The organism is Mesorhizobium sp. WSM4833 (genome assembly GCF_055811095.1).
The window spans coordinates 105,490-155,982 of sequence record NZ_JBVVQG010000013.1 but is presented as its reverse complement, the minus strand read 5'-3'; the positions used below and the strand labels follow the sequence as shown (position 1 = coordinate 155,982).

The following is a 50,493-nucleotide window of genomic DNA, read 5'->3' as shown; positions in this document are numbered from 1 at the left end:
GCCGGTGCGGAAGCATCGATCGTTGCCGGCAAGATCCTTGAGAACAAGGGCGCGACCTTCGGCTACAACGCCCAGACCGGCGACTATGGCGACATGATCGCCATGGGTATCGTCGATCCGGTCAAGGTTGTCCGCACCGCTCTCCAGGACGCGGCCTCGGTCGCCGGCCTGCTCGTCACCACCGAAGCCATGATCGCGGAGGCTCCGAAGAAGGAGTCGGCTGGCGGCGGCATGCCTGGCGGCATGGGCGGCGGCGGCATGGGCGGCATGGGCGGCATGGATTTCTAATCCAGCCCTATCAGCCTTCAGATACGGAAAGGGCGGCAGAGATGCCGCCCTTTTCGTTTACGCGGACCTCGATCACCGCGCCTCCGTCGGTTCTCAGACGGCGGCATCCGCGCGTTGCTTTACCTCGCCAGCAAGCACCGCGGCTTCGATCAACGCCGCCACCTCATCGGCCACGGCCTGTACCGGGGCGCGGTCGCTTGTGGCGCGGGCGATCACCATCAGCCCTTCCAGCGACGATTCGACCAGCAGCGCCAATGCATGCGCGCGGCGCGCGGGCACCCCTGCCCTAACGAAGGCGTCCCGCAGCAGGCCTATCCACTGTTCGAAGGCCGAGCGGCACAACTCCGCCAGTTCCGGCACGTCGGTGGGCGAGTCCAGCACGACAGGCGCGATCGGACAGCCGAGTGAAAACTGGTTGTCTTCCAGCATGCGCCCCACCGACTGGTAGATATGATGGACGGCTACCGCCGGATCCTTTTCGGCGGCCAGCGCTTCGCCCAGCCTCTCCGTCACGTCGGCAACGCTGGCGCGCGTCACCTCGATGACCAATTGGTCCTTGCCGCCGGGAAAATGAAAATACAGCGAGCCCCGCGGTGCGCCGCTGGCGCTCAATATGTCGTTGAGCGAGGTGCCGTGATAGCCGCGCTGCCTGAGCAGCAGCCCAGTCGTCTCGAGTATGCGGGTGCGAGTGTCGTTGGCCATGTCAACCTCTGTCAGGAGAGATCATTATAGGCCTTGCGCAAAATATGACAATCGGTCTACATAATATGTAGATCAGTCTATATATTTGGGGTTCGAAATGCGCAGCTATCGCCTTAAAGGGACCGGCGGAATCGAAAGCCTGGTGCTGCGGGACGAGGCGCGACCGGAGCCGGGAGCGCACGAGATCGTGGTGCGCATTCGCGCCACCTCGCTCAACCGGCGCGACACGATGATCCTCAACGGCACCTATCCGCTGACGCCGCGCCAGGGCATCGTGCCGCTGAGCGACGGGGCTGGTGAGGTTGTCGCCGTCGGCGCTGCCGTCACCCGCTTTGCCGTCGGCGACCGTGTCACCGGCAGCTATTTCGCGCGCTGGATCGACGGCCGCATCCATGCCGGGCTCGTCGACCAGCTCGGCTGCACGCTGGACGGCATGCTGGCGGAATATGCGGTTCTCGACGAACAATGGGCGGTGCGGCTGCCCGATCATCTCGACTGGCAAGAGGCCGCAACGCTGACCTGCGCCGGCCTGACCGCCTGGAATGCGGTGACGGGCGCCGGAATTCCGAAGCCCGGCCAATGGGTTCTGGTCATCGGCTCGGGCGGCGTCTCGCTCTTTGCATTGCAGTTCGCCAAGCTGCTCGGCTGCCATGTCGCCGCCGTCACCTCGCGCGGCGAGAAAGCCGACAGGCTGCGGGCGCTGGGCGCCGACCTGGTGATTTCGACACCGGATATGCCGCAATGGGGCGCGGCCGTCCGCGACCAGACCGGCGGCATCGATCTCGTCGTCGAGACCGGTGGCCCGGCGACCTTCGCCCAGTCGCTGATCGCCAGCACGCTTTACGGGCACATCGTGCTCTTGACGCTGCAGGATGCGAAAGGCGGATCGATCCAGCTGCCGGCGGCACTCTACCAGCGCAGCCTCGCCACCATCAGCCGCCTGTTCGTCGGCAACCGCACCAATCTCGAAGCCATGCTGCGCGCCGTCTCGCAGCATCGCCTGCGGCCCGTCATCGACAAGGTCTTCGCCTTCACCGAGGCCAGCGATGCCTATCGCTATTTCCAGCAGGGCGACGTCTTCGGGAAGGTGATCATCGACGGCGCCTGACCCATCGAGTCCTCAAACCCAAGGGAGAACGACCATGACAATTCGTGAAGCCTCGGCCAAATGGCAAGGGACGTTGAAGGAAGGTTCGGGCCGGTTGCGGCTCGGCAGCGGCGTCTTCGAAGGCGCCTATTCCTTCCCGTCGCGTTTCGAGAACGGTCCGGGCACCAACCCGGAAGAACTGATCGCCGCGGCGCATGCAGGCTGCTTCTCGATGGCGCTGAGCGCCATACTGGGCAACGCCAATCATGTCCCGACAAGCATCAGCACCGTCGCCAAGGTGCATCTTGGCGCAACCGCTGCCGGTCCGACGATCACCCGCATCGAACTCGAAACCGAGGCAGAGGTCGCGGGACTTGCCGAAGATGAATTCGAGCGCCTTGCACAGTCCGCCAAGGCGGGCTGCCTCGTCTCGCGGGCCCTTGGCGGCGTGTCTCAGATCACCCTCAAGGCAACGCTCGTCGAAGCCACCAAAGGTCAATGAAGCCAGGAGAAAGAAGATGACACAGGAGCTTGTCATGGACGCAAACGCGTACGGTCTGTCCCAGCAGACAGCCGAGATCATGCGGCGCTACAACGACGTATTCCAGCGCCATGATCCTTCGGCACTCGCCGAGCTGGTGGCCGACGATTGCGTGATCGAGAACACCGTGCCGGCGCCGGACGGCGCCCGCCATGCCGGCAAGGAAGCGTGCGTCGCGCTTTGGACGGCGATCGCGACCCAGGCCGGCACGCGCTTCGATATCGAGGAAACCTTCGTTGCCGGTGACCGGGCAACGATCCGCTGGCGCTAATTCATGACCGACGGCAATTCGCTGCGCGGCGTCAACCTCATGCGTGTGGCCGATGGGCGGATCGTCGAAGCGATGGGTTATGTGAAGGGGTAGCGCGCCCCGAGCAATGCCCCGAAAGCGCATAACCGCTTTTCGCCCGGAATAGCGCAACAAAGGAGAGCGGATCAGCGAGACTGAACCGCTCCCCGCTACCGATCGGCCAGCGCCAGCTTTGCGCCGAGCATGACGAAAGCGCCGGCGAAGGTCCGGCGCATCCAGGTCAACACCATTGGCCGCGAGACGACATGGCTGCGGATCGAGGCTGCGAAGATGCCGTAGCCGACGAAAACCACGAAGGTCAAAAGCATGAAGACGGAACTCAGTTCCAGCATTTTCGACAGCGCATTGGGCTCGGTGGTGCTGACGAACTGCGGCAGGAAGGCGAAGAAGAAGATCGACAGTTTCGGATTGAGCACGTTGACGAGGATACCGGTGGCAATCACCTTGCCGGCCGAGCGCGGCGTCACATCCTGCTCGACGCTGAGGCCGCCCTTTTCCTTCAGCGTGTTCCAGGCCATGTAGAGCAGGTAGGCGACGCCGAGATATTTCAGCGTCTCGAAGGCGAGCGCACTGGTGTGCAGCAGCGCCGCCAGGCCAGTGATGGCGGTGGCCATGTGCGGGATGATGCCGAGCGTGCAGCCGAAGGCGGCGATGACGCTGGCCCGCGCACCGCGCGAGAGGCCGGCGCTCAGCGTGTAGAGAACGCCGGTGCCGGGCGAAGCCACGACAATCAGGGACGTCAACAGAAATTCGATGCTCACGATGGTTCCTCCGGCACCCTACCCGGCCAGGAAGGTACCGGGCTGCGGGTCGGCGCACAAGCGGAGGCGACGGGAGATTGGCTACACCGGTAATCCGAGCGCCTGGCGTGCCATCAGACACTCCTCGTCGCCGGGCATGCAGGCGCGACAGACGTCCGGCCGCACGTCGTAGATGCCGCAAGCGGTCGACTTGCCGATCTCGCCGGACAGCGCCGAGCAGCGCACGCCCTCGCAACGCATGCCTGACAGGTCGGATGCGACATATTTTTCCGGGATACGGTCGAGCTGTGCGTCATCTTCGGTGGAAAAGCGCGGCCACTCGGCCGAATAGGAACAGCAGGCACCGCAGCTTTGGCAATCGAAGGTGCCCTGTTGCGACGACAAAACGCTTGCGGCGGCCACCAGGGCGGACAGCCCTGGCGCGGCGGGGTTGTGATCTGCGTCTTGCGGCAAGGCGCTATTTCTTCTTGGCCGTCTTGCCCTTCGGCGAATCCGCCGGCGACTTGAACAGGTCGGTCGCCGCCTCGGTGGCATCGCCAGCTTTCGGCGCGGCAACCGGCTTGGCCGGTTTTGCCGCGGCACCCGAGGCTGCCGGCTGATCCTTGGAGGAGAATTTTATGGCCATGTCAGTCCTCGTCGGCGAAGCGCGATGATGGGGCGCGCGGATTGCGCAGGCGGCCGATCAGCGCCGAAACGGCCGTGATGTTCATTTCCTCGGGCGACCAGTTTTTCACCGCCTCGATGTGATGGGCTGCCAGCTCGCGATGCGTGCTGCCGCTGTAGGCGGCGTCCTGATACGTCACCCGCTCATGGGTCTTGGCGTCTTCGCGGACATACTCGATCAGGTAGTTCGGGCATTCGGCGCGGCCGCGCACGCCGACGCGAACCTGGGCATCACCGTGGGCACGCTTGCAGCGCTCGAGCTTTTCCAGCACACGCCGGACGAATTCGACCGGCTTGTCGAGGCCTTCGACCATATCGGCAATGGTTGCGTCGGCGGCGATCGGTGTTGGCGGTACGCGTTTGGTGGCCATCAGCGTCGTCCGGCCCGCTTCGGCAAAGCGGCTAGCGCGGCGGCGGCGGCCATCTCGTCGGCCTCCTTCTCCAGGCGCAATTCGCGCAGACGCGCGGTCTTGGCTTCGCGTGCCTCGCTGACGGCGTCGCGCTCGGAATTGATGCGGTTGAGCGACATCGACTGGGTTTGCGTCTTGCTGAACAGGGACACGGCCTGATCGACGGTTGTCTTTGAACTGGTGGTCAAATCTTTCTCCTGTCAGGAGCCTGTGCCGATGGAGCGAGACCGGGTCTTCGGTCAGGATCACGCACAAAGCAATACGCGCGGCGAATTCAAATTGCTGGAGCGTCCCTTAGCACGTCCAGGCCGGCGCGCAGCGCACTTTCGGCGGCAAGGCGCGGAAAATGAAAAAGGCCAGGCACCGCCTGACCTTCCATGAGAGCGTCGCGCAACCAGATGACATCCAAAAGGATGCACCGCACGGGAACGCCCTGCTTATGCACACGATATGCCGTGGAAACTCAGGTCTCCGCGGCCATGCGCCCGAATTCGCCACTCACCGGTGCCAGTACATCCGTGGTCACCGGGAGAGCAGAATTCGTTTTTCAGGCCGCCTTCAACTGGTCGGCGGACATCTTGCCCGACTTGTTGTCGCGGACCATCTCGTAGCCGAGCTTCTGGCCCTCGACGATGTCACGCATGCCGGCGCGCTCTACGGCCGAGATGTGGACAAAAACGTCGGCCGAGCCGTCGTCAGGCTGAATAAAACCAAAACCTTTGGTGGCGTTGAACCATTTAACTGTGCCGGTGCTCATGACGAACCCTTTCCATGGCAAATATTCGTTCGACGCCATGCGGATGCACAACGTCGTTTGTCCCGATTTTTGATGTGGGAAGTTCGTCAAAGGCGCGCTCGAAAGCGCGGATAACAAAAGTCAGTCAAACAAATATCGACGATTTGCTTATAGGCTTCTTTTGGCGCGCTGTCAAATTCGCATAAAACCACAGATGCGGATTTCTCCCCAAAACACCAGGGCAAACCAGCTGGCATGACGGCAAACCGGGCGCCAAACAGCGCGCTCGCGCCAAGTTGAAAAAATTTCTGGCATCCAGGAACCATCCGCGCAAAGGCGCATTTATGCCTTGTCGTCAGCAGTTCGTGAGAGCAATCGAAAGAACGGTTGATGGCAAAGACGCCCCCCGCACGATAAAAGGTGCGAGGGGCGTTTTCGTTGGATCCGGCTATTCGTCCGGGCCGGGTTCCGGCCACCTCTCCTTGGCCGCCTCGGCATACCAGTGCCGCATCGCCGGCGTTGCCAGCACGGCGTCGACATAGGCGCGCGTATCCGGCGCCAGCGTGCCGCCATAGGTGTCGAAACGGGTGACGACAGGAGCATACATGGCGTCGGCCGCGGTGAAATGGCCAAACAGGAACGGGCCGCCCCTGCCGTATTTTTCCCGGCACTCGCGCCACAGCGCCTCGATGCGGGCGCGCTGCGCCTCGCCGTCGGCGTCGAGCGGCTTGTGGCCCTTCGGCCGGCGCAAATTCATCGGCCAGCCATAGCGGACCTCGCGAAAGCCGGAATGCATCTCGCTCGCGGCCGAACGCGCCAGCGCGCGGGCGTCGATATCGGCCGGCCAGAGCTTTCTCTCGGGAAACAGGTCGGCGAGATATTCAAGGATAGCAAGGGTTTCCCAGACGATCTTGCCATTGTGATTCAGCACCGGCACCTGACCGGTCGGCGACACTTTCGCCAGATTGGCAAAGGTTTCAGGTGTGCGCAGCCGCACGAAACCTTCCTCGAACGGGATCTCCAGATGCCTCATCGCCAGCCATGGCCGCAGCGACCATGAGGAGAAACACTTGTTGCCGATGTAGAGCGTGAATTCAGCCATTTTTCTCCCCGCATGCACGGCCATCCAAATTCCATGGTCGACGCGTGTTCGCAGCCTAGCCCACCAGCCTTGCCCCAGGGCGGCGGCCGCGCGACCTGATCTGCCGTCCGGGCGACGCCTGGAACCTAACCGACGCCGGCTCGTTAGCTACCCGCAAATGAATTCCTCCGAATTCAGAACCCCAGGAGATGCGCAAAAAATGGTGAACAAGGATCAGGTTGCGGGCGTGGCCAAGCAGGTCAAGGGCTCGGTCAAGGAAGCCGCGGGCAAGGCGACCGGCAACAGGCAGACTCAGGCCGAAGGCACGGGCGACCGGACCGCCGGTAAGGTGCAGAAAGCCTATGGCGACGTCAAGGACAAGGTCAAGAAGGCGCTCTGATCCGACATAGACAAACGCGCTTTGTCGAGGGAAAGGCGGTCGCGAAGGCCGCCTTTTTCAGGTGCTCCAACCCTTGCTGAAAGCATTGGTGAAGACGACCTCGCCGTGATCGCCGGCCGCCTCGCCCAACACCACGTCCATGCCGTCGCTGGTCACCCTGGTCAGCGCGAAACCGCCCATATAGGCAGCCTTCGGCTTGAACAGGTCGATCCCGTCCCTGCGATAGATCAGCGGCGTTTCGTGCTGGTGGCCATGGAAAATGCCGACGACATTATAGCCCTTCAGCGCCACCAGCAACGCCTGCCGGTCGGCCTCGCTCCACCAATGCGGCGCACCACTGCCGTCATCGTCGAAGTGCCGCTTGGCGGCATCCCAACGTTCCACCGAGAAAGTGTCCCAGCCATAGTGCTGGAACAGGATGACCGGACGGCCGTCCGCCGCATAGGTCGCCAGATCCTGCTTCAGCCATGGCAGGCTGCTCTCGGCGCCGTGGCCGGTATCGCCGGCGAAACGATGCGTCTGGATCAGATGCAGGCCGCCCCAGTCCCAGGAGTAACAGTCGGTGTCGACATCATAGTCGGTGGCCGGCACCGGCGGCTTGAAGAACACGCCGGCGCGATGGTTGACCTCGACATAGTCGCGCAGTTCGCGCCGATACCAGTCGACATGGTGCGGCGGGCCGTTCTGGTCGAGATCATGGTTGCCGAGCCCGATATAAACCGGCATGTGCACGCGATCCGGACCGACGCCCTGGCTGTAGCGCTGGCTGAACTGGAGCAGTTGGGTGCCCTCACTCGGCTGCGTGATCTGGCCGCCGCCATCGTCGGTGATGTCTCCGCCGACGACAAGGCCGAGCGGCGCGCCTATCCTGCCGGCCGAACGCAGGCCGGTGGCGACGCCATTGATCTCAGTTGGCCAGTCCTTGTCGCCAAGCGCATTCAGCACCGCCACGTTGCGCAGCAGCGCGGCGTCGGTCTTGCCTTCCTGCAGGCAGTTGGGGCTCAAGCCGCTCGCCATGCGGCAGGCATGGACATCGGCGATGAACAGGAAAGTGGCGTCGATCGACTGGACGCGTTGCCCGGTCTGGCCGAAGGCCGGGCGCGACAAGGCGCCGGCCGCGGCAAATCCCGCAGCCTGCGCCAGGAAGTTGCGTCGGGAAAGCGATGCAGTCGAACGGCGATTCATCATACGCTGATTCAGCATGGACAGCGGCCGGTCGTCCAGCGCCTCTGCGCCATCATCGACATGACGCCACGGGTCTGGCATGTCTCGCTTGCGCAAGCGGAGGAGGACGAAAAATGAAAGCCGCACCTATCTGCATGATCCTGGCCGCGATGTTGTGCGCGAGCACCGCGCATGCGGCGGGTTGCGTCGACGCCAAGTCCGCCAGGAAGGGTTTCGTTCTGGCGAGACCCGGCATCCAGAGCGAATTTCGGCCCGTGGCCGGCGGGATGATGTCGGTTGCCAACACCTACGAATCGCAATCGCCGCAAACCCAGTATCTGTTCGCCGGCCTGATCGAGGTGTTTCGCGACAGCGACACCGGTCGCCAGGCGATGATCCCGCTTTCCGATCTGCGAAAGCTGTTTCCGCTGAACACGGGGACAAAGGCCGCGATAGAGTTCGTCGAGCTGTCGCCGAACAAGCCGCCGAAGGGCACCAAGACGCTGAGCCTGGTCGTCAAGGGCAAGGAGACATTCAGCCTGGGCGAGTGCAAATACAATGTCCTGGCGGTCAAGGAGACCTTCAAGAACGGTGCCGGCGAGACGCTGGATCATTTACCGCCCTCTATGCGCCAGATCTGCAAGCCGCGCTCGCCCGGCGCTACGATGAAGGCACCAGTTCGGAATCCGTCAACGGCTACGAGACGATCAAGCCGCTGGCCGAGTAGCTGAACCAGAGCACGGCGAGTCAAGGGGTACTCGGCCGTGGCAGTATCCTGTTGCGTCGCCTGGCTGCCAATGCGCCCTGCGATGGCGACGGCGCGCTTCGCTCAAGTCCCGCCAGACAATCCCGCAGCACGCTTGCATCCTGCGCCGTCTTGGCCATCGACATCGCTCCGGAATAGGCGGCGACCGTCAGCGCGGCGAAGCGTTCGGGGTCCGTGCCCTCGTCCTTGCCCACCTGCTGGTCGGCATGCAGCTTGTCGGCAATCGCGCGCCGCCACCCGGCAAAGATCCCGGCAAGGGCAATGCGGAAATCCGGGTCGGCAAGCGACAATTCGTGCGCCAGATTGTTGAGCGGACAGCCGCGCACGAAACCCTGCTGCTCCAGTTGCGCCGCCACGGCCTCGAACACCGCGCGCACGCCTTCGCGGGCTGATGCCGCCGCCAGCACCGGCGCGATCCATGTCTCTTCGACCGCTGCCGCCACACGCTCGTCGATCACCGCCAGCGCCAGCGCCTTCTTGGTCGGGAAATGGTGATGCAGCGCGCCGCCGCTGACATCAGCCGCCGCCATCAGGTCGCCGATGCTGGAGGCGTGATAGCCGCGCGCCTGGAACGCGTCCTCGGCGACATCGAGCACTTTCTTGCGCATGCCCTCAGGGTCGTTGATGCGTTTTCCCGGGCGCGGTTTTGGTTGAGCGATCATCTCTGCTGACATTGCCGGACATTAGCATATTGACAAAACAGGACAACCGGTCTGTTTTACAAACAGGACAATCACCCTGTTTTGGAGAATGCCGGATGAACCTGCCCCAGAACGTCGCGACGAAACCCTCAGCGCTCGCCTCGCCTGTCGTCGAGCTGCGGCAATACACGCTGAAGCCAGGCCAACGCGACACGCTCATCGACATCTTCGACAGCAGGCTGATCGAGGGCCAGGAGACCGCCGGCATGACCATCATCGGCCAGTTCCGGGACCTCGACCGCCCGGACATGTTCGTCTGGATGCGCGGCTTCGAGGACATGACCGCGCGGAAAAATGCTCTTGCCGCTTTCTATGGCGGGCCGGTCTGGGCGGCGCACCGCGATGCGGCCAACGCGACGATGATCGATTCCGACGATGTGCTGCTGCTCAAGCCGGCGTGGCCGGGCGCCGGCTTCGACCTTGCGGGGGCGCAGCGGCCAAGCCTGGCCGGCGACGAAAAGCCCATTCGAAACAGGCCGCTGACCGGCATCGTTGTCATCGAGATTCATCATTTGCAGCCCGGCACGGAGGCAGATTTCACCACCCGCTTCGAGATTGAGACGGCGTGCCTGATGACGGCCGACGCACGCCTGCTCGCCGCGTTCGTGACCGAGCCTGCCGAAAACAATTTTCCGCGCCTGCCGGTACGGGCTGACGAAAACGTCTTCATCAGCGTCATGGGTTTTGCCAGCACAGAAGCGCATGCCCGCCACAAGGCCGCGCTTGCCGCCTCGCCGGCATGGCAGGATTTTTGGCGGGCCGCGCAACCCGGCCTGACCAAACCCACGGAGACCTTGCGGCTGTCGCCGACATCGCAATCACTGGTCGGGATCTATTCCTAAAGCGCGTCGACGCGCTTAGGAATAGATCCTTTTTTGTGCATGTCGTTCTCCCAAAACCGGGGCCACTTTTGGGCGACATGCATCAGACTTCAAATGCCTCGACGATGGTCTTGGCGACAAGGGCCGGGTCTTCCCAATGCGGGTTGTGGCCACAGCTCTCGGCCCGGACGAAGACGGCTCCGGCAAGAGCGGATTGCAACGCCTGCTGGTGCGCCTCGCCGAACAGCGGGTCGCAGGCGCCGGCGATGATCAGCGTCCGGGCCTGCACGGCCCGCGCCGCATCGCTCAGATCGGCGCGGCGGATTTCCTCGAGAATCGCGCGCCAGCGCGGCGTCGGCATCGCCGAGGCCTCTTGCGCCAGGCTGGCGAGAAAGGCTGGAGGCACGTCGGGACTGCAGGCATGCCACCAGGCGTAGAACGGATCGGCCGGCGATATCGGGTCGCGCAGCGCCTCGACGCCCGCGACCAGCGGATGATCCGGCGCGAAATCGGGCTTTAGCGTACCGGCCAGCACCACCAGCCCGCCAATCAGCTCCCTGTGTCGCCCTGCCAATGCGATGGCCACCATGGCGCCCAGCGAATGGCCGACGACGAGCGGCCGGTCGAGCCGCAAACGCAGGACCAGCCCGGCAATATCGTCGGCGAAATCGGCGATGCCGCAGCCTTTGCCGGCCTGCGAGGCGCCGTGGCCGCGCAGATCCGGCATGATCAGCCGGCGGCCGGCCAGATATGGCGCCAGAAGCGAAAAGCTGCGGCTGGTGTCGGTGAAGCCGTGCACCAACAGCAGTGCCGGCTCGGCGCCCGATATCTCGGCATAGGCGATGTCGAGATCGCCGACAGTGACGAATTGCTTGCGGCCGGCCCAGCCGTCCTGGTCCGCGCAGGCATTCAGCACCGCCGCCCTCACAGGCCGAGCTTTTCCTTGACCGCGGCAAGGCCGGGTTGGCCGTCGAAGGTGGTGACACCGGCGAGCCAGGCATCGAGACGGCTCTTGTTGGCCGTGATTGCCTTCAGCGCACCGTCCTCCGGCTTCATGCCGTCATTGATCAGATAACCCATGCCGACATTCTCGAAATCAATGTCGAAGGCGAGGTTTTTCAAGAACTGTGCGACGTTCGGGCATTGCTGCAGATAGCCCTTGCGCACCTGCGTCGTCACCGTCGCGGCGCCGAAATTCGGGCCGAAGAATTTGTCGCCGCCGGTCAGATATTTGAAGTCGTACATCATGTTCATCGGGTGCGGCGCCCAGCCCTGGAAGACGATGAACTGCTTCTCCTTGATCTCGTAGCCGACCTCGGAAAGCATGCCGGCTTCGCTCGATTCGACCACCTGCCAGCCGTCCAGGCCAAAGGCGGGATCGGCGATAGCGTCCATCATCAACTGGTTTGAACCGGGCTCGATGCCGTACATTTTCTTGCCGAATTTGTCGGCGAATTTGTGCAGGTCGGAAATGTCCTTGACGCCGGCTTCCCAGACATAGGTCGGCACGGCGAATGTGTATTTGGCGCCTACGAGATTGACGCGCACATTCTCGACCGAGCCGTCCTTCTTGTAGGGTTCGTAATAGGTGACCATGGCCGGGTCCCAGTAGCCGAGGAACAGGTCGAGATCCCTGTTCTTCATGCCCTCGTAGATGACGTTGATGCCGAGCACCTGGCTTTGCGGCTGGTAGCCAAGCGCCTCCAACAGGACATTTGCGACTCCTGTGGTGAAGGCAAGGTCGTTCCAGCCGGGTTCGGCCATGCGGACCGTCTTGCACTCTTCGGCCTCGGCCGCCTGGGCCGCATGAGTGGCCAACATGAGGCCGGCAAGGCAGACGCCATTTGCAAGGATGCGCAACATTTCGGTTCTCCTCATCCACAAAATTGACCAATCGGTCTTTTTATTGTCCCATGGGTCAATTCTTGATCTGAACGGACGAAGATGTCAACGTGGATTCGACATGCATGGACCGATCCCGTGAAACTCAAGCGTCTCAGTGAGATCCGCCGCAAGGAATTGCGGCAGGCGGCCTTCGCGGTGCTGGAGCGCGAGGGCATTGCCGGCGCGACCCTGGAAAAGGTGGCGGCGCAGGCCGGTGCCTCCAAGGGCATCGTGCTGCACTATTTCCGCAACAAGCAGGAATTGTTCGAGCACGCGATGCGTGAGGCAAACGCCGTCCTGTGCCAGGCGGTGATCGCGCGGCTTCGCCGGGCGCAGACACCGATGGAGCGCATGGATGCGGTGATCGAGGGCAATTTCGAGGAGCATCTGTTCCAGCCGCCTCTCTGCCATGCCTGGCTGTCGCTCTGCGCCGAGGTGCCGCGCGACGAGAAGATGGCTCGTATCCAGAGGGTGATCCATGCGCGCATGCGCTCGAACCTGTTGTCGGGCCTGCGCGGCCTCGCCTCGCCCGGAGATGCCGACGACATCGCGCTTGGCGTCACCGCGCTGATCGACGGGCTTTGGTTGCGGCTCGGCCTGCAGCCGGGCAGTGTGTCGCGCGAACAGGCTGTCCGCCAGGTCAAGAATTATGTCGCGGGACGGCTGGCTTTGGGGGAGCTTGCGACCGCCGGCGCTTAAACCAGCCTCGGCCGGCCTGCCGGGTGGCGGCGGTCGAAGTTCATACCGTGGGATAGGCTGACGGCTTGACCTTGGCCGCCACTATACGGTGCTCTCGACGACGCAGAAATCTCGGAGCATCCGATGAGACTTCACAACAAGCGCGCGCTGGTTACCGGCGGGTCGGACGGTATCGGCCTGGCGATCGCCGAGGCCTTTTTGCGCGAGGGCGCGGACGTCCTGATCGTCGGCCGCGACACCAAGAAGCTCGACGCCGCCCATAAGCACCTCGGCGGCACTATCGAGACGCTGTCGGCCGATCTTGCCACATCGGCCGGCATTGCGGCCGTCGTCGAGCACGTCAAAAAATCCGGCAGGCCGCTCGATATTCTCGTCAACAATGCCGGGGTGGCTTTCCTGGTGCCGTTCGAGACCGTCAGCGAGGCGCAGTTCCAACAATCCTTCGCGCTCAATGTGACGGCGGTGTTCTTCCTCACCCAGGGTCTGCTGCCGCATCTGGCGGCCGGCGCGTCGGTGATCAACATCTCGTCCTATTTCGCCAACAAGATGATCCCGAAGCGGCCGTCGAGCCTCTATTCCCTGTCAAAGGGCGCGTTGAACTCGCTGACCAAATCGCTGGCCTTCGAACTCGGCCCGCGCGGCATCCGCGTCAACGCCATCGCGCCCGGCACGGTCGACACCGCCATGCGACGCAAGACCGTCGACAATTTGCCGGCCGAGGCAAAGGCCGAGCTGAAAGCCTATGTCGAGCGCAGCTATCCGCTTGGCAGAATCGGCCGCCCCGACGATCTGGCGGGCATCGCAGTGTACCTCGCTAGCGACGAGGCGGCCTGGACCAGCGGCGGGGTCTTCTCCGTCGACGGTGGTTATACCGCGGGCTGATCCGTCCGGGCGCCACGCCAAGCGCCGACATTTTCAGCGACGCCACTTTCTACAAATCCAAGTACGCCTACCGCCTCCAGGACCTGATCGCGAACCCAGCGATGGGGTGACTCGTCGTCGTGGCGCGCGTGCCAGTACATCCTGATTTCCGGAACAGCAATGGGAAGCGGTGGTTCAAAGATGACGAGCGGCAGGGTCTCGGCCGCCCAAACCGCGAACTGCCTGGGCACCGCCGACAGGTGGTTTCCATTTGCCACGGCTAATGCGACAGCCTGAAAGTGCGGCAGGGTCAGGCTTACACGGCGCGTTCGCCCGATCTTGCGGAGCGCCTCGTCGGTGGAGCCCGACATCGAGCCGTCGATAGAACGAAGAATATGGGGCAGTTCGCAGAAGAGGTCGATCGGCAGAGTCTTGCCTTCCATGATTCCCGCCTGCCTGATCGCAGCGTTGTCGTGCGCGGCGATGATGGCGAATGGTGAATGGAACAGAGGCGTGCTTGAGACCCAGTCGGAGACCTCCAGCGGACGCTCGAGCGCTACGTCGATTTCATCGTCCTGGAGCAGCCGCGAGACATCGCCGCGCGCGCTATCGAGAAACCTTAGCGACGCGCGCGGCGCGGCGCCAGCGATGCGTGCCGCCAGCGCTGGCATCAGCATCATCGAAAAGAAATCCGCCCCCATGAACGTGAAGGTTCGCTCCAGTTCCGCCGGATCGAACGCCTTGGCCGAATGGAAGACGCGTTCGATCTCGCGAAGTGCCACGCGCAACGGCTCGGCCATGCTCTCGGCGCGCGGTGTCGGCATCATGTCATTGCCCCGTCGCACGAACAGCTGGTCGTTGAGGAGATGTCGCAAGCGATTGAGCGCAGCGCTGACGGCAGGCTGGCTGAGGCCGATCTGCTCGCCGGCACGCGTAACGCTTCTCTCCCGCAGAAGGGCGTCGAACACCTTGATGAGATTGAGGTCGAGCGCGTTCAAATTCATCGCATCAATTCGCCCCATACGATCATTCGATTTCCGTTGTCGGCGTATCCCTGGCTAGATCGTCATCGGCCCAGCAGGCACAGGCAACAGAAGGATCAGACACGCCATGACAATGACCCCCGGCACGATCACAGGCAAGGAACTCTTCTGGTTCAACAACACGCTCGTCGCGATCCACGTCTCGTCGATGGCAGGAGAGGACGGCATCTGCGTCGTCGAGCATCACATGCCCTATGGCGACTCGCCGCCGCTGCATGTGCATCGCAGGGAAGACGAAGTGTTTCACATCCTGGAGGGGAGATTGCGCTTTCAGATCGACGGCCACGAACGCATTGCGGACGCCGGCGAAACCGTCATCGCACCGAAAGGCCTGCCGCACACCTACCGGGTCGAATCCCCGGAAGGTGCGCGCGCCCTCACCATCACGCGCGGTTCGGATTTTGAGACGATGCTGCGTCAGGCGAGCCGTCCCGCCGAACAGCCCGAACTGCCGCCGCTGATGGAACCAACACCGGAAATCATCGCGGCACTGGTGCAGCTTTGCGCAAAAAACGGCATCGACATTGTCGGTCCGCCGCTGGGGTGAGAGGCCGAAACTGCGCAGTCCTTCCCTTCTCCCCTTTGTGGGAGAAGGAGAGACGCGCCGCGCCTTCAACCGATTTGCATCCTCGCCGCCCGCATTCTCCGCTTGAAGCCGTTTGTGCAACGCGATACGCCGTTGCCGACTTCGACAAGGAGAGACCCGTGACCGCTGCAAAGACCAGAACCGAAACCGACACGTTCGGTCCCATCGAAGTCGCCGCCGACCGGTATTGGGGCGCGCAGGCGCAGCGTTCGCTCGGCAATTTCAAGATCGGCTGGGAAAAGCAGCCGGCGTCGATCGTGCGCGCATTGGGCATCGTCAAGCGGGCGGCGGCCGAAGCCAACATGGAGCTCAAGCGGCTCGATCCGGCGATCGGCAAGACGATTGTCGAGGCAGCGCAAGAGGTCATCGACGGCAAGCTCGATGAGCATTTCCCGCTGGTGGTCTGGCAGACCGGTTCGGGCACCCAGTCCAACATGAACGCCAATGAGGTGATCTCCAACCGGGCGATTGAGATGCTGGGCGGTGTCATGGGCTCCAAGAAGCCGGTGCATCCCAACGATCACGTCAATATGAGCCAATCGTCGAACGACACCTATCCGACAGCCATGCACATCGCCTGCGCCGAACGTATCGTGCACGATCTGTTGCCGGCACTGAAGCACCTGCACAAGGCACTCGCCGCCAAGAGCAGAGAGTTCAATCACATCATCAAGATCGGCCGCACGCACACGCAGGATGCCACCCCCCTTACGCTTGGCCAGGAATTTTCGGGCTATGCCGCGCAGGTCGCTTCGTCGATCAAGCGCATCGAGCTGACGTTGCCCGGGTTGCAGGAACTGGCGCAGGGCGGCACCGCCGTCGGCACCGGCCTCAACGCGCCGGTCGGCTTCGCCGAAAGGGTCGCGGATCGCATCGCCTCCATCACCGGCATCGCCTTCGTCACCGCGCCGAACAAGTTCGAGGCGCTGGCGGCCCATGATTCCATGGTGTTTTCGCACGGCGCCATCAATGCGGCGGCCGCCGCGCTGTTCAAGATCGCCAACGACATCCGCTTCCTCGGCTCAGGCCCGCGCTCGGGCCTTGGCGAACTGTCGCTGCCGGAAAACGAACCGGGCTCGTCGATCATGCCGGGCAAGGTCAACCCGACCCAGTGCGAGGCGCTGACGCAGGTCTGCGTACAGGTGTTCGGCAACAATGCGGCGCTCACCTTCGCCGGCAGCCAGGGTCATTTCGAGCTCAATGTCTACAATCCGCTGATGGCCTACAACTTCCTGCAGTCGGTGCAGTTGCTCTGCGACGCCTCGGTCTCCTTCACCGACAATTGCGTCGTCGGCATCGAGGCCCGCGAAGACAACATCAAGGCGGCACTCGACCGATCGCTGATGCTGGTGACGGCGCTGGCGCCGACCATCGGCTACGACAATGCCGCCAAGATCGCCAAGACCGCGCACAAGAAGGGCACCACTTTGCGCGAGGAAGCGCTCGCCACCGGGCTGGTCAGCGAAGCCGATTACGACCGCCTGGTGCGGCCGGAGGATATGACGCATCCGGGGTAGGCAATTCCAGGAAAAGTGTCTGCGGTTTTCGGTCCGGAATTGCGTCACCAAAAGCCCGATATTTCGTGAGGGGAGAATTTACTCCCGTCACGACCTCACCCGAAGCGAATTTTGCGCAGGCCGCCCGATCACGGAAACGTAAGCACTGTGAACAATGTGTCGCCAGTCTGGTGGCTTTGGTGAACAGTCGGTTTGCTCTATCTCCCCGGCATCAACCCATCCCGGAGAGCCACCATGTCCACCAACATTTCAGTCGCCGGTTCCGGCGCATCCAATGCCTCGACCACCATCCTCCTCGGCCGCGTCCTGCTCGCGGTCATCTTCCTGCTTTCAGGTTTCGGCAAGCTCACCGCCATTAGCGGAACAGCGGGCTATTTCGGCAGCCTCGGCCTGCCCTTGCCGACCGTAACGGCCACCGTCGTCGGCCTGATCGAGCTTCTCGGCGGCCTCGCCATCCTCGTCGGCTTCAAGACCCGGATTGTCGCCTGGGTGCTGGCGGTCTTCACCGTCGCTACCGGTTTGGTCGCCCATACCGGTTGGGCCGACCAGATGCAGATGATCCAGTTTCTCAAGAACCTCGCCATTGCGGGCGGCTTCCTCGTGCTGGCTTCCTCGGGCGCCGGCGCCTATTCGATCGACGCCAAGCGCGGCTGAGCCAAGACCCGGCAATAGCCGAACAAGAAAGCGGCGCGGAATTTTCCGCGCCGCTTTTTCGTTGTTGGTGCATGACCGCCGATCTGTCGGCCGGAGTTTCTGATAGGATCGGGGCTATCGGGACGAGGCCGGCCGGCGGCCGACAACGGAGGTGAACATGCCCCGCAACGCGCTGCTCCTGCTCTCCCGGCTGCTGCTCGCCGCCCTGTTCGTGCCTTCCGGTTTCCATGCATTGAGCGACATCGCCGGCACCACAGGCTACTTCGCCGGCCTCGGCCTGCCGCTGCCGACACTTGCCGCCTGGGGCACGGGACTGTTCGAACTGATCGCCGGGCTGCTCATCCTGGTCGGTTTCCAGACCCGGATCATAGCGCTTCTGCTCGCTGCCTTCTGTATCGTCGCCGGCTTCATCGGCCATTATGGCCAGGGCGGCGGCGACGCGATGCTCGCCTTCCTGCACCAGCAGATGCTGATGAAGGACATTGCGATATCAGGTGGGTTTGTAGCGCTGGCGATGGCCGGCGCCGGCGCATGGTCGATCGACGGGCGCGGCGCGGTTTGATATTTTTGCGTAGATGGGCCCGAGCTGATCAACCCCACTCCGTGTCGGCTTCGCCGAGCCACCTCCCCCCGATCGACGGGGTAGAGGAAGGGCGCGAGCCTATTGCCGCCAACGCTCTTCCAACAAGGCTCCCTTCCTTTCCCTCCGGAGGGGGGAAAGGTGGCGCTGCGAAGCAGCGACGGATTGGGGGAAGCCGGTCATCAAAGGCGAAGCCGCCGGCGAAGTACGACCGGCAGGTCTCCGCTTAAGTCAGATAAGACACGGGTCTGCTAGCAGCTAGCGCCTTATTTCACTGACATGCTGGGGCCACCCTCGACGGCCAGCACCAGCCGGCGGTTGGTGATCCTGGCCAGCTGCGCCAGGCGCCCGGCCGGCCGCTCGCCATAGAGATCGGCCAGCGATGCCGGCAAGACCAGCGCCAGCACGCCGTTGGCGCGCTGTTCCCATTTCAGCCTGGGCATGATGCCGGGCATCGACGCCGTCAGCAGGTAGACGACGCGCATCATCGCGGCGAGCACGCGGGCGCGCTCCAGATAACGCGGCGATGCCAGAGCCTTGATCTCGGGGGCGATGGCTTCGTTGAAGATGCCGTCGTGACGATAGGCGTTGGCCATCGCCAGGAAAGCACGGCCAGGATGGTCGACGCCGAAGAAGGACGCGTGCGCAATGATGTTGAGCGATTGCTTGCCGCGGTATTCGGGATGCGCGCGCCAGCCGATGTCCGCCAGCAATGCGGCCGCGTGGCGGTAGCGCGCCTCGTCCTCGGTCTCGTCGATGCCGAAGGCGGCAAAGGTCTTGGCGGTCCAGTCGACAAGTTCGTGCGCATGGGTGACGGAGCGCGAGCGCAGGCGGGCGAGTTCCTCTGAGGCCGAAATCAGCGGATCGGCCTTCTGCTCCGCCTCGTCGAGCAGCGAATAGAGAAAGCCTTCGCGCACGCCGAGCGCCGAGACGATGATCTTCGACGGCTGCATCGCCGCCATGATCTCCTGCAGCACGATGGCGCCATAGGGCAGCAGCGAACGGCGGTTCTTCGAAACGCCTTCGATGCCCTTGACCTTCTCGATCTCGGCCTTGGCCACCTGCTTGAGGAAGTTCGCCGCGCTTTCGGCCGATATCTCGTAATGGTGCATGACGCCAAGCGGATAGTTGGTCATTTCCATGTGCAGCCGGGCAAGATTTCGCCAGGTGCCGCCGACGGCGTAGAAGGGCCTGCCCTGCCCGCCTTTCAACAGCTTGGCCTTCGCCAGTTCGTCACGCGCGATCCTAGCCGCCTGGGCCAGCGAGTTCTTCGCCATGTCCTGCAGGCGCAGGCCGCCCAGCGGCAGCGTGATGCCGTCGCCGATCGCCTCGCCGCTGACATCGACCAGTTCGAGGCTGCCGCCGCCCAGATCGCCGGCGATACCATCGGCCGGATGGAAACCGGAAATGACGCCGAGCGCGGAATAGTACGCTTCCTGACGACCGCTGATCACTCGGATCTCGGTCTTCAGCACATCCTCGGCGCGGTGGATGAAATCGGGGCCGTTGACCGCCTCGCGGGCCGCCGCGGTCGCCAGCACATACATTTGCTCGGCGCCGGCCTGGTCGGAGAGCGCACGAAAGCGGCGGAACTCTTCCATCGAGCGCGTTACCGCCTCGGGGTCGAGCTTGCCGGTCGAAACGATGCCGCGGCCGAGACCGGCCAGCATCTTTTCGTTGAACAGCATGGTCGGCGAGCGCGCCAGCCCCTCATAGACGACGAGACGGATCGAGTTCGATCCGATGTCGATGATGGACAGCGGTCGGCGGTCCTGCAGCCGGCCCTGAGAATCAGACAGCATCAGCCGGACGCTGCGGCGTTCTTCTTGCGGCGCTTGAACTGCGCGATGCGCTTGGGCGCATGCGACTTCAGCGCGTCACCCCGTCCCGACAGGCTCGGATTGGTCATGAAATATTCCTGCGCGTTGAACGGTTCCTCGCCCTCCTCCAGCACGACGCGCCGGGAGGTTCCATCAGCCAATACGTCGAAACTTTGCTGATTGTCCATAATGTTGCCCAGCATGATCTGGCCAAGGATCTGTTCATGCACAGTTGGATTGGTGATCGGCACCATGGTTTCGACGCGGCGGTCGAGATTGCGCGGCATCAGGTCGGCCGAGGAGATGTAGACGATCGCCTCGTCCGACGGCAGGCCGAAACCATTGCCGAAACAATAGATGCGGCTGTGCTCGAGAAAACGGCCGACGATCGATTTTACGCGGATGTTTTCCGACAGGCCCGGAACCTGCGGCCGCAGGCAGCAGATGCCGCGCACGACAAGGTCGATCTCGACGCCGGCGCGGCTGGCATCGTAGAGCGCGTCGATGATGATCGGATCGACGAGGGCGTTCATCTTCATCCAGATGCGCGCCGGTTTGCCTTGCACCGCGTAGGCAATCTCGTCGGCAATGTGCTTCAGGATGCGGCTTCTCAGCGTGAACGGCGAGATCGCCAACCGCATTTCGTCCGTCGGCTCGGCATAGCCGGTGATGAAATTGAACAGCTGGGCGACATCGCGCGCAATCGTCGGATCTGTGGTGAAGAAGGACAGGTCGGTGTAGATGCGCGCGGTGACCGGATGGTAGTTGCCGGTGCCGAGGTGCACGTAGTTGCGCAGCTTGCCGTCCTCGCGCCGCACCACCAGCGACATTTTGGCATGCGTCTTCAGTTCGAGAAAGCCGAACACCACCTGCACGCCGGCCCGCTCCAGGTCGCGCGCCCAGCGGATGTTGGCTTCCTCGTCGAAACGCGCCTTGAGCTCGACCAGTGCGGTGACCGACTTGCCGGCCTCGGCCGCGTCGACCAGCGCGCGCACGATCGGGCTGTCGTTGGAGGTGCGGTAAAGCGTCTGCTTGATCGCCACCACTTCCGGATCGGCCATTGCCTGGCGCAGGAACTGCACCACCACATCGAAGGATTCGTAGGGGTGATGGACGACGATGTCCTTCTCGCGGATGGCGGCGAAACAATCGCCGCCATGTTCGCGGATGCGCTCGGGAAAACGCGGATTGTAGGGCGTGAATTTCAGGTCGTCGCGGGGAACGGCGACGATCTCGGAAATCTGGCTGAGCGCCAATGGACCGGTCAAGACGCTGATGCGGCTCGACGACACGCCAAGCTCGCCGGCGACGAAATCGCGCAATTCGCCAGGCATCAGCCTGTCGAATTCGATGCGGATCACCGATCCGCGCCGACGCCGCTTCAGCGCCGTTTCGAACAGGCGCACGAGGTCCTCGGACTCCTCCTCGACCTCGATATCGCTGTCACGGATGATGCGGAACGTGCCGGAGCCCTTGACCTCGTAGCCGGGGAAGAGCTTGCCGATATAGAGGCCGACAGCCTCTTCCAGCGGGATGAAGCGGACATGATGCTTGCGGTCCGGCAGACGGATGAAGCGCTTCAGCGCCACCGGCAGGCGCAGCAGCGCGCTCATCTCCTCGCCGTTCTTGCGATGGCGCAATTGCAGCGCCATCGAGAAGCCGAGATTGGGGATGAACGGGAACGGATGCGCCGGGTCGATCGACAGCGGGGTCAGCACCGGGAAAACCTGTTCCTGGAAATGGTCTTCCAGCCAGATTTTCTCGTCCTTGGTCAGCGCATCGCGGGTGATGCTCTCGATGCCTTCCTTGTTGAGCAGCACGGTGAGCGCCGAAAGGCTCTTCTGCTGGTCTTCCTGCAGCCGCTCGACCTCACGCAGCAGCTGTTCGAGCTGCTGTTCGGGGGTGCGGCCGTCCGGGCTCTTCAGCGTGATGCCCTCGCGCACCTGGCCGGCAAGACCGGCAACACGGACCATGAAGAACTCGTCGAGATTGGCGGCCGAGATCGACAGGAAGCGGACGCGCTCCAGCAGCGGGTGATTGAGGTTCAGCGATTCCTCGAGAACGCGCCGGTTGAACTGCAGCCAGGAAAACTCGCGGTTGACAAACCGGTCAGGGTTGCCGCCTTCCGGGCGAGCCACCTCGACATCCACGAATTCGTTCTGCACCGGCTTCAGTTCGTTCATGATTCCCGCTCTTCCACACCCGCTCAAGCCGGCTAGCCAGTCACTCTAGCGACCCATGGTCCCTCCCGAAAACCGAAATCGGTTTTCGGGTCATGGGTTAACCGGCTTAACTTATCCTCTGACAGGCTTTTGCGACAGTTTGATTTCATCGAACTTGCAAAGAGGCCTGATATGATCCAGATGCAGACGAGACTGCGTTAAGGAGACGACGATGGCAGGCGGTTCCATTCCCCATTTTCAGAACGATGCGGGCTATCCGGCAATCGACATCGGCGTGAAGGAATTCATGTGCACGGGCGCCAATCCGCCTTTCGACCACCCGCATGTGTTTCTGGACATGGGCGACGACAATGAAAAAGTCTGTCCCTATTGCTCGACGCTCTACCACTATTCGCCGAAGCTGAAGGCGACGGAAACGCTGCCGGCCGGATGCATCTACATCGAACAGGCCGCCTGAGACTTTCGCGACCAGCCCGATGAACGACACGCGTTCCCGGCAAATTGTCGTCGCCGGGGCCGGTGTCGCCGGATTGACCGCAGCCCTTGCATTCGCCTCGCGCGGCTACGCGGTTCGGGTGTTCGAACAGGCGCAGCGCCTGGAAGCTGCCGGCGCCGGCATCCAGCTCTCTCCAAACGCGACGCGCATCCTTCGCCAGCTCGGCGTGCTCGACCGGCTGCTGCCGGCAGCTGTGCGGCCGCAAGCCGTGGTGTTGAAGAAGGCCGCGACCTTGCGTGAACTGGCGCGCGTGCCGCTGGGGCAAGCCGCCGAAACCCGCTGGCAAGCACCCTATCTCGTCGCGCACAGGGCCGATCTGCAGAGCGCATTGACCGCGCGCGTTGCCGAGGTGCCGGATATCCATCTCACCACCGGCGCGCGCATCGGCGACGTTGCCTCCGGCCCGCATGGCATCACGGCGACGGCCGAGATCGACGGCAAGACCATCGAGGCGGAGGGCTTCCTGCTGGTCGGGGCCGATGGCGTCTGGTCGTCGGTGCGCCCACTTGTCGACTCGGCCAAGGGGTCGGCTTCGCCAAGAAACCGTTTCTCCGGCGAACTGGCCTGGCGCGCGACCATCGCAGCTGATAGCGCCGCGGGGCAGAGCTTTGCCGCCATCGGAGCCAGGGACTGCGTCACCACCTTCCTGCATCCCGGCTTCCATATGGTGGCCTATCCCGTCAGCAAGGGTGCGGCCTTCAATCTCGCGGCCTTCACCAGGGGCGACCGCATTGCCGAAGGCTGGTCCGGCAACGCCGACGCCGGGATCCTGACCCGAGCTCTTGCCGGCACCGCGGCAGAACTTGCCCGTCTGGTCGAGCAGGCCGGCCCGTGGACCGCGTGGCCGATCCACACTGTCGACCCGCAACAGCCCTGGACAACACCGAACGGCATGGCGCTGATCGGCGACGCCGCGCATGCGATGACCCCATTCGCGGCGCAAGGTGCGGCCATGGCGATCGAGGATGCAGCGACGCTTGCCGACGCCGTCTACGCCTCCCCTACGGACCCGCTGGCCGCGCTTGCGATTTGGGAACAGTCACGGCGGCCGCGTGTCGCGCAGGTCGCCCGACGCGGCGCTGTCAACCGGCTGGCCTGGCATGCCGCAGGGCCGGTGGCGATTGCGCGCAACGTGTTCCTGAAAATGCGCACGTCGGAAAAACTCGCGGCGGATTTGGACTGGCTCTATGGCTGGCGGGCACCGGAGGCTGACGAAAGCTGAAACCTGCGAAAGGTTGGCGGGACAGAGGGGGGTGTGAAGGAACACGACACTCGCCAATTCGCGGAATGCCCACGCTAATTATACAGCCGCATCGATAGCCCGAGCGATACAGGCAGCGGGTTCCACCAGCCGGTGCGCAGGCCTGCGGTGCGCAAGGCGGCCGCCGTCCAGGTGTTGCAGCCGATCAGTGCGTTGAAATGGCCGTTGGCTTCGTAGAAGCCGTCGAACCTGGAATAGGCCGCGTCCGGAACGAGGATCGGGCCTTCCGGTCCGCGCTGGAAACTCGCATCGATGAAATCGAGCAACGCCGCGAACCGGTCCTCTGTGATGTCGAACCCCGCGATGTCAGGGGGCGGTTCGAGGATGTCACCGGCGACATCGACATGCATGACCGACGCGTCGAGGGTCAGTGCCTTCATCACCGGTACCGCCTTCAGCTCGGACCATGTCGGCGTCTCCAGGTAGAAGGCGCGACCGCCCCAGCCGAAGACGATGTAGCGGACCTCCGGCCTGTCGGCCGGTATGCCGGCGTCGACCAGGAAGTGGAAACGCTGGCGCACGGCATCGTCGACCGGGATGGCGATATCGGTGTGGATCGGATTGTTCAGCACCAGGATGTGGCGCGTCGCGGCGGGCATGGCGGCGGCCGCCGGCCACAGCGGCCGCGGCACGAGGGTGCCCGTCGTCACGGCGAGAGCGACGACAATCAACAGAAGGCCTAGAAAACGTCCCAGTCTCTTCATGAAAAGCGGCTCTGCAAAAGCGCTCCAGCGCGACAGGAACGGTCGCCTGTTATGCCATACGCAAAAGAGCCCGGCAGTGTTTCAGCCGGGCTCCTCGCAAACATCGAAAGCCTAGTGCAGGATCTGCGACAGGAACAGCTTCGTGCGCTCATGGCGCGGGTGGTCGAAGAACTCGGCCGGCGTGTTCTGCTCGACGATCTGGCCCTGGTCCATGAAGATCACCCGGTTGGCGACCTTGCGGGCAAAACCCATCTCGTGGGTGACGCACAGCATGGTCATGCCTTCTTCGGCAAGGCCAACCATGGTCTCCAGCACTTCCTTGATCATCTCCGGATCAAGCGCCGAGGTCGGCTCGTCGAACAGCATGATGCGCGGGTTCATGCACAGCGAGCGGGCAATCGCCACACGCTGCTGCTGGCCGCCGGAAAGCTGGCCGGGATATTTGTTGGCCTGTTCCGGGATCTTGACGCGCTTGAGGAAATGCATGGCGATTTCCTCGGCCTGCTTCTTCGGCGTCTTGCGCACCCAGATCGGCGCCAGCGTGCAGTTCTCAAGGATGGTCAGATGCGGGAACAGGTTGAAGTGCTGGAACACCATGCCGACCTCGCGGCGCACCTCGTCGATCTTCTTGAGATCGTTGGTCAATTCCTTACCGTCGACGATGATCTTGCCCTTCTGGTGCTCCTCCAGGCGGTTGATGCAGCGGATCATGGTCGATTTGCCGGAGCCGGAGGGGCCGCAGATGACGATGCGCTCGCCGCGCATCACTTTCAGGTTGATGTCCTTCAGCACATGGAACTCGCCATACCATTTGTGCATGGCGATGATGTCGATGGCGACATCGGTCGTCGAAATCTGCATCTTGGCGGCGTTGACCTTGATCTCTTCGGCGCTGACGGCATTTTCGGTGGCCATGAGAGGGATCCCCTTGTTCTTTTGTTGTTGGTAATGATGCCTGTCGTTACCCCAAAACCGCTATACACTTTTGGGCGACATGCATTCAGCGTTTGTGGCCGGTGTCGAGCCGGCGTTCGGTGTACATTGAATAGCGCGACATGCCGAAGCAGAACAGCCAGAAGACGAAGGCCGCGAAGATCAGGCCAGACCTCGCCGTCTGCGCGGTTGCCCAGTTTGCATCGGAAAAATTCTGTTTGACGATGCCGAGCAGGTCGAACATCGAGATGATGATGACCAGGCTGGTATCCTTGAACATGCCGATGAAGGTGTTGACGATGCCCGGGATGACCAGTTTCAGCGCCTGCGGCATGACGATGAAATACATCTTCTGCCAATAGCCGAGACCGAGCGAATCGGCGCCTTCATACTGGCCCTTGGGGATCGCCTGCAGGCCGCCGCGCACCACTTCGGCCATATAGGCGGCGGCAAACAGCGACACGCCGATCAAAGCGCGCAGGAACTTGTCGAACGAAACGCCCTCCGGCAGGAACAGCGGCAGCATGACGCTGGCGAAGAACAGCACGGTGATCAGCGGGATGCCGCGCACCGTCTCGATGAAGACGACGCACAGCGTCTTGATGATCGGCATCTTGGAACGGCGGCCGAGCGCCAGCACGATGCCGAGCGGCAGCGACACGGCAATGCCGACGAAGGACAGGCTGAGCGTTACCAAGAGCCCGCCCCAAAGCGAGGTCTCGACATGCGGCAGGCCGAACATGCCGCCGACCAGCAGGACGAAGGCGACGATCGGCAGCACGAAGAACAGCAGAACCGCATTCAGCCCTTTGCGTGGCACCTTCGGCATCAGCATCGGCACCAGCAGCGCCACGAACAGGATGGCGACCAGGATCGGCCGCCAGCGCTCCTCGATCGGATAGCGGCCGAGCATGAACTGGCCGAACTTGGCATTGACGAAAGCCCAGCAGGCGCCGGTCCAGCCATCCGGCTGGATGCCGCCTTGCGCCACCGTGGCGCATACGGTCCGGTCCGGCCCCGTCCACACGGCGTTGATGAACGCCCAATTGATGATTTGCGGCAGGATCATCGCCACCAGGGCGATGCCGACGATTGTCAAAATGGTGTCGCCGGTAGACGCGATCAGGTTCTTGCGCACCCACGCGCCGAGGCCGGTGACGCTGGCGGGCGCCGGCTGCGCCAGCACCATTTCGGTGCGCACCCAGGACATATCATGTTCTTGCATGTCCTTACCTCACCTCTCCACCAGCGCCATCTTGGCGTTGAACCAGTTCATCACAAGCGAGGTCAGAAGGCTGATAGCGAGATAGATCACCATCATGATCACCACGCCCTCGACGGCCTGGCCGGTCTGGTTCAGCACTGTCCCGGCGGTCGCCGTCAGGTCCGGATAGCCGATGGCGATGGCCAGCGACGAGTTCTTGGTCAGGTTGAGATACTGGCTGGTCAGCGGCGGAATGACGATGCGCATGGCCTGCGGCACGACGACCAGCCGCAGGATCGATCCGGACCGCAATCCCAACGCACCGGCGGCTTCCGTCTGGCCCGCGCTGACACCCCTGATGCCGGCACGCACGATCTCGGCGATGAAGGCGGCGGTATAGCAGGACAGCGCCAGATAAAGCGACAGAAACTCCGGCCGGACCTGAAAGCCGCCGGTCAGGTTGAAAGTCGACTGCTTGGGGTAGTCGAAGCTCAGGGGAAAGCCGCTCAGCGCATAGGCGAGCAGCGGCAGCCCGACGATCAGCGCCGCGGATGTCCAAAACACCGGAAATTGCTGGCCGGTCGCCATCTGCCGTTGCCGCGCCTTGCGCGCGACGAACCACGCCATGGCGATGCCGACGAGCAGGGCGACGAAGATCAGCCATGAACCGTCGCCCCATACGGCGCGTGGAAAATAGAAACCGCGCTGGTTGAGGAAGGAGCCGAACGGCAAATTGATGCTGTCGCGTGGCGCCGGCAGCACGGCCAGCACGCCGGAATACCAGAAGAAGATGACCAGCAGCGGCGGGATGTTGCGGAAGACCTCGACATAGACAGTGCAGATCTTCCTGATCAGCCAGTTCTTCGAGAGCCGGCCGATGCCGATGACGAAGCCGATGATTGTCGCGGTGATGATGCCGACGATAGCGACGATGACCGTGTTGAGGAGGCCGACCAGAATGGCGCGGCCATAGGTCGAATCCGACGAATAGGCGATCGCGCTCTCGCTGATATCGAAGCCGGCGCGGCCCTTGAGGAAGCCGAAGCCTGAAGCGATGCGCAACCGCGTCAGGTTGTCGATAACGTTGTGGGCAATCCACCAGACGCCCGCCACCAGCAGCACGACGACCAGCAGCTGGAAGAATATGCCCCGGATTTTCGGATCGTTGATGAAGGAACCGCGGCTGGGCTCCTCGCGAAGTACGTCCTGCGATGCCATTCGACCGTCCCCTGGAAAGAGAAACCGGGAGGCAGATGATCTGCCTCCCGGATCACATTTCGATCAGCGGATCGGCGGCGCGTATTGCAGGCCGCCCTTGGTCCACAGCGCGTTGATGCCGCGCGCGATCTTCAGCGGGCTGCCCGAGCCGACATTGCGCTCGAACATTTCGCCATAATTGCCGACGGCCTTGACGATGTTGACCACCCAGTCATTGGAAACGCCGAGATCGGTACCGATCTTGGTGTCGGCTTCCTGGCCGAGAACGCGCTTGATCTCGGGGCTGGCCGAGTTCTTCATCTCATCGACATTGGCCTTGGTGATGCCGAGCTCTTCAGCCTGCAGCAGCGCAAAATAGGTCCATTTGACGATGTGGTACCACTGGTCGTCGCCCTGGCGAACGGCAGGTCCGAGCGGCTCCTTGGAGATGATCTCGGGCAGCACGACATGGTCGGCCGGCGATCCCAGCGTCAGGCGGATGCCATAGAGGCCCGACTGATCGGTGGTATAGACGTCGCAGCGGCCGGCATCATAGGCGGCGTTGACCTCTTCCAGCTTTTCGAAGACGACCGGATTGTACTCCATCTTGTTGGCCTTGAAATAGTCGGCGAGGTTCAGCTCGGTGGTGGTGCCGCTCTGCACGCAGACGGCTGCGCCCGAGAGCTGCAATGCCGAATTGACACCCGGCAGCTTCTTGGCGTTGATCATGAAACCCTGGCCGTCATAATAGGTGACGCCGATGAAATTCAGGCCGAGTGCCGTATCGCGGTTGATGGTCCAGGTGGTGTTGCGCGACAGGATGTCGATCTCGCCCGACTGCAGCGCGGTAAACCGCTCCTTGGCGCTGAGCGGCGTGAACTTGACCTTGGAGCCGTCACCGAAGACGGCGGCCGCGACAGCGCGGCAGAAATCCGCATCGATGCCTTGCCAGTCACCCTTGTCGTCCGGCGCCGAAAAGCCGGCCAGGCCGGTGGAGACGCCGCACTGGATGAAGCCCTTCGCCTTGACGGTGTCGAGCGTGGCCGCCGACGCGGCGGACGCCATCAATCCAAGCGTGGCGGCGCCTAGAATGCCGATAGCAATGTGTTTCATGACCCACAGACCCTTTTCTCTGTTTTTCAGGAGTAAATCCTGATTTTTTTCTCCCGTGTGAACGCGGCTTCATCCCGGCCCATCCCGAAACCCCGCATCGTAACCGACGCGCCGCCTCCCATTCACAAATGTCATCGAAGGCGATAATTCCTGTGAGGTCAAGGGAAATGACCCAAACCCGAAGAGTTTGAAAACCGATTGCCGTAAATGCCTGATTTACAGACAAACACGCCCGCGAATTAGTCAGCAGGGGCCAATAAAGGCGGCAAAGCTGATGCAACGCCAACGCGGGGCCGATACCGGCCGCGGCAGCGAAATCCATCCCGGGCAAATACCTCGTGGTTGTTGACCTCCGCGTGGGGCGAACTACCATGTCCCAAGATTGTCTTCTGACGATTTACTGGCGGCTGCAGTCCAATACAGGTCGCAGACGAAGACTGTTCTCAAGAGGCTTGAAAGACGATCCAGGTCCCGATGCCAGCCATCAACGCGCCTGAAACGCGCGGAATCAGCTGCCCGGTCGGGACCGTCTTCTCCACCAGGACGAGGATGGCGATGCCGGCGATCCACAGCACGTTCATGACGCCACCGACGAACAGCAGGGCCATCAGCGCCCAGCAACACCCCAGACAGTAGGCGCCGTGATCGATGCCCAGCCGAAGCGCGCCGAGCGGAGCGGAGCGGAATCCGCCATGGCCGGCCAGGAACGCGATCGGGGCCTGACATTGGCGCAGGCAGACGCCCTTCATCGGCGTCCATTGATAGAGACCGGCGGCGATCAGGACGAGGCCGCCGAGGACCGCGCTGCCGGTCGCCATCGAGGGGTCGAGCAAGGCAAGACGGGCGAGAAGCCATTGCGCACCGGTCGCCACGAGGCTGAAGACGACCCAGACGGCGAGGTAGCCGGCAAAAAACCATCCCGTCGAAGCGATGGGCCTGCCATCCGCCCGCGCCTTGCGGCCGACACCGGCATAGAGCAGCAACATCGGTGCGACCGAAGGCGTCATCATGCCGACCATCATCACCGCCCACATCGTGAAGGTGAAAGCGAAATCGGCCAATGCCCAGGCCCGGATGCCTGGCGCCACGGCGGCGCCCATATCCATGCCGCCCATACCCATGTTCGACCCGTCCATATTCGACATGTCCATTCCGGCCATGTCACCGCCTCCGCTGTCCGGCAAGGCGGAGCCGGGCATGACCATGTCGGTGGCGAGCCACAGCACATAGGCCCAGGCGAGCACGGCAATCACCACGAGCGCGGCCATCACGACCGCGCGATCGCGCCGCAGCACCGCCTCGAGGGCCGTGTCGCCCATTGGATCAGGTCAATGCACGATGCCGCTCTGCGTGAGATGCAGATTGGCGAAATGGCTGTGCGTATCGGCCAGCTCGAACTTGATCGGGCCCGTCGCCTTTGTCCAGCCGCGCCCGACCTCGGCGATCGCGTATTCGAAGCCGTGCGGCAGGTCGATGCGCGCCTGGTGGGCAGCGCCGGTGACCGGATTCCGGATCGGCTCGCCGCGACCGTCGGTTATACCCTCGACATGCAGCTGACTGGTTCGCGCGTCGACGTCGATGTTGAATTCGATCGGCGCAAAGATAGGGTCGTGGAACTTCTCCAGCGTGGTCGAAAAGACCTGGAATATCGTTGCACCCGGTTCGGTATCCAGACCGCCCAATATGCGAAGCAGCGCGCCACGTTGGGCTTCCGTCGCCCTCTCGTCGATGATCACCGCGGCTTCGCCCCCGCCCTGGTGTATGGCGCCGGGCCAGCTGAAAATCCCGACGAACCGCAATCCGTCGAGCTTGGTGTCGCCGTGATGGCCGCTTTCGATTTCCATGCCGGCGACCGCCTGGCAGAACCCGTATGTCGGCATGGCGTTGAACTGGCACGGGCAGCCATAGGCGCAGTTGCAGTTGATGAATTCGCGCGCCTTCATGGCCCATTTGACGTCCGGCATGGCATTCCTCCCTTGCCGCGCTCACGCTTGGTGAGCGCGATCCGGATCGTGGAGGACCAGAGGTCAACCGGCAGCAACCATCCGGCAGCATCTGATCGAAGCAATCCGGCGATTAATATTAGCCGACAATCATATACCTTCCGCAGCCGCCCACAATAGCCGATCGGCGGAGATGAGGGCTCCGAACGCGGGTCAATCAAAGACCGCCTTTTCGCGATAGGAATTTTTTCTTGACACCCTGCCCTCAGCTATGATACATTTTCGTCCATGGTGCTGATTTGCGCCGATGACCCGCCGCACAGGCGGGTTTTTCGTTTGATATCCTGTCCCCGCATCGCTGTTTTTGCCGCGACGAATTGGCATATTCGAAGTCCATCTCCTGGCGGACGGTGGCTGTTGCACGGTCCATGCCGCCGCACTATGGCTAGCGGCTTGTCAAACAAGGCGACGCAGAATGGCGAAAGACGGCGAGCACTTTAGCGGCGGGATGGGCATCAACACGCGGCTTGCCCATTCGGGCAACAATCCGCACGACTATTTCGGCTTCGTCAATCCGCCGGTGGTGCATGCCTCGACCGTGCTTTTTCGCGACGCGGCGTCAATGGCGGCTCGCACCCAGAAATACACTTACGGCACGCGCGGCACGCCGACGACCGATGCGCTCGCCCACGCCATAGACGCGCTGGAAGGTTCGGCAGGCACGATCCTGGTGCCGTCGGGCCTTGCGGCGGTGACGGTACCGCTGCTCGCCTTCGTGTCGGCCGGCGACCATCTGCTGATCGTCGATACCGTCTATCATCCGACCCGCAACTTCGCCGACACGATGCTGAAGCGGCTGGGCGTCGAGGTCGAGTACTACGCCCCCCATGTCGGCGCCGGCATCGCGGCGTTGATCAAGCCCAACACCAAGGTGGTGTTCACAGAATCACCGGCCTCCAACACCTTCGAGGTGCAGGACATCCCGGCCATCGCCAAGGCGGCGCACGCCGCGGGTGCCATCGTCATGATGGACAATACCTGGGCGACGCCACTGTATTTCCGCCCCCTCGACCACGGTGTCGACATCTCGATCCATGCGGCGACCAAATACCCGGCCGGCCATTCCGACGTGCTGCTTGGCACGGTGTCGGCCAATGAGAGCTGCTGGACGCATCTTTATGAAAGCTTCTGCACGCTTGGCTGCTGCGCCGGGCCCGACGACGTCTACCAGGTGCTGCGCGGCCTGCGCAGCATGGGCGTGCGCCTCGAACACCATCAGCGCAGCACGCTCGCCATCGCCTCCTGGCTCGAAGGCCAGAAGGGCGTGGCGCGCGTGCTCCACCCGGCCCTGCCCAGCCATCCGGATCACGCTCTATGGAAGCGGGATTTCTCCGGCTCCAGCGGCATCTTTTCCATCGTGCTTGCCGGTGGCGGCCAGAAGCAGCAGCACGCCTTTCTCGACGCGCTGCAAATCTTCGGCCTCGGCTATTCCTGGGGCGGCTATGAGAGCCTTGCGGTACCGGTCTGGCTCGGCGACCGCGTTGTCGCGAAGGCCCCCTATGAGGGTCCATTGATCCGCCTGCAGATCGGCCTCGAGGACGTCGACGACCTGAAGGCCGACATTTCGCGCGGTCTGGCCGCGGCGGCGGCTGCGTAGCGGAATTCTATTCCCTCAAATTGTAGTTTCCCGGATCAGTTTGGCTTTCAAATTCAGCGATGCCGCGTCATTGCGGTGCGATCAGCACATTTTCGACTTCCCCTGGAATATCGGCAGAGTTTTCGACCTCATGGCTTTCCGCCTTTTTGTTCCCATTCTTGCCGGCGCGACGCTGCGCGAGCGTCTCGTCGCCTGTATCGGCGCGACGATCGGCATTGCACTCACCGGTGTGATCGCCAGCCTTGTGCTCGGCAACGGCCCGCACGTGCCGCTGCTGGTGGCGCCGATGGGGGCGTCGGCGGTGCTGCTGTTCGCCGTGCCCGCCAGTCCGCTGGCACAGCCATGGTCGATCATCGGCGGCAACACGATATCGGCACTGGTCGGCGTGATCGTGGCGCATTTCATCCACGAAACCGCCCTTGCCAGCGGCATCGCGGTGGCACTGGCCATCGCCGCCATGTCGTTCACGCGCTGCCTGCATCCGCCGGGCGGAGCGGCCGCGCTGACCGCGGTGCTGGGAGGGCCTGCCGTGATCAGCGCCGGCTTCCTGTTTCCATTCGTGCCGGTGGCGCTGAACTCGATCCTGCTGGTGGCGCTCGGCTACGGCTTCCACAGGCTGGCCCGGCGCAATTATCCGCATGTGCCGGTTGCGGCGCCGGCAAACAGCCACGGCACCGGCGATCTGCCGGCGCAGCTGCGCGTGGGCTTTCGGTCGGAAGACATCGATGCCGCGCTTGGCGCACTCGACGAGACGTTCGATATCGATCGCAACGATCTCGACCGGCTGCTGCGGCAGGTCGAATTGCAGGCGATGGTGCGCGCGCACAAGACCCTTCTGTGCGAGGACATCATGTCGCGCGATGTGATCTCGGTCGATGCTCACACCTCCACCGAGGCGGCGCGCCAATTGCTGCTTGACCACAACATCCGCACCTTGCCGGTCGTCAATGCGGAAGCCAGGCTGGCAGGCACGGTGGGGTTGCGCGAACTCACCCAGGCCTCGGGGACGGTTGGATCCGTCTTATCGCCCGCGGCAACAGCCGCCGCCGGCGTCGCCGCCATGGGGCTGCTGCCCGTGCTCACCGATGGCCGCAGCCACGCGGTCATCATCGTCGACGACGACAAGCGGATTCTCGGGCTGATCACCCAGACCGATCTGTTGGCCGCCACGGCGCGCCTGCAGGCTGCCTGACAAGCCTTCGCTCGCACTGTAGTGTAGCGGCCGCCGGACCCGGCAGAAAATCTTCGGGAACCTTTTGCCGGCGACAGCGTCCAATCTCCCAATCGAGATCCTGGTTCGGAGATTGGGTTGAGGAAACTTGCCATGCCTGCTGTGTTGACGGCCGTGCCTTCCGCTGTGCCAGGCGAGATGCAGCTTGTGCACCGCGCGCTGGCGCGCGACGGCGACGCCTTCCGCACCATCATCAAGACACACAATCAGCGGCTTTACCGGATCGCGCGCGGCGTCGTGCGCAATGACAGCGAGGCCGAGGACATCGTGCAGGAGGCATACGTCAAGGCTTTCGCCCATCTGGATGCGTTTCGCGGCGACTCCTCGCTCGCCACATGGCTATCGCGCATCGTCATCAACGAGGCGCTCGGCCGGCTGCGCAAAAGGCGCAAAACGGTGGCGCTGCCGGAAAATCCGCAAGCCGAGATCATCCGGTTTCCCCTCAATCCCAGCGACGATCCGGAACGGACAATGGCGCAACGGCAGATCCTCCAACTGGTCGAACAGGCCACCGACAGCCTTCCCGACGTCTACCGGACGGTGTTCGTGGCGCGGGTGATCGAGGGGCTGAGCATCGAAGAGACCGCCGACCTCCTCGGCGTGCGGCCGCAAACCGTCAAGACAAGGCTGCACCGCGCCCGCGCCCTTGTCCGCAAGGCGCTGGACGACCAGATCGGGCCGGTGCTGCTCGACGCCTTCCCCTTCGCCGGCCGGCGTTGCGAACGACTGACCAGCGCCGTGATGCGACGGCTCGGGCTGGAAAGCTGAGCCTCAGCGGATTTCAGTTCATTTCAGCGGGAACGTTTGCCGCTGACCAGCATCCAATGACCGTCAACCGAAAAACACTGTCCGGGACGATTTCAGCGTCCCGGCGAAGGAGATGCCATGTCTATCCGACACACTGCTGCGCTCGCCGCCCTGCTGCTGCTCGGCACCGCGCCGTTCGCACAAGCCGCCGACAAGCCGACCGATCCGCAGATCGCCCATATCGCCTACACGGCCGGGGTCATCGACATCGAAGCGGCCAAGCTGGCGATCGAGAAATCGAAGAACAAGGAGGTTGTCGATTTCGCCAAGGACATGGTCCGCGATCACGAGGCTGTAAATGTTCAGGCGCTCGACCTGGTCAAGAAGCTCAAGGTCACCCCGGAAGACAACCCCACCAGCAAGGCGCTGACCAAAGCTGCGACGGAGGAGCGGGCCAAGCTCGCCAAACTCCACGGCGCTGCCTTCGACAAGGCCTATGTCGACAATGAGGTCGCCTATCACAAGCAGGTCAACGGCGCGCTCGAAACCCTTTTGATCCCGTCGGCGCAGAATGCCGAGCTGAAAAGCCTGCTGGAAACCGGCCTGAAGATATTCCAGGGCCATGAGCAGCACGCCGAACACGTCGCCGGCATGCTCAAGTAAGGACCGGGAGCATGCAGAACCGCCATCTGTGGATTGCGTTGACGCTCGCCGTCGGGATCGTGCCGGCGCAAGCCGAAACCATCCAGGTCACCATCGACAGGCTGGTGTTCTCTCCGGCCACCGTCGAGGCAAAGGTCGGCGACACGATCGAGTGGGTGAACAAGGATGTGTTCGCCCACACGGCCACCGTGAAAGGCGGCTGGGAAGTGATGATCCCGCCGAAGAAATCCGCAAGCCTGACTTTGAAGACGGCGGGACCGGTCGACTACTTCTGCCGCTTTCACCCCAACATGAAGGGCCGTTTGGTGGTGGCGCCCTGATCCAGCTCGGACGAGTGCATGTCGCCCAAAAGTAACCTCGGTTTTGGGAGAACGACACGCATAAAAACAAAGACCTGAAGCGGGTCGCCTGAGGAATTCAAGCGACCCGCTTCAGGCTCGCCTGGCCTCGTCGGGACGCGCGATATGTGTCCACGAGCCGTCATAGCCCGGCTCGCGGCGTGCAATCCAGGCATTCAGCCCCTCGCGCAGATCAGCGGTCGGGGCCATACGGGCAAACTGCTCGGCCTCGACCAGCAAACCTTCGGCGATGCTCTGGTTGAGGCCGCGCGCCACTGCCGTGAGGATGCCGGCAATCGCCAGATCGGAGTGCCGCAGGATACGCCTGGCCAGATCAAATGCCGCCGGCATCAACTCGGCATGCGGCACAACCTCGTTGACGAGACCCAGTTCAAGCGCCCGCGGCGGCGCAAACCAGTCGCCGGTCAACAGCAGTTCGAGCGCCCGCTTGCGCCCCGCGAGCCTCGGCAAGCGCTGGGTTCCACCAAAGGTCGGCGGCATTGCGAGGTTGATTTCCGGCTTGGCGAACAAAGCGCGGTCACTGGCGATAGCGAGCGGTGCGGCCTCGGTGATTTCGCAGCCGCCACCAAAGGCAATGCCGTTGACGGCGGCGATGACGGGCTTGCGGTAGGCTTCCAGCCTCGCCGTCAGCCTCTGCCCGCGCATGACGAAATCCCGCATCGCGACACCGACGCCAAGCGCCACGCTGGCCGAGAACTCGTGAATGTCGCCCCCCGCCGAAAACGCCCGCTCCCCTGCTCCGGTCAGAATGACCGCTCGGACGCTGTCATCGACTTCCATGTCGTCAAGGACAGCAAGCAGGCGATCGATCAGGGCATAGTTCAGCGCGTTGAGTTTCTCCGGCCGGTTGAGGGTGACGATGGCAATCCCATCCCGGGTTTCGCTAAGGACAAGATCTGTCATTTGGCTCTTCCTTCTCCATCATGCTGATGGAAGGAAGACTATGCCCTTTGTCGCTTGTGTATATTCACTAGTCGGTATACATAGGCTTATGCCCGACACGCAGAGCCCTACCCGCAAACGCATTGTCGATGCCGCGACCAGGCTCTTCTATGCAGAAGGAATCGGTCGTGTCAGCGTCGATGCCGTTGCCGAGGAAGCGGGTCTCACCAAGCGCACGCTCTACTACCATTTCAAGAGCAAGGACGACCTCATCGCGGCCTATCTCGACGGCCGCGACCAACCCAATCTGAAGCGGATGGCCGGCTGGTTCGAGGCTGCCGAAGGCGGCGCGGATCGCAAGGTCGAGGCAATCTTCACCAATCTGGCGAGGTCCGCTCGCCACCCGAAATGGAAAGGATGCGGCTTCCTGCGCACGGCCGCCGAACTCGCCTCGATGCCCGGACATCCGGCGGTCAAGGTCGGCGCGCGGCACAAGCTGAATTTCGAAACATGGCTGGCCGGCGCCCTGTCGGACCATGGCGTCGCGGAGCCGCAAACCCTGGGGCGCGAGATCGTGCTTTTGATCGACGGCTGCTTTTCGATCATGCTGATCCACCGCAACCCCGATTACATCGAAGCGGCCGGACGCGCCGCGGCGACGCTGGTGCGGGCGCGACTTTCAGGCAGCCAGGTCTAAAGCGCGACGCGCTTTAAGCCTTTGGTTTTATGCATGTCGTTGCCCTAAAACCGGGGCCACTTTTGGGGCAACGACATGCATTAGAAACCGAAAGCCAGCCATGCGGTGCCGGCGGCCAGCGTTATCAGCGTCAAAGGCAAGCCGACCTTGAAAAAAGCGCCGAACGACAGCGTCGTGCCGGCGGCGCGTGCCTGTTCGGCGACGATCAGGTTGGCGACCGAACCCAGCAGCGTGAAATTGCCGGCCAGCGTCGAGCTCATGGCGACGACCAGCCAGGCGCGCTCGGGGTTTTCGAGGCCGGGTATGAAGGGCCGCAGCGCCAGCACGGCCGGAACATTGCTCATGATGTTGGAAAGCACCGCAGTGAAGCCGGACAGCCGCCAGACGTCGTCCAGCCCGAGATTCCTGGCCGAAGCGATCATGTCTGGCGAAAGAAGCGTCTTTTCGGCGCCGGCGACGACCACGAACAGACCGGCGAACATGAACAGCAGCGGACCGTCGATCTCGCGGTAGATGCGCTCCGGCTTGATGGCCCGGGTAAGCAAGAGGATGGCGCCGCCGATGAGTGCTGCCTTGGCGACGGGCACGCCGGCGAAGAAGGCAATTGCCAGCCCGATGCAGACCACCACCGCCTTCAGCACCTGCCCCTTGTGCATGCGGCCACGCGAGACCTCGGGCGTCAGTTGGACGGTGCGGGCAAATTCGGCCCGGAAGACAATACGGATGATGACAACGACCGCGACGAGGCCGAACAGAGCGACCGGAGCCAGCGCTGCCGAAAAGGCCGGATAGGAAATGCCCGACAGCGCGCCGATGACCATGTTTTGCGGATTGCCGGTGATGGTTGCGACGCTGCCGCAATTCGACGCGGTGGCGGTGGCGATCAGATAGGGGATCGGGTTGCGCTTGATCACACGGGTGACGTGAACGACGATCGGCGCCATGACGAGACAGATGGCGTCGTTGACCAGGAAGGCGGACAACACGCCGGTCAGCAGCGTCACCATCACCAAGAGCATGAAGGGCGCATGCGCGTGCTCGATGGCGACGGCGCCAAGGCCACGAAAGGCGCCCGACACTTTTAAATGCGCCACCACGATCATCATGCCGAGCAGAAGCGTGATGGTGTCGAAATTGATCGCCCGGTACGCATCCTCCATGCTGAGCGCGCCGATGGCGATCATCGCGGCCCCGCCGAGAAGCGCGATCCCTGCCCGGTCGAGGCGCAGGCCGGGGATGCGGCCAATGGCGACACCGGCGTAAGTCAGGATCAGGATCAGCAGTGCCGCCGCGCCCATCAATGTCATCGATAAGAAGTCCTGCCCAGTCTGTGGCACGCCGCTGGCTGTCGGCCCCATTCGTCCGCTTTGCGTGCCTGCTTTAGCGCGATGTCGAGATCGATGACAGCGGGCATGTTGTTGCGCCAAGGATGTCCCATGGCCCAAGGGATGACGGTGCAGCTAACGCAGGTAGAAATCCAGCCTCTGTCGCACAGCTTGGGAAGAATAGATCTGCTCGACGGTCTGCCGTGCCTTGAGGCCCACTGCCGCCCGCAGCGCCGGGTCGGCTTTGAGATCGGCCAGGATGCGCGCCGCCTGCTGCGTCGTTTCGAACAAGAAACCGTTTTCGCCATGCCTGATATGGTCGGAATAACCGCCATACGAATGGCAGACCACGGGCAACCCGCAGGCCATCGCCTCGAACACCACGCGACCGAAGGTTTCCATATGCCAACCGGTGCGATAATAAAACACGTCGAGCGTCTGCAGAAACTCTTCGGCGGAAAATTGGCCGGGTGGGAACAGTTCGAGTTGCGGATGCGGCATGAGGCTGTCCTTGAGCCCTATCCCTCCCTGTATCCGCAAGGCTGTACCTTCGGCCAGCAATGTCTCGTAGAGGGGTATGTCATCGGGATGATGTTTGCCCGGCCCATCGCGGCTCAAGCGTCCGACGGTGAAGGGACGATCCGAACCCAGACGCCGTGGTGAAAAACGTTCGATATCGATCGGAGACGGATGCACGGTGCCATCGACTTGGAGCATCCGTCTCTGAAAATCGGAAATCAGCACCAGTTCGGCGTCGGGCCAGTTCAGCATGCGGGGCATGCGTCTCGTCAGCGAGATGATTTTCGGGTGAAAGGTATTGAAGACATAGATCAGCCGGCGCGGCCGCGGGATCAGGTAAGGCCATATCTTGTTGCGCCAATGAGAGCCGAGAAAGACGTAGGTACCGCCATTCGGTACATCCCACTTCGACAGCGAGACGCGGCGAATCGGGAAATTCCGCATCAACTCGCCGGACACGCTGGAGGAGGTTGCCCACAGATGCACCTCGGAATCGACACTCAACAGCCGGTACAGTTCCAGAGCTTCAAGGTCACTGCCACCGAAGGGGTCCTGAAAGCCGTTGAACAAATGGATCATGGTCGCTGCGCTTTGTTAGCCTGGCCGGCTGTTTGCCGATAGTGAAAATCTGGCCGTTGCCGTGCTGCCCACATGGCGCTCGGAGGCGTTACTTGTCGCCGAGCAGAGCTAACGCAACAGTTACAAAATGGCTGTGAACAGAGATATCCACCTTCAGCTGATATTTAGCTGTCCGAGATATCGGTCGCCCATTAAGCAGGTTACGTCAATACGAGGCACTCGGTGAGTGCTAAGTCGTCCATCTATTGCTCAAAAATATCACTGGCAGCCCAAGCTGCGTCGCCTACCCCTTGCGGAGTCTCGCTATTTGGTTAAGCAAGTTATTTCAAGATCCAAGACAGTAATTATTGACAGATAGCCTGTGGGGGGCATCAATGAAGTATGGTTATTAACCTCGATCGGTCTCCTGATCGACTTGCCCATGTCACGGCTGAATTCGCGAAGGTTGGTGTTTCGTTCGACCGGGTTCCTGCCGTGGACGCGTTGCGTCGACCGGAATTTGCTGCGACTTCACCAAGTTTGACCCCCACGGAAGCGGCTTGTCTTATGAGCCACAAGGTTTGCTGGACCATCATCGCGGATGGTGAAGATGCCTTTGGTGCGATTTTCGAGGATGACGTCCTGTTGTCCGAAGCGGCTGGCCCAATGCTTTCTGATGATGGATGGATTCCGGCCAACGCCGATATCGTCAAGCTGGAAACCTACCTAAGGAAAACCGTCATCGCGATGAAGCGCACCTGCGTCAGTCGGGTGTTTTCGGTGGTTAGGCTATATGGGTTCCACGTCGGAGCGGCCGGGTACATCATTTCGAAGCAAGCAGCGCGCGATCTGATCGCCCGAAGTCTCGATGCGCCCGCCGATCACGTTATCTTCGATCCGGCGCTTCCGACATCGTCAAGCAAAGCGATCTACCAACTGTTGCCGGCACTGTGTGTGCAAAATGACCTTATCCGCGAGAAGGCCTTCGGGTTGACCAGCCTTCTTAATGAGGAGCGGCTCGTGAGAGCCAGAGCAAATTCCGCTCCAAAGCGGAGTCCCGCCGAAAAGCTCCTGGTCGAAGCAAGGCGCATAAGTCGACAGATTTTCGATATCTGCCGCTTCAGGCGTGAGAAAACTATCTCTTTAGCGTGATGACGGCAGCCAAAGCACTGCTGCGCGACGGCCTGCACGAGTCAGCGTGCTGTTCCGAGTCACCCGTCAATGCACGGTGGCGACGCCGGGCGCAGGCGCCGGAGACGTTCCGGCCGGATCGAAGCTGACTTGATCGCGTCCGTTCGACTTGGCCGTGTAAAGCCTTCTGTCGGCAGCGGAGAAAATTTCCTCATATGTGATCGGGCCGGTAAAGCTTGTGCCGCCGATGCTGACGGAAAGCGGACAAGGCCTGCCGCCGGGTGAGAATTCCATCTCCCTGATACGCCGGCGGATGCTTTCGGCAACCACCCGGGATTGCGAGGGATCCACGCCGGGCAGAAACACGCCGAATTCTTCGCCGCCGATGCGGCCGACGATATCGCTGCCACGCAGTTGCCCCTTGATCGCCTGCGCTATCAGTTTGAGGGCCTGATCGCCGCAATCATGGCCCAGGCGGTCATTGATCGACTTGAAGTGGTCGGCGTCGATGATCAGCAGCGCCCCCGAACGGGTCTGCTCCTGCTTGCGGGTCTGCTCGAGATAGGCTTCGACCAGCATCGAGAAGGCGCCACGGTTCAGCACCGCCGTCAGGCTGTCGGTCGCGGCGATGACGCTGAGATCGCGCTGCGCGATGGCCAGCTGGCGAATCTTCCACATCAGGAAAAACAGAAACGAGCCGCCCAGCACCAAAGGCAGCATCAGGTCGGTCATCTGCGCCCGCCACACGGCCTCGGGCGAAAGATAGGGAAAATTGAAGGAATCGACGAAGAACGCCACGGCAATGAAGAATGCCGTACCGACTGCCGTGACAGCGATCACCCTGCCCCAGCTCGTCGGCGACAGATCGAGCTTCATCGCGTTCAACTCCGTTAGCCGTCGCTACTATGACGCACCAACCCAAACAAATTGATAAGACTTTCCCTCCAATTCGATGTCGGCGGCGGAATCAAATCCACCGGCCAACCAGCCCCTGCCTATGACTTGCGACAGACGCTTGGGCAGACGCCACAGGACGGCCGCTGGAAAGCAGCCATCCTGTTTCAAAGTGTGAAGGCGTGGGCCAATTGCCGGCCGGGCAAGGGCAAAACGGCGCGCGAAGCCAGATCGCCCGTCGTCAGTTGAGCGTCGATTCACCCAGCGCATCGACGACAAAGGATGCCGCGATCAGGTCGTCGGCATCGAGACGCAGGGAGCCTCCGTCGCCTCCCATGGCTGAAGCCACTTTTTGAAAGGTCTTCATTTCGTATTCCGTGATCCGGGCGTCCTGCATCCTGGCCCTGAGATCGGCAATGCGCCGATCGAGGGCCGAAGATATCCCTATTTCTCGCTTCGACATGGCAACACTCCTCCCCACCCTTGTTTGCCTCCCGCCTGTCCACTTTTATATGAGGGTCCGCGAATACAGCGGGCCGAACGCGCCGTGCGCGGGAAGGTTCCGAAAAGGCCGAGTAACGAAATAATACGATGGCGCCGAGCCACGCCCGCGGACTTTTCTATATCAGACGCAGCTAATCCTTGACGCCGGCAGATGCCGCCCCAGAATCAGAGCATGGCAATAAAGTCGGCGACGAGGTGGCGGTCATGGCGACGGTGCTGAAGCGCGTCACGAAGGACCGCGTCAGCGTGTCGATCCCCGGTCTTCCGCATTCGGTCATTGATCCGGCAACCAGGCTGACCAGGGGCCAGCAGATGGAATTGCCCGGGGACGTTTCGCGGATCGACGGCGACAAGGTCACGGTGTCGCTCGGGACAATGGTCACGGTGGATCTGGACAAGGTGCGCGTGGTGCAAAGCCGTGTCCCGCCGAAGCGAAGGACCGTCAGGATGTGAACAAGCGAAGCGCCACCGTCTCAGGGATACAACCCCTTACACCCCAGCAGTGCAGAGCTGCACGAGCGATCCTGAAGTGGTCGCAGGTGCGACTCGCCGCGAAGTGCGGCCTCAGCGAAGGAACGATTGGCAGTTTTGAGAGCGGGCGAAGGATTCCCAGTCCCGCCAAGCTGGCTGCCATCCGTCGAGGCTTGGAGGCAGCGGGCGTGGTTTTCATCGATCAGAAGACCGCAGTGACAAAGAGCGGTCCGCCTGGCGAAACTATTAGTGGAACATAATTTAGATATCGCTGTTAGGTCGTAAATGGGAGGCGCGCGATGTCACAACATGAAATCGGCATTGTTTCGGACTGGTCGAAATTGGTGGCGGACGATCCTCTGATCGCCGCCGATATAACCCAGCGCCTTTCTGTGCGCGCTTGCAATGACAACGCTGCCACCGCCGCCGACGTCCCGTCGCCCGGCACCGAAACGTTTCGGGGTCCCGACATTACCAGCCTCGCAACACCCACCGAGTATCCTCGGCCGATCGTGCTCCTAGCGACGATCTATGCGTCGACGGTCCTGGGGGTAACGCTGCTTCTGGCGGCAGCGGTCTGAGCGCACGAGACCTGATACCGCTCTCTGAAAGCCCATGTCTCCGGTATAAACCGTAACCTATGTGTCCGGAACGGACCGATAGGCTTTGGCGATCCCGACAGGATTCGAACCTGTGACCATCGGCTTAGAAGGCCGGTGCTCTATCCAGCTGAGCTACGGGACCGCTGGCCGGCCGTTGGGCCGGCTGGATATTCTGGCGCCGGGCGCCGTTCAATGCGTCCAGGGCGTCCTGCGGTCATAGCGGAAATTCTCCGCATAGGAAATCTGGCGGCGCTTGGTCTCTTTCGGCTCTTCGACGCGGAAAGCGAGCCCTTGCTTTTCGGCGTAGGCGACCGCCTCTTCGCGCGTGTCGAAGCTAAGCCTGATCTGGCTTCTCATGTCTGCCGACGTCGTATAGCCCATCAGCGGGTCGATCTTCTTGCGCGACTCGGGATCGAATTCCAGCACCCAGTAACCGGTCTTGGCCTTGCCGGACTGCATCGCGGTTTTGGCTGGGCTGAAAATGCGCGCGGACATGGCCACCTCGTTGTTGTGCAAGGCAGCATCGCCACCCTTCGCCCGTCATTACTGCGCAATGCGCACGGCGGCAAGGTTTTTGCTCTCGCAGGTTTTTGCACTTGCCATGCACCACCGAAATGAATAGGCAACAGACCGTTCGGAGTGTAGCGCAGCCTGGTAGCGCATCTGGTTTGGGACCAGAGGGTCGGGAGTTCGAATCTCTCCACTCCGACCATCCCCTCACAGCCCAATGCCCGGCGCAGCCATACGGTTCACTTGCTGCGGCTCCGGCCGTGTGTCCGGCGCCGCGGTTCGGCAAACAGGGGGGTCAGATGCTTGGAATCGATGCCTGGGTGTCGCTTTTCGGACCGGCCTACTTTGCCTATGCCGGCATAACGGTTCCGGTCATGGTGACGTGGGCAATTGCCTGCGCCGCACTGGCGATGTGGAACAACCGTGAAAGCCGCAGACAGGCGAGGCAGGCCCCGGGCGCCGTGGTCTCCCGCTCCTGGCGTGTCAGTATCGGGATGTTTGTGCTGGTCGCCGCCGGCTATATCGCCGCTCACTCTGCCGTCTATCTCGCAGTCCGTCATTTCGCCAGAATGTGGCTCTGAGACCGGCCTCTCAGGCTAGATCTCGAACTCGCCCTGCCCTTCATCCATGGCACTGACGGTTTCGGCTGCCAGCGCCCTGGTGATCGGCGTCTTGCGTTCGAGCGCGGTCCGGTCGAGCCGCTCCACCACGCGCATCGCTGTCGCCAGCGAGCGCTCGATGCGGCGGACCAGATATTGCACGACATGCGGTTCGACCTCGATCTGACGGTCGGCGAAGAGTTTTGTGATGACGCCTGCCAGCAGGAGATCGTCGGGCTCATGAATTTCGACTGTCGCAGCCGCCTTCAGCCGCGAGGCAAGATCAGGCAGGCCAACACCCCAGGCCGAGGGAAAGCGGCGCGCCGTCAGAAGCAGTTGCGAGCCGGCACCACGCACCGCATTGATCAGATGGAACAGGCCTTGTTCGTCAACCGTCCCGGTATCGACATCGTCGATCAGCGCCGGCCGCGCGCCGAGATTGGCGATGCTGTCGCCGATGCGCCTGGCGTCGACCGCCGCCGCATTGGCACGGGCGCGCCAGATCGAGGCCAGATGCGTCTTGCCAGAACCCGCGGGACCGGCCAGCACCACCACCGGCGATGGCCAGTCCGGCCAGCGGTCGACCAGCGCAACCGCCTGGTTGTTGGTGCCGGAGACGACGAGTTCGTCACGCGAATAGCCGGTGCCATGGCCGAGGTCGAGCGGCAACTGGCGCGGCGGGTCGGTTGGCTGGGCAGTCACTTCAGCGACGCGGTTGCGTGCGGTGGCCGCCGCCGCGATCGGCCGGAAGCTGCGGCACAGGTGCCGCGCCGCGGCCCTTGTAGAGCGGCGATTCGAGATAGCGGGCTATTGCGAACCGCACCAGCACGGCGACGGCGGCCGAAGCCGGCACCGCGATCAACAAGCCGACGAAGCCGAACAGCGCGCCGAAGGCAAACAGCGAAAACATCAGCCATACCGGGTGCAGGCCGACGCTCTTGCCGACCAGCCGCGGCTGCAGGATGTTGCCCTCGATGAACTGGCCGATGAAGAACACGACCGCGACCGCGACGATCATCGTCCAGTCCGGCCAGAACTGGACGAAGGCGACGCCGACGGCCAGCACCAGCCCGGTCAGCGAACCGACATAGGGGATGAAGGAAATCAGCCCGGCGAACAGGCCGATGAGGATGCTGAAGTTCAGTCCGGTCAACGTCAGCCCGGTGGCATACATGGCGCCCAGCACCAGGCACAGCGTGCCCTGGCCACGCACGAAGCCTGCCGTGGCGGTGTTGATGTCCCGTGCGATGGCGCGCACGGTCTGGACGTTGTCGCGTGGCACCCAGCCGTCGATGACCGCCACCATGCGGTCCCAGTCGAGCAGCATGTAGAAGGCGACCACCGGTGTCACCACGAACAGGCTGACCACAGAAACCAGCGCCATGCCGGAACTCCACAGCGAGGTGAAGACGGTGGTGACAAAACCGAAGCCGGAGGTCAGCAGCGAATTCAGCCCGTCGCGCAAGCTATTGGCGTTGACGCCGAACTTCTGCTCCAGCCATTTCGGATCGAACGAGGTGATCAGGCTTTGCAGCCGGGTCAGATATTCCGGCAATTTGCCCGCGAAATCGGCCATCTGCGTGGCCAGAACCGGAATGAGGATGACAAAGGCCAGGACCAGCACGATGAGGAAGGTGATGAGGATGACCACCGTCGCCATGAAACGCGACAGGCCGAGCCGCTGCAGCCGGTCGGCAACGGGATCGAGGAAATAGGCAAGCACCATGCCGGCGACGAAGGGCAGCAGGATGGCGCTGAAGACATAGAGGAAAAGCGCCAGCAGCGCGGCGCCGGCCAGCCAGAAGAAGATCTGGCGGCGAAAGGTCGCGGACGCGGCGATGTCGGCGGCCGCGGCCTCGATCGCCGCCGCTTCTGTCTCGGATGTCCGGAGTGGAGCCTTCGTCATGTCAGCTCATGTGCCTCAGCCAAGTCACGAGATAGGCTGCGGCCGAAGCCACGGTCAAGACCCCGGACAGCAATATGAGAACCGGCCTCAGCGGGTCGAGATGAACCGACAGGGCAAGTTCACCCAGCACAACCGCCGCCAGCACGATCTGGATGGCGGTGTTGGCCTTCGACACGAAAAGCGGTTTCATCTCGACCGGATGGGCCATGACGGCGGACAGCAGGACCGCGCAGACGATCAACGCGTCGCGCGACACCATGGTGACGACCAGCCACAGCGGCAATTGCCCGATGAGGCCCATGACCACGAACACCGAAACCAGCAGCAGCTTGTCGGCGATCGGATCGAGATAGGCGCCGAGCGTGGACTGCTGATTGAAACGGCGGGCGATGAAGCCATCGACGCCGTCCGAAATGCCGGCGACGAGGAACCCGGCAAAAGCCCAGTCCCAGCGCGCCTGCAGCATCGCCAGCACCACCGCCGGCACCAGGACAAGGCGCAGGATGGTGATCAGGTTGGGGATGGTCAAATGCCTGGCACCTCCTCTTGGTCGGAGATAGATGATGAAGATGGCGGGTGGCAACAAGGGAGGAGCTGCCGATCTGCCCGCACGGGAGCGGCCTTCAGCTTGGCTTTCGCCAATCACGAGCGCCTGTACGTGCGCGCTGTCCACGGTTTTGTAGGCCGAGATGGCCGTTATCCTTGCGGACAGAAACCGTTCATGCGAAGAGCCCGCGACAAGGAAAATTGCTGAACGGGCACCAGAAATGAGCAAGCGCGACGTGAACAAGCGCAAGAACGGGCTCACCTATGCCGAGGCCGGTGTCGATATCGATGCCGGCAATCTCATGGTCGAGAAGATCAAGCCGCTGGTGCGCGCGACGCGCCGGCCGGGCGCCGATGGCGAGATCGGCGGTTTCGGCGGCCTGTTCGACCTCAAGGCGGCCGGGTTTACCGATCCGGTGCTGGTGGCGGCCAATGACGGCGTCGGCACCAAGCTAAAGATCGCCATCGATGCCGGCAAGCACGACACGATCGGCATCGACCTCGTCGCCATGTGCGTCAACGACATCGTCGTGCAAGGTGCTGAACCGCTGTTCTTCCTCGATTATTTCGCCACCGGCAAGCTCGATCCCGACCAGGGTGCCGCGATCGTCGGCGGCATTGCCGAGGGCTGCCGCCAGGCCGGCTGCGCGCTGATCGGCGGCGAGACCGCCGAGATGCCCGGCATGTATCACGGCAACGACTACGACCTCGCCGGCTTTGCGGTGGGTGCCGCCGAACGCGGCCAATTGCTGCCCACCGATGACATTGTCGAAGGCGACGTGCTGCTGGGCCTGGCTTCCTCCGGCCTGCACTCGAACGGCTATTCGCTGGTGCGCCGCATCGTCGCCGTCAGCGGCCTGTCGTGGAGCGATCCGGCACCGTTCAACGACGAGGCCACTCTGGCCGAAGCACTGCTCGAGCCGACCCGCATCTACGTCAAGTCGATTCTCAAGGCGATCCGCAACACGCATGGTATCAAGGCGCTCGCCCACATCACCGGCGGCGGCTTCCCGGAAAACATTCCACGCGTGCTGCCCAAGGATTTTTCGGCCGAGCTCGACCTCGAGGCGATCGACGTTCCTCCCGTGTTTTCGTGGCTGGCCAAGACCGGCGGCGTGGCGCCGGAAGAAATGATGCGCACCTTCAATTGCGGCATCGGCATGATCCTGGCGGTCGCGTCCGGCCAGGCAGCGCAGGTCGCGGCCGTGCTACAGGAGGCCGGCGAGACGGTGACGCCGATCGGCCGCATCGTGCCGCGCCGCGACGCAGGCGTCATCTATCGGGGCTCGATCGGCCTATGAGCGCGCAGAGGAAACGCACCGTTGTCCTGATCTCGGGACGCGGCTCCAACATGACCGCGCTGATTGCCGCGGCCAGCGACCCGTCGTTCCCGGCCGAGATCGTCGGTGTCATTTCCGATAAGGCGGATGCCGCCGGGCTCGGCATCGCCAGGGCGCGCGGCATCGCCACGCAGGTCGTCTCGCGTGCGGACCACGGCAGCAAGCAGGCGCATGACGCCGCCATCGACGCGGCCCTTACCGCCTTCAACGCCGAGATCGTGGCGCTGGCCGGCTATATGCGCATCCTCAGCCCCGGCTTCGTCCAGAAATGGCAGGGCCGCATGATCAATATCCACCCTGCCCTGCTGCCGGCCTTCAAGGGGCTCGACACCCATGCGCGCGCGCTGGCCGCCGGCATCCGCATCCATGGCTGCACCGTGCACTTCGTCACCTCCGAGATGGATGACGGCCCGATCATCGCACAGGCAGCCGTGCCGGTGATGGTCGGCGACACCGCCGATACATTGGCAGCCCGCGTGCTGAAGACTGAACACCGGCTCTATCCGCTGGCGCTGGGGCTGGTCGCCGAAGGCAAGGCGCGCATGGAGTCCGGCCGCACCGTGCTTGCCCACTTTGCCGACGATGCCGACAACGGCACCTCGGTGGTGATGGCCCCGGATCCGCTGCGCGAGGAAGCCGACCTCGAGCATCTGGCGCGCATCACGCCTTGAGCTTAGAGCGGCGATGAAACAGCTTCTCCTGCTTCGTCACGCCAAATCCAGCTGGGACGACCCTGATCTCGATGATTTCGACCGGCCCTTGGCCGAACGCGGAGTGAAGGCAGCCCGGTTGATGGGGCGCGAGCTTGCGACGCGCGGCTGGCTGCCGGACCTGGCGCTGGTGTCGGCGGCGCTGCGCACCCGCGACACCTGGCGGCTTGTGGCGGCGGAATTGCCCGTCCCGCCCCAGGTCGCATTCCTCAAGGCGCTGTACGATGCTTCAGCGGCGGACATTCTGAGCCAGATTGGTCAAACCGACGCTTCGAGCGGCAGCTTGCTGGTAATTGGCCACAATCCGGGCCTGGAGCAGTTGGCCAGACAGCTTGCCGGGCCGGGGTCAGACGCCAAGGCGATCGCAAGACTTGAGGAAAAATTCCCGACGGGAGCCCTCGCCCGGGTGGTCTTCAAAGGCGATTGGTCCGTCGTGTCCCCCGCCCGGCTGACACATTGCTTGCGGCCCAAGGACCTGGGCCCGCGGCCGAAGGACCTGGGCTAGTGTCCATGGCAGGTGCGGCGGGTCAAGCCCGCCGCACATCCGCTTGAGCCGTCAGTTTCCCCAGTTGCCCTGACTGGATTCCGGCTGGACCGAATCGGGCGTCAGCGTGAGGTCGCGGTGCTTGACCTGCCTGTGGGTCGAAGCCGTGTAGCTGTGGTCGACATTGACCGCGTGCGAGGTGACGGCCGGCTGATTGACATTGTCCGAACCATAGTTGTCGCTGCCGGCAAAAGCGGCACCAGTGGCAACGAGGATGGCGGCGGCGGCAAGAGCGATCCTGTTCATTCTATTTACTCCGGTATTCCTGATTCTGTCCGTCTAGTGGCGTGCCCCTGGGGAGGAAATTTCGCGTCGCTCGGACAGCCTCGATCTGGGTTTTTCGTGCGCCGACTTCCAATCACGAAGACGTTCCCTCACGCGCGGCATCGGGACCTCGAACGTCGGCCAAGGGATTGAGCTCACCCTGTTTTATCAATTTATCTCAGACGCTTATAAGGAGGGTGCCTGACGCATGATGCGGCGGTTCATCGAGCCAGCGCTCGCCATCCGTTCACGATTCGTCAACATAAATTGAACCAGCTGGTTCGATTTACGATCGGCGCTCCGACACCGATGCCGTCGGCCGAAATCCTGCTCATGCATAAAAAACAAGAGCGGCGGGCAAAGCCCACCGCTCTTTGTGGTCGCAGACTTCAGAAATCAACGACCCCAGATGCCCTGGCCCGACTGAGCCGGCACGTTGGCATTGGCATCACCCTGCGTCTTTACGGACTTCGGGATCGAGCCGGTGTGCGTGGTGTCGATGTCGGACACGGACTGGTTCGCAACAGGCTGGTTGGCGTTGTAAGAGCCGTAGTTGTCGCTGCCGGCAAAAGCGGTGCCCGTGGCAACGAGGATGGCGGCAGCGGTAAGAGCGATCTTGGTCATTTTAATTTACTCCTGAGTTCAAGGTTGGGTCGATATCGGCAGTCGCGATTAGCGGCCGAAGAGGTTGCGGTCAGCGCCCTGCGAAGCGGGAGCCTGGACGG

61 protein-coding genes, 2 tRNA genes and 1 pseudogene are annotated in these 50,493 nt (G+C 62.7%); 30 read left to right on the top strand and 34 right to left on the bottom strand.

What is annotated here, in order from left to right; genetic code table 11:
- On the top strand, window positions 1-288 hold a 288-nt coding region (locus tag AC0L2D_RS24625), incomplete at its 5' end, for a TCP-1/cpn60 chaperonin family protein (protein WP_473542791.1).
- A gap of 93 nt (window positions 289-381) precedes the next feature.
- Here AC0L2D_RS24625 and AC0L2D_RS24620 read toward each other — a convergent pair.
- Window positions 382-990 (bottom strand): TetR/AcrR family transcriptional regulator, encoded by a 609-nt coding sequence (locus AC0L2D_RS24620; RefSeq protein WP_473542789.1) that lies wholly within the window; start codon window positions 988-990, stop codon window positions 382-384.
- 97 nt (window positions 991-1,087) lie between these two features.
- Here AC0L2D_RS24620 and AC0L2D_RS24615 point away from each other — a divergent pair, with 97 nt between their 5' ends.
- The 3 genes and pseudogenes from AC0L2D_RS24615 (at window position 1,088) to AC0L2D_RS24605 (ending at window position 2,982) form a co-directional block, all read left to right on the top strand.
- A complete protein-coding gene (locus AC0L2D_RS24615; RefSeq protein WP_473542788.1) occupies window positions 1,088-2,098 on the top strand; it encodes a zinc-dependent alcohol dehydrogenase family protein in 1,011 nt (336 codons plus the stop codon).
- A gap of 34 nt (window positions 2,099-2,132) precedes the next feature.
- Complete coding sequence (locus tag AC0L2D_RS24610) at window positions 2,133-2,579, top strand: OsmC family protein (RefSeq protein WP_224620303.1); 447 nt, start codon at window positions 2,133-2,135, stop codon at window positions 2,577-2,579.
- A 16-nt stretch (window positions 2,580-2,595) separates the two neighbouring features.
- Window positions 2,596-2,982 (top strand): annotated as a pseudogene (locus tag AC0L2D_RS24605) (nuclear transport factor 2 family protein).
- 95 nt (window positions 2,983-3,077) lie between these two features.
- Here AC0L2D_RS24605 and AC0L2D_RS24600 read toward each other — a convergent pair.
- From AC0L2D_RS24600 to AC0L2D_RS24570, 7 genes are all read right to left on the bottom strand, one after another.
- Window positions 3,078-3,689, bottom strand: a complete 612-nt coding sequence (locus AC0L2D_RS24600; RefSeq protein ID WP_473542785.1) for a LysE family translocator — start codon at window positions 3,687-3,689, stop codon at window positions 3,078-3,080.
- Between the two features lie 81 nt (window positions 3,690-3,770).
- Complete coding sequence (locus tag AC0L2D_RS24595; RefSeq protein ID WP_032809400.1) at window positions 3,771-4,091, bottom strand: YkgJ family cysteine cluster protein; 321 nt, start codon at window positions 4,089-4,091, stop codon at window positions 3,771-3,773.
- 55 nt (window positions 4,092-4,146) lie between these two features.
- Window positions 4,147-4,314 carry a hypothetical protein gene (locus AC0L2D_RS24590; RefSeq protein ID WP_013532397.1) on the bottom strand — a complete coding sequence of 56 codons (168 nt, stop codon included), beginning with the start codon at window positions 4,312-4,314 and terminating at the stop codon, window positions 4,147-4,149.
- 1 nt (window position 4,315) lies between these two features.
- Entirely contained in the window at window positions 4,316-4,723 is a 408-nt protein-coding gene (locus tag AC0L2D_RS24585; RefSeq protein WP_013532398.1) for a hypothetical protein, read from the bottom strand.
- The gene (locus AC0L2D_RS24580; protein WP_013532399.1) at window positions 4,723-4,950 is read right to left on the bottom strand and encodes a hypothetical protein; all 228 of its coding nucleotides are present in this window, start codon (window positions 4,948-4,950) and stop codon (window positions 4,723-4,725) included. Before AC0L2D_RS24580 ends, AC0L2D_RS24585 begins: the two co-directional genes overlap by 1 nt.
- A gap of 359 nt (window positions 4,951-5,309) precedes the next feature.
- Entirely contained in the window at window positions 5,310-5,519 is a 210-nt protein-coding gene (locus tag AC0L2D_RS24575) for a cold-shock protein (RefSeq protein WP_010915421.1), read from the bottom strand.
- 427 nt (window positions 5,520-5,946) lie between these two features.
- Entirely contained in the window at window positions 5,947-6,600 is a 654-nt protein-coding gene (locus AC0L2D_RS24570; RefSeq protein ID WP_473542783.1) for a glutathione S-transferase family protein, read from the bottom strand.
- A gap of 199 nt (window positions 6,601-6,799) precedes the next feature.
- Between AC0L2D_RS24570 and AC0L2D_RS24565 the strand changes: the two genes are divergently transcribed.
- Window positions 6,800-6,979, top strand: a complete 180-nt coding sequence (locus AC0L2D_RS24565; protein ID WP_024505721.1) for a CsbD family protein — start codon at window positions 6,800-6,802, stop codon at window positions 6,977-6,979.
- A 57-nt stretch (window positions 6,980-7,036) separates the two neighbouring features.
- Here the strand turns inward: AC0L2D_RS24565 and AC0L2D_RS24560 are convergent, their stop codons facing one another.
- Window positions 7,037-8,167, bottom strand: coding sequence for a metallophosphoesterase (locus AC0L2D_RS24560; protein ID WP_473542801.1), 1,131 nt, complete (start codon window positions 8,165-8,167; stop codon window positions 7,037-7,039).
- A 110-nt stretch (window positions 8,168-8,277) separates the two neighbouring features.
- Here AC0L2D_RS24560 and AC0L2D_RS24555 point away from each other — a divergent pair, with 110 nt between their 5' ends.
- Window positions 8,278-8,874, top strand: a complete 597-nt coding sequence (locus AC0L2D_RS24555) for a hypothetical protein (protein ID WP_473542781.1) — start codon at window positions 8,278-8,280, stop codon at window positions 8,872-8,874.
- A 16-nt stretch (window positions 8,875-8,890) separates the two neighbouring features.
- Here the strand turns inward: AC0L2D_RS24555 and AC0L2D_RS24550 are convergent, their stop codons facing one another.
- Window positions 8,891-9,517, bottom strand: coding sequence for a TetR/AcrR family transcriptional regulator (locus AC0L2D_RS24550; RefSeq protein WP_473542779.1), 627 nt, complete (start codon window positions 9,515-9,517; stop codon window positions 8,891-8,893).
- A 149-nt stretch (window positions 9,518-9,666) separates the two neighbouring features.
- On the opposite strand from AC0L2D_RS24550, the gene AC0L2D_RS24545 reads away from it, so the two are divergent.
- Entirely contained in the window at window positions 9,667-10,452 is a 786-nt protein-coding gene (locus AC0L2D_RS24545; RefSeq protein WP_473542777.1) for an NIPSNAP family protein, read from the top strand.
- Between the two features lie 82 nt (window positions 10,453-10,534).
- Here the strand turns inward: AC0L2D_RS24545 and AC0L2D_RS24540 are convergent, their stop codons facing one another.
- Window positions 10,535-11,347: an alpha/beta fold hydrolase gene (locus AC0L2D_RS24540; RefSeq protein ID WP_473542775.1), complete on the bottom strand. Its 813-nt coding sequence runs from the start codon at window positions 11,345-11,347 to the stop codon at window positions 10,535-10,537.
- Window positions 11,348-11,355: 8 nt separating this feature from the next.
- Window positions 11,356-12,294: a choline ABC transporter substrate-binding protein gene (gene choX, locus AC0L2D_RS24535; RefSeq protein WP_013532407.1), complete on the bottom strand. Its 939-nt coding sequence runs from the start codon at window positions 12,292-12,294 to the stop codon at window positions 11,356-11,358.
- An 81-nt stretch (window positions 12,295-12,375) separates the two neighbouring features.
- Between choX and betI the strand changes: the two genes are divergently transcribed.
- Both betI and AC0L2D_RS24525 read left to right on the top strand, forming a co-directional pair.
- Window positions 12,376-13,014, top strand: coding sequence for a choline-binding transcriptional repressor BetI (gene betI / locus AC0L2D_RS24530; protein ID WP_064994372.1), 639 nt, complete (start codon window positions 12,376-12,378; stop codon window positions 13,012-13,014).
- Window positions 13,015-13,137: 123 nt separating this feature from the next.
- On the top strand, window positions 13,138-13,896 hold the full coding sequence (locus AC0L2D_RS24525) for an SDR family NAD(P)-dependent oxidoreductase (RefSeq protein WP_473542772.1): 759 nt from the start codon (window positions 13,138-13,140) through the stop codon (window positions 13,894-13,896).
- Here the strand turns inward: AC0L2D_RS24525 and AC0L2D_RS24520 are convergent.
- Window positions 13,881-14,879 carry a LysR family transcriptional regulator gene (locus AC0L2D_RS24520; protein ID WP_473542770.1) on the bottom strand — a complete coding sequence of 333 codons (999 nt, stop codon included), beginning with the start codon at window positions 14,877-14,879 and terminating at the stop codon, window positions 13,881-13,883. The genes AC0L2D_RS24525 and AC0L2D_RS24520 overlap by 16 nt on opposite strands.
- 106 nt (window positions 14,880-14,985) lie before the next feature.
- Between AC0L2D_RS24520 and AC0L2D_RS24515 the strand changes: the two genes are divergently transcribed.
- The 4 genes from AC0L2D_RS24515 (at window position 14,986) to AC0L2D_RS24500 (ending at window position 18,237) form a co-directional block, all read left to right on the top strand.
- A complete protein-coding gene (locus tag AC0L2D_RS24515) occupies window positions 14,986-15,465 on the top strand; it encodes a cupin domain-containing protein (RefSeq protein ID WP_024505711.1) in 480 nt (159 codons plus the stop codon).
- Between the two features lie 158 nt (window positions 15,466-15,623).
- Window positions 15,624-17,021, top strand: a complete 1,398-nt coding sequence (gene fumC, locus AC0L2D_RS24510) for a class II fumarate hydratase (RefSeq protein WP_024505710.1) — start codon at window positions 15,624-15,626, stop codon at window positions 17,019-17,021.
- A 234-nt stretch (window positions 17,022-17,255) separates the two neighbouring features.
- Window positions 17,256-17,675 (top strand): DoxX family protein, encoded by a 420-nt coding sequence (locus tag AC0L2D_RS24505; protein ID WP_013532413.1) that lies wholly within the window; start codon window positions 17,256-17,258, stop codon window positions 17,673-17,675.
- 157 nt (window positions 17,676-17,832) lie between these two features.
- Window positions 17,833-18,237, top strand: a complete 405-nt coding sequence (locus tag AC0L2D_RS24500) for a DoxX family protein (protein WP_013532414.1) — start codon at window positions 17,833-17,835, stop codon at window positions 18,235-18,237.
- A gap of 284 nt (window positions 18,238-18,521) precedes the next feature.
- Here AC0L2D_RS24500 and ppx read toward each other — a convergent pair whose 3' ends face one another.
- Together ppx and AC0L2D_RS24490 are read right to left on the bottom strand one after the other, a co-directional pair.
- Complete coding sequence (gene ppx, locus AC0L2D_RS24495) at window positions 18,522-20,057, bottom strand: exopolyphosphatase (protein ID WP_024505005.1); 1,536 nt, start codon at window positions 20,055-20,057, stop codon at window positions 18,522-18,524.
- Entirely contained in the window at window positions 20,057-22,258 is a 2,202-nt protein-coding gene (locus tag AC0L2D_RS24490) for an RNA degradosome polyphosphate kinase (protein ID WP_013532416.1), read from the bottom strand. Before AC0L2D_RS24490 ends, ppx begins: the two co-directional genes overlap by 1 nt.
- A 211-nt stretch (window positions 22,259-22,469) precedes the next feature.
- On the opposite strand from AC0L2D_RS24490, the gene AC0L2D_RS24485 reads away from it, so the two are divergent.
- Together AC0L2D_RS24485 and AC0L2D_RS24480 are read left to right on the top strand one after the other, a co-directional pair.
- Window positions 22,470-22,715 (top strand): zinc-finger domain-containing protein, encoded by a 246-nt coding sequence (locus AC0L2D_RS24485; protein WP_027163328.1) that lies wholly within the window; start codon window positions 22,470-22,472, stop codon window positions 22,713-22,715.
- Window positions 22,716-22,734: 19 nt separating this feature from the next.
- The gene (locus tag AC0L2D_RS24480; RefSeq protein WP_473542766.1) at window positions 22,735-23,976 is read left to right on the top strand and encodes an FAD-dependent monooxygenase; all 1,242 of its coding nucleotides are present in this window, start codon (window positions 22,735-22,737) and stop codon (window positions 23,974-23,976) included.
- 74 nt (window positions 23,977-24,050) lie between these two features.
- Here AC0L2D_RS24480 and AC0L2D_RS24475 read toward each other — a convergent pair whose 3' ends face one another.
- The 7 genes from AC0L2D_RS24475 to AC0L2D_RS24445 all read right to left on the bottom strand — a co-directional run bounded on the left by AC0L2D_RS24475 (window position 24,051) and on the right by AC0L2D_RS24445 (window position 31,130).
- Window positions 24,051-24,719 (bottom strand): TIGR02117 family protein, encoded by a 669-nt coding sequence (locus AC0L2D_RS24475; RefSeq protein ID WP_013532419.1) that lies wholly within the window; start codon window positions 24,717-24,719, stop codon window positions 24,051-24,053.
- A 111-nt stretch (window positions 24,720-24,830) separates the two neighbouring features.
- On the bottom strand, window positions 24,831-25,580 hold the full coding sequence (locus tag AC0L2D_RS24470) for an amino acid ABC transporter ATP-binding protein (protein WP_031213892.1): 750 nt from the start codon (window positions 25,578-25,580) through the stop codon (window positions 24,831-24,833).
- A 139-nt stretch (window positions 25,581-25,719) separates the two neighbouring features.
- Window positions 25,720-26,877 carry an amino acid ABC transporter permease gene (locus AC0L2D_RS24465; protein ID WP_013532421.1) on the bottom strand — a complete coding sequence of 386 codons (1,158 nt, stop codon included), beginning with the start codon at window positions 26,875-26,877 and terminating at the stop codon, window positions 25,720-25,722.
- A 9-nt stretch (window positions 26,878-26,886) separates the two neighbouring features.
- Window positions 26,887-28,074 carry an amino acid ABC transporter permease gene (locus tag AC0L2D_RS24460; RefSeq protein WP_063171823.1) on the bottom strand — a complete coding sequence of 396 codons (1,188 nt, stop codon included), beginning with the start codon at window positions 28,072-28,074 and terminating at the stop codon, window positions 26,887-26,889.
- A gap of 63 nt (window positions 28,075-28,137) precedes the next feature.
- A complete protein-coding gene (locus AC0L2D_RS24455) occupies window positions 28,138-29,166 on the bottom strand; it encodes an amino acid ABC transporter substrate-binding protein (protein ID WP_024505009.1) in 1,029 nt (342 codons plus the stop codon).
- Window positions 29,167-29,609: 443 nt separating this feature from the next.
- Window positions 29,610-30,485 (bottom strand): DUF2182 domain-containing protein, encoded by an 876-nt coding sequence (locus AC0L2D_RS24450; RefSeq protein ID WP_473542763.1) that lies wholly within the window; start codon window positions 30,483-30,485, stop codon window positions 29,610-29,612.
- Between the two features lie 9 nt (window positions 30,486-30,494).
- Window positions 30,495-31,130, bottom strand: coding sequence for a DUF1326 domain-containing protein (locus AC0L2D_RS24445; RefSeq protein WP_013532425.1), 636 nt, complete (start codon window positions 31,128-31,130; stop codon window positions 30,495-30,497).
- 454 nt (window positions 31,131-31,584) lie between these two features.
- Here AC0L2D_RS24445 and AC0L2D_RS24440 point away from each other — a divergent pair, with 454 nt between their 5' ends.
- The 5 genes from AC0L2D_RS24440 (at window position 31,585) to AC0L2D_RS24420 (ending at window position 35,727) form a co-directional block, all read left to right on the top strand.
- Complete coding sequence (locus tag AC0L2D_RS24440) at window positions 31,585-32,766, top strand: cystathionine beta-lyase (protein ID WP_064994363.1); 1,182 nt, start codon at window positions 31,585-31,587, stop codon at window positions 32,764-32,766.
- Between the two features lie 130 nt (window positions 32,767-32,896).
- Complete coding sequence (locus AC0L2D_RS24435) at window positions 32,897-33,958, top strand: HPP family protein (protein WP_127366701.1); 1,062 nt, start codon at window positions 32,897-32,899, stop codon at window positions 33,956-33,958.
- Between the two features lie 132 nt (window positions 33,959-34,090).
- Window positions 34,091-34,765: an RNA polymerase sigma factor gene (locus AC0L2D_RS24430; protein WP_013532428.1), complete on the top strand. Its 675-nt coding sequence runs from the start codon at window positions 34,091-34,093 to the stop codon at window positions 34,763-34,765.
- 117 nt (window positions 34,766-34,882) lie between these two features.
- The gene (locus tag AC0L2D_RS24425; protein WP_224620314.1) at window positions 34,883-35,407 is read left to right on the top strand and encodes a DUF4142 domain-containing protein; all 525 of its coding nucleotides are present in this window, start codon (window positions 34,883-34,885) and stop codon (window positions 35,405-35,407) included.
- Window positions 35,408-35,418: 11 nt separating this feature from the next.
- Window positions 35,419-35,727, top strand: coding sequence for a cupredoxin domain-containing protein (locus AC0L2D_RS24420; protein WP_027163334.1), 309 nt, complete (start codon window positions 35,419-35,421; stop codon window positions 35,725-35,727).
- A 111-nt stretch (window positions 35,728-35,838) separates the two neighbouring features.
- Here AC0L2D_RS24420 and AC0L2D_RS24415 read toward each other — a convergent pair whose 3' ends face one another.
- Entirely contained in the window at window positions 35,839-36,669 is an 831-nt protein-coding gene (locus AC0L2D_RS24415) for a crotonase/enoyl-CoA hydratase family protein (RefSeq protein WP_473542759.1), read from the bottom strand.
- An 88-nt stretch (window positions 36,670-36,757) separates the two neighbouring features.
- Here AC0L2D_RS24415 and AC0L2D_RS24410 point away from each other — a divergent pair, with 88 nt between their 5' ends.
- Window positions 36,758-37,345, top strand: a complete 588-nt coding sequence (locus AC0L2D_RS24410; RefSeq protein ID WP_024505017.1) for a TetR/AcrR family transcriptional regulator — start codon at window positions 36,758-36,760, stop codon at window positions 37,343-37,345.
- An 80-nt stretch (window positions 37,346-37,425) separates the two neighbouring features.
- On the opposite strand, the gene AC0L2D_RS24405 is transcribed toward AC0L2D_RS24410, so the two are convergent.
- Window positions 37,426-38,652: an anion transporter gene (locus AC0L2D_RS24405; RefSeq protein WP_013532433.1), complete on the bottom strand. Its 1,227-nt coding sequence runs from the start codon at window positions 38,650-38,652 to the stop codon at window positions 37,426-37,428.
- A 153-nt stretch (window positions 38,653-38,805) separates the two neighbouring features.
- On the bottom strand, window positions 38,806-39,768 hold the full coding sequence (locus AC0L2D_RS24400) for a glycosyltransferase family 4 protein (protein WP_127384695.1): 963 nt from the start codon (window positions 39,766-39,768) through the stop codon (window positions 38,806-38,808).
- A gap of 381 nt (window positions 39,769-40,149) precedes the next feature.
- Here AC0L2D_RS24400 and AC0L2D_RS24395 point away from each other — a divergent pair, with 381 nt between their 5' ends.
- Complete coding sequence (locus AC0L2D_RS24395) at window positions 40,150-40,899, top strand: glycosyltransferase family 25 protein (protein ID WP_473542757.1); 750 nt, start codon at window positions 40,150-40,152, stop codon at window positions 40,897-40,899.
- Between the two features lie 66 nt (window positions 40,900-40,965).
- Here AC0L2D_RS24395 and AC0L2D_RS24390 read toward each other — a convergent pair whose 3' ends face one another.
- On the bottom strand, window positions 40,966-41,754 hold the full coding sequence (locus AC0L2D_RS24390; protein ID WP_473542755.1) for a GGDEF domain-containing protein: 789 nt from the start codon (window positions 41,752-41,754) through the stop codon (window positions 40,966-40,968).
- Between the two features lie 259 nt (window positions 41,755-42,013).
- Window positions 42,014-42,235 (bottom strand): hypothetical protein, encoded by a 222-nt coding sequence (locus tag AC0L2D_RS24385; protein WP_024505020.1) that lies wholly within the window; start codon window positions 42,233-42,235, stop codon window positions 42,014-42,016.
- Between the two features lie 179 nt (window positions 42,236-42,414).
- Between AC0L2D_RS24385 and AC0L2D_RS24380 the strand changes: the two genes are divergently transcribed.
- From AC0L2D_RS24380 to AC0L2D_RS24370, 3 genes are read left to right on the top strand one after another with little or no spacing between them, the layout of a single operon-like run.
- A complete protein-coding gene (locus AC0L2D_RS24380) occupies window positions 42,415-42,729 on the top strand; it encodes a hypothetical protein (RefSeq protein ID WP_473542752.1) in 315 nt (104 codons plus the stop codon).
- Window positions 42,726-43,007: a helix-turn-helix domain-containing protein gene (locus tag AC0L2D_RS24375; RefSeq protein WP_473542751.1), complete on the top strand. Its 282-nt coding sequence runs from the start codon at window positions 42,726-42,728 to the stop codon at window positions 43,005-43,007. The genes AC0L2D_RS24380 and AC0L2D_RS24375 overlap by 4 nt, the downstream gene beginning before the upstream one ends.
- Window positions 43,008-43,046: 39 nt before the next feature.
- The gene (locus AC0L2D_RS24370; protein ID WP_127366829.1) at window positions 43,047-43,328 is read left to right on the top strand and encodes a hypothetical protein; all 282 of its coding nucleotides are present in this window, start codon (window positions 43,047-43,049) and stop codon (window positions 43,326-43,328) included.
- A gap of 86 nt (window positions 43,329-43,414) precedes the next feature.
- Here AC0L2D_RS24370 and AC0L2D_RS24365 read toward each other — a convergent pair.
- Both AC0L2D_RS24365 and AC0L2D_RS24360 read right to left on the bottom strand, forming a co-directional pair.
- Window positions 43,415-43,491, bottom strand: a tRNA-Arg gene (locus tag AC0L2D_RS24365).
- 47 nt (window positions 43,492-43,538) lie between these two features.
- Window positions 43,539-43,844 carry an ETC complex I subunit gene (locus AC0L2D_RS24360; RefSeq protein ID WP_013532440.1) on the bottom strand — a complete coding sequence of 102 codons (306 nt, stop codon included), beginning with the start codon at window positions 43,842-43,844 and terminating at the stop codon, window positions 43,539-43,541.
- 140 nt (window positions 43,845-43,984) lie between these two features.
- Here AC0L2D_RS24360 and AC0L2D_RS24355 point away from each other — a divergent pair.
- Both AC0L2D_RS24355 and AC0L2D_RS24350 read left to right on the top strand, forming a co-directional pair.
- Window positions 43,985-44,061, top strand: a tRNA-Pro gene (locus AC0L2D_RS24355).
- Window positions 44,062-44,158: 97 nt separating this feature from the next.
- Window positions 44,159-44,440, top strand: coding sequence for a hypothetical protein (locus tag AC0L2D_RS24350; protein ID WP_013532441.1), 282 nt, complete (start codon window positions 44,159-44,161; stop codon window positions 44,438-44,440).
- Window positions 44,441-44,455: 15 nt separating this feature from the next.
- On the opposite strand, the gene hdaA is transcribed toward AC0L2D_RS24350, so the two are convergent.
- The 3 genes from hdaA to AC0L2D_RS24335 are packed head-to-tail and all read right to left on the bottom strand — an operon-like array spanning window position 44,456 to window position 46,893.
- Window positions 44,456-45,160 carry a DnaA regulatory inactivator HdaA gene (gene hdaA / locus AC0L2D_RS24345; protein ID WP_013532442.1) on the bottom strand — a complete coding sequence of 235 codons (705 nt, stop codon included), beginning with the start codon at window positions 45,158-45,160 and terminating at the stop codon, window positions 44,456-44,458.
- 1 nt (window position 45,161) lies between these two features.
- Window positions 45,162-46,364 carry an AI-2E family transporter gene (locus tag AC0L2D_RS24340; protein WP_473542748.1) on the bottom strand — a complete coding sequence of 401 codons (1,203 nt, stop codon included), beginning with the start codon at window positions 46,362-46,364 and terminating at the stop codon, window positions 45,162-45,164.
- Between the two features lies 1 nt (window position 46,365).
- Window positions 46,366-46,893 (bottom strand): CDP-alcohol phosphatidyltransferase family protein, encoded by a 528-nt coding sequence (locus AC0L2D_RS24335; RefSeq protein WP_013532444.1) that lies wholly within the window; start codon window positions 46,891-46,893, stop codon window positions 46,366-46,368.
- A gap of 238 nt (window positions 46,894-47,131) precedes the next feature.
- On the opposite strand from AC0L2D_RS24335, the gene purM reads away from it, so the two are divergent.
- From purM to AC0L2D_RS24320, 3 genes are read left to right on the top strand one after another with little or no spacing between them, the layout of a single operon-like run.
- Entirely contained in the window at window positions 47,132-48,211 is a 1,080-nt protein-coding gene (gene purM, locus AC0L2D_RS24330; protein WP_013532445.1) for a phosphoribosylformylglycinamidine cyclo-ligase, read from the top strand.
- Complete coding sequence (gene purN, locus AC0L2D_RS24325; RefSeq protein ID WP_013532446.1) at window positions 48,208-48,921, top strand: phosphoribosylglycinamide formyltransferase; 714 nt, start codon at window positions 48,208-48,210, stop codon at window positions 48,919-48,921. The genes purM and purN overlap by 4 nt, the downstream gene beginning before the upstream one ends.
- A 13-nt stretch (window positions 48,922-48,934) precedes the next feature.
- Complete coding sequence (locus AC0L2D_RS24320) at window positions 48,935-49,465, top strand: SixA phosphatase family protein (protein WP_013532447.1); 531 nt, start codon at window positions 48,935-48,937, stop codon at window positions 49,463-49,465.
- Between the two features lie 51 nt (window positions 49,466-49,516).
- Here AC0L2D_RS24320 and AC0L2D_RS24315 read toward each other — a convergent pair whose 3' ends face one another.
- Complete coding sequence (locus AC0L2D_RS24315) at window positions 49,517-49,750, bottom strand: DUF680 domain-containing protein (protein WP_473542745.1); 234 nt, start codon at window positions 49,748-49,750, stop codon at window positions 49,517-49,519.
- Window positions 49,751-50,164: 414 nt separating this feature from the next.
- Complete coding sequence (locus AC0L2D_RS24310) at window positions 50,165-50,392, bottom strand: DUF680 domain-containing protein (RefSeq protein WP_013532449.1); 228 nt, start codon at window positions 50,390-50,392, stop codon at window positions 50,165-50,167.
- Window positions 50,393-50,493 lie beyond the last annotated feature (101 nt).

What these genes read in the sequence shown, in the direction of transcription:
- AC0L2D_RS24620 (WP_473542789.1), bottom strand. Translation starts at nt 990, where the DNA reads ATGGCCAACGACACTCGCACCCGCATACTCGAGACGACTGGGCTGCTG.
- AC0L2D_RS24615 (WP_473542788.1), top strand. Translation starts at nt 1,088, where the DNA reads ATGCGCAGCTATCGCCTTAAAGGGACCGGCGGAATCGAAAGCCTGGTG.
- AC0L2D_RS24610 (WP_224620303.1), top strand. Translation starts at nt 2,133, where the DNA reads ATGACAATTCGTGAAGCCTCGGCCAAATGGCAAGGGACGTTGAAGGAA.
- AC0L2D_RS24590 (WP_013532397.1), bottom strand. Translation starts at nt 4,314, where the DNA reads ATGGCCATAAAATTCTCCTCCAAGGATCAGCCGGCAGCCTCGGGTGCC.
- AC0L2D_RS24585 (WP_013532398.1), bottom strand. Translation starts at nt 4,723, where the DNA reads ATGGCCACCAAACGCGTACCGCCAACACCGATCGCCGCCGACGCAACC.
- AC0L2D_RS24575 (WP_010915421.1), bottom strand. Translation starts at nt 5,519, where the DNA reads ATGAGCACCGGCACAGTTAAATGGTTCAACGCCACCAAAGGTTTTGGT.
- AC0L2D_RS24570 (WP_473542783.1), bottom strand. Translation starts at nt 6,600, where the DNA reads ATGGCTGAATTCACGCTCTACATCGGCAACAAGTGTTTCTCCTCATGG.
- AC0L2D_RS24565 (WP_024505721.1), top strand. Translation starts at nt 6,800, where the DNA reads ATGGTGAACAAGGATCAGGTTGCGGGCGTGGCCAAGCAGGTCAAGGGC.
- AC0L2D_RS24560 (WP_473542801.1), bottom strand. Translation starts at nt 8,167, where the DNA reads ATGATGAATCGCCGTTCGACTGCATCGCTTTCCCGACGCAACTTCCTG.
- AC0L2D_RS24555 (WP_473542781.1), top strand. Translation starts at nt 8,278, where the DNA reads ATGAAAGCCGCACCTATCTGCATGATCCTGGCCGCGATGTTGTGCGCG.
- AC0L2D_RS24550 (WP_473542779.1), bottom strand. Translation starts at nt 9,517, where the DNA reads ATGCGCAAGAAAGTGCTCGATGTCGCCGAGGACGCGTTCCAGGCGCGC.
- AC0L2D_RS24545 (WP_473542777.1), top strand. Translation starts at nt 9,667, where the DNA reads ATGAACCTGCCCCAGAACGTCGCGACGAAACCCTCAGCGCTCGCCTCG.
- choX (WP_013532407.1), bottom strand. Translation starts at nt 12,294, where the DNA reads ATGTTGCGCATCCTTGCAAATGGCGTCTGCCTTGCCGGCCTCATGTTG.
- betI (WP_064994372.1), top strand. Translation starts at nt 12,376, where the DNA reads ATGTCAACGTGGATTCGACATGCATGGACCGATCCCGTGAAACTCAAG.
- AC0L2D_RS24525 (WP_473542772.1), top strand. Translation starts at nt 13,138, where the DNA reads ATGAGACTTCACAACAAGCGCGCGCTGGTTACCGGCGGGTCGGACGGT.
- AC0L2D_RS24520 (WP_473542770.1), bottom strand. Translation starts at nt 14,879, where the DNA reads ATGAATTTGAACGCGCTCGACCTCAATCTCATCAAGGTGTTCGACGCC.
- AC0L2D_RS24515 (WP_024505711.1), top strand. Translation starts at nt 14,986, where the DNA reads ATGACAATGACCCCCGGCACGATCACAGGCAAGGAACTCTTCTGGTTC.
- AC0L2D_RS24505 (WP_013532413.1), top strand. Translation starts at nt 17,256, where the DNA reads ATGTCCACCAACATTTCAGTCGCCGGTTCCGGCGCATCCAATGCCTCG.
- AC0L2D_RS24500 (WP_013532414.1), top strand. Translation starts at nt 17,833, where the DNA reads ATGCCCCGCAACGCGCTGCTCCTGCTCTCCCGGCTGCTGCTCGCCGCC.
- ppx (WP_024505005.1), bottom strand. Translation starts at nt 20,057, where the DNA reads ATGCTGTCTGATTCTCAGGGCCGGCTGCAGGACCGCCGACCGCTGTCC.
- AC0L2D_RS24490 (WP_013532416.1), bottom strand. Translation starts at nt 22,258, where the DNA reads ATGAACGAACTGAAGCCGGTGCAGAACGAATTCGTGGATGTCGAGGTG.
- AC0L2D_RS24485 (WP_027163328.1), top strand. Translation starts at nt 22,470, where the DNA reads ATGGCAGGCGGTTCCATTCCCCATTTTCAGAACGATGCGGGCTATCCG.
- AC0L2D_RS24480 (WP_473542766.1), top strand. Translation starts at nt 22,735, where the DNA reads ATGAACGACACGCGTTCCCGGCAAATTGTCGTCGCCGGGGCCGGTGTC.
- AC0L2D_RS24475 (WP_013532419.1), bottom strand. Translation starts at nt 24,719, where the DNA reads ATGAAGAGACTGGGACGTTTTCTAGGCCTTCTGTTGATTGTCGTCGCT.
- AC0L2D_RS24470 (WP_031213892.1), bottom strand. Translation starts at nt 25,580, where the DNA reads ATGCAGATTTCGACGACCGATGTCGCCATCGACATCATCGCCATGCAC.
- AC0L2D_RS24465 (WP_013532421.1), bottom strand. Translation starts at nt 26,877, where the DNA reads ATGCAAGAACATGATATGTCCTGGGTGCGCACCGAAATGGTGCTGGCG.
- AC0L2D_RS24460 (WP_063171823.1), bottom strand. Translation starts at nt 28,074, where the DNA reads ATGGCATCGCAGGACGTACTTCGCGAGGAGCCCAGCCGCGGTTCCTTC.
- AC0L2D_RS24455 (WP_024505009.1), bottom strand. Translation starts at nt 29,166, where the DNA reads ATGAAACACATTGCTATCGGCATTCTAGGCGCCGCCACGCTTGGATTG.
- AC0L2D_RS24450 (WP_473542763.1), bottom strand. Translation starts at nt 30,485, where the DNA reads ATGGGCGACACGGCCCTCGAGGCGGTGCTGCGGCGCGATCGCGCGGTC.
- AC0L2D_RS24445 (WP_013532425.1), bottom strand. Translation starts at nt 31,130, where the DNA reads ATGCCGGACGTCAAATGGGCCATGAAGGCGCGCGAATTCATCAACTGC.
- AC0L2D_RS24440 (WP_064994363.1), top strand. Translation starts at nt 31,585, where the DNA reads ATGGCGAAAGACGGCGAGCACTTTAGCGGCGGGATGGGCATCAACACG.
- AC0L2D_RS24435 (WP_127366701.1), top strand. Translation starts at nt 32,897, where the DNA reads ATGGCTTTCCGCCTTTTTGTTCCCATTCTTGCCGGCGCGACGCTGCGC.
- AC0L2D_RS24430 (WP_013532428.1), top strand. Translation starts at nt 34,091, where the DNA reads ATGCCTGCTGTGTTGACGGCCGTGCCTTCCGCTGTGCCAGGCGAGATG.
- AC0L2D_RS24425 (WP_224620314.1), top strand. Translation starts at nt 34,883, where the DNA reads ATGTCTATCCGACACACTGCTGCGCTCGCCGCCCTGCTGCTGCTCGGC.
- AC0L2D_RS24420 (WP_027163334.1), top strand. Translation starts at nt 35,419, where the DNA reads ATGCAGAACCGCCATCTGTGGATTGCGTTGACGCTCGCCGTCGGGATC.
- AC0L2D_RS24415 (WP_473542759.1), bottom strand. Translation starts at nt 36,669, where the DNA reads ATGACAGATCTTGTCCTTAGCGAAACCCGGGATGGGATTGCCATCGTC.
- AC0L2D_RS24410 (WP_024505017.1), top strand. Translation starts at nt 36,758, where the DNA reads ATGCCCGACACGCAGAGCCCTACCCGCAAACGCATTGTCGATGCCGCG.
- AC0L2D_RS24405 (WP_013532433.1), bottom strand. Translation starts at nt 38,652, where the DNA reads ATGACATTGATGGGCGCGGCGGCACTGCTGATCCTGATCCTGACTTAC.
- AC0L2D_RS24400 (WP_127384695.1), bottom strand. Translation starts at nt 39,768, where the DNA reads ATGATCCATTTGTTCAACGGCTTTCAGGACCCCTTCGGTGGCAGTGAC.
- AC0L2D_RS24395 (WP_473542757.1), top strand. Translation starts at nt 40,150, where the DNA reads ATGGTTATTAACCTCGATCGGTCTCCTGATCGACTTGCCCATGTCACG.
- AC0L2D_RS24390 (WP_473542755.1), bottom strand. Translation starts at nt 41,754, where the DNA reads ATGAAGCTCGATCTGTCGCCGACGAGCTGGGGCAGGGTGATCGCTGTC.
- AC0L2D_RS24385 (WP_024505020.1), bottom strand. Translation starts at nt 42,235, where the DNA reads ATGTCGAAGCGAGAAATAGGGATATCTTCGGCCCTCGATCGGCGCATT.
- AC0L2D_RS24370 (WP_127366829.1), top strand. Translation starts at nt 43,047, where the DNA reads ATGTCACAACATGAAATCGGCATTGTTTCGGACTGGTCGAAATTGGTG.
- AC0L2D_RS24360 (WP_013532440.1), bottom strand. Translation starts at nt 43,844, where the DNA reads ATGTCCGCGCGCATTTTCAGCCCAGCCAAAACCGCGATGCAGTCCGGC.
- AC0L2D_RS24350 (WP_013532441.1), top strand. Translation starts at nt 44,159, where the DNA reads ATGCTTGGAATCGATGCCTGGGTGTCGCTTTTCGGACCGGCCTACTTT.
- AC0L2D_RS24340 (WP_473542748.1), bottom strand. Translation starts at nt 46,364, where the DNA reads ATGACGAAGGCTCCACTCCGGACATCCGAGACAGAAGCGGCGGCGATC.
- purM (WP_013532445.1), top strand. Translation starts at nt 47,132, where the DNA reads ATGAGCAAGCGCGACGTGAACAAGCGCAAGAACGGGCTCACCTATGCC.
- purN (WP_013532446.1), top strand. Translation starts at nt 48,208, where the DNA reads ATGAGCGCGCAGAGGAAACGCACCGTTGTCCTGATCTCGGGACGCGGC.
- AC0L2D_RS24320 (WP_013532447.1), top strand. Translation starts at nt 48,935, where the DNA reads ATGAAACAGCTTCTCCTGCTTCGTCACGCCAAATCCAGCTGGGACGAC.
- AC0L2D_RS24315 (WP_473542745.1), bottom strand. Translation starts at nt 49,750, where the DNA reads ATGAACAGGATCGCTCTTGCCGCCGCCGCCATCCTCGTTGCCACTGGT.
- AC0L2D_RS24310 (WP_013532449.1), bottom strand. Translation starts at nt 50,392, where the DNA reads ATGACCAAGATCGCTCTTACCGCTGCCGCCATCCTCGTTGCCACGGGC.